This is a genomic window from Jiella soli (genome assembly GCF_020615385.1).
Taxonomy (GTDB): domain Bacteria; phylum Pseudomonadota; class Alphaproteobacteria; order Rhizobiales; family Rhizobiaceae; genus VKMB-3413.
Window position 1 is genome coordinate 72,541 of the sequence record NZ_JAJAVB010000015.1, and the last position, 56,906, is coordinate 129,446.

52 protein-coding genes and 1 pseudogene (1 of these 53 running past the window's edge) are annotated in these 56,906 nt (G+C 66.1%); 22 read left to right on the forward strand and 31 right to left on the reverse strand.

Going from position 1 to position 56,906, the window contains the following annotated elements; translation table 11 throughout:
- Positions 1-137 carry the 5' end (the start) of a DNA topoisomerase IV subunit A gene (gene parC / locus LH400_RS08815; RefSeq protein ID WP_229152304.1) on the reverse strand. The gene continues 2,116 nt to the left of window position 1, outside the view, so 137 of the gene's 2,253 nt are visible here — the first part of the coding sequence; the start codon lies at positions 135-137; the stop codon falls past the left edge of the window.
- 225 nt (positions 138-362) lie between these two features.
- Between parC and LH400_RS08820 the strand changes: the two genes are divergently transcribed.
- The 3 genes from LH400_RS08820 (at position 363) to LH400_RS08830 (ending at position 2,323) form a co-directional block, all read left to right on the forward strand.
- Positions 363-1,586 (forward strand): aq_1923 C-terminal domain, encoded by a 1,224-nt coding sequence (locus LH400_RS08820; protein WP_229152305.1) that lies wholly within the window; start codon positions 363-365, stop codon positions 1,584-1,586.
- 132 nt (positions 1,587-1,718) lie between these two features.
- Positions 1,719-2,063, forward strand: coding sequence for a PAAR domain-containing protein (locus LH400_RS08825; RefSeq protein ID WP_229152306.1), 345 nt, complete (start codon positions 1,719-1,721; stop codon positions 2,061-2,063).
- A complete protein-coding gene (locus LH400_RS08830) occupies positions 2,060-2,323 on the forward strand; it encodes a hypothetical protein (protein WP_229152307.1) in 264 nt (87 codons plus the stop codon). The genes LH400_RS08825 and LH400_RS08830 overlap by 4 nt, the downstream gene beginning before the upstream one ends.
- 17 nt (positions 2,324-2,340) lie before the next feature.
- On the opposite strand, the gene aspS is transcribed toward LH400_RS08830, so the two are convergent.
- Positions 2,341-4,134 carry an aspartate--tRNA ligase gene (aspS, locus tag LH400_RS08835; RefSeq protein WP_229152308.1) on the reverse strand — a complete coding sequence of 598 codons (1,794 nt, stop codon included), beginning with the start codon at positions 4,132-4,134 and terminating at the stop codon, positions 2,341-2,343.
- A gap of 250 nt (positions 4,135-4,384) precedes the next feature.
- On the opposite strand from aspS, the gene rnd reads away from it, so the two are divergent.
- A complete protein-coding gene (gene rnd, locus LH400_RS08840; protein ID WP_229152309.1) occupies positions 4,385-5,539 on the forward strand; it encodes a ribonuclease D in 1,155 nt (384 codons plus the stop codon).
- Between the two features lie 25 nt (positions 5,540-5,564).
- On the opposite strand, the gene LH400_RS25985 is transcribed toward rnd, so the two are convergent.
- Positions 5,565-5,696, reverse strand: coding sequence for a hypothetical protein (locus LH400_RS25985; protein ID WP_255616919.1), 132 nt, complete (start codon positions 5,694-5,696; stop codon positions 5,565-5,567).
- Between the two features lie 171 nt (positions 5,697-5,867).
- Here LH400_RS25985 and LH400_RS08845 point away from each other — a divergent pair, with 171 nt between their 5' ends.
- Positions 5,868-6,572 (forward strand): hypothetical protein, encoded by a 705-nt coding sequence (locus LH400_RS08845; protein ID WP_229152310.1) that lies wholly within the window; start codon positions 5,868-5,870, stop codon positions 6,570-6,572.
- Between the two features lie 75 nt (positions 6,573-6,647).
- Here LH400_RS08845 and LH400_RS08850 read toward each other — a convergent pair whose 3' ends face one another.
- The 3 genes from LH400_RS08850 to LH400_RS08860 form a co-directional block, all read right to left on the reverse strand.
- The gene (locus tag LH400_RS08850; protein ID WP_229152311.1) at positions 6,648-6,971 is read right to left on the reverse strand and encodes a hypothetical protein; all 324 of its coding nucleotides are present in this window, start codon (positions 6,969-6,971) and stop codon (positions 6,648-6,650) included.
- A gap of 55 nt (positions 6,972-7,026) precedes the next feature.
- On the reverse strand, positions 7,027-7,194 hold the full coding sequence (locus LH400_RS08855) for a hypothetical protein (RefSeq protein ID WP_229152312.1): 168 nt from the start codon (positions 7,192-7,194) through the stop codon (positions 7,027-7,029).
- A gap of 113 nt (positions 7,195-7,307) precedes the next feature.
- Positions 7,308-7,913: a hypothetical protein gene (locus LH400_RS08860; protein ID WP_229152313.1), complete on the reverse strand. Its 606-nt coding sequence runs from the start codon at positions 7,911-7,913 to the stop codon at positions 7,308-7,310.
- 187 nt (positions 7,914-8,100) lie between these two features.
- Between LH400_RS08860 and mgrA the strand changes: the two genes are divergently transcribed.
- A complete protein-coding gene (mgrA, locus tag LH400_RS08865; RefSeq protein WP_229152314.1) occupies positions 8,101-9,138 on the forward strand; it encodes an L-glyceraldehyde 3-phosphate reductase in 1,038 nt (345 codons plus the stop codon).
- A 298-nt stretch (positions 9,139-9,436) separates the two neighbouring features.
- Here mgrA and LH400_RS08870 read toward each other — a convergent pair whose 3' ends face one another.
- Positions 9,437-10,165: a Crp/Fnr family transcriptional regulator gene (locus LH400_RS08870; RefSeq protein WP_229152315.1), complete on the reverse strand. Its 729-nt coding sequence runs from the start codon at positions 10,163-10,165 to the stop codon at positions 9,437-9,439.
- Positions 10,166-10,365: 200 nt separating this feature from the next.
- On the opposite strand from LH400_RS08870, the gene LH400_RS08875 reads away from it, so the two are divergent.
- The 10 genes from LH400_RS08875 to LH400_RS08920 all read left to right on the forward strand — a co-directional run bounded on the left by LH400_RS08875 (position 10,366) and on the right by LH400_RS08920 (position 21,646).
- A complete protein-coding gene (locus LH400_RS08875; protein ID WP_229152316.1) occupies positions 10,366-10,968 on the forward strand; it encodes a FecR domain-containing protein in 603 nt (200 codons plus the stop codon).
- A gap of 2 nt (positions 10,969-10,970) precedes the next feature.
- Positions 10,971-12,815: a CHASE2 domain-containing protein gene (locus LH400_RS08880; RefSeq protein WP_229152317.1), complete on the forward strand. Its 1,845-nt coding sequence runs from the start codon at positions 10,971-10,973 to the stop codon at positions 12,813-12,815.
- A 359-nt stretch (positions 12,816-13,174) separates the two neighbouring features.
- Entirely contained in the window at positions 13,175-14,995 is a 1,821-nt protein-coding gene (locus tag LH400_RS08885) for an IlvD/Edd family dehydratase (protein WP_229152318.1), read from the forward strand.
- Between the two features lie 25 nt (positions 14,996-15,020).
- Positions 15,021-15,773 carry an SDR family oxidoreductase gene (locus LH400_RS08890; RefSeq protein WP_229152319.1) on the forward strand — a complete coding sequence of 251 codons (753 nt, stop codon included), beginning with the start codon at positions 15,021-15,023 and terminating at the stop codon, positions 15,771-15,773.
- 149 nt (positions 15,774-15,922) lie between these two features.
- Entirely contained in the window at positions 15,923-16,912 is a 990-nt protein-coding gene (denD, locus tag LH400_RS08895; RefSeq protein WP_229152320.1) for a D-erythronate dehydrogenase, read from the forward strand.
- A gap of 31 nt (positions 16,913-16,943) precedes the next feature.
- Positions 16,944-17,852 (forward strand): NAD(P)-dependent oxidoreductase, encoded by a 909-nt coding sequence (locus tag LH400_RS08900; RefSeq protein WP_255616953.1) that lies wholly within the window; start codon positions 16,944-16,946, stop codon positions 17,850-17,852.
- A gap of 105 nt (positions 17,853-17,957) precedes the next feature.
- A complete protein-coding gene (locus LH400_RS08905; RefSeq protein ID WP_229152322.1) occupies positions 17,958-18,671 on the forward strand; it encodes a GntR family transcriptional regulator in 714 nt (237 codons plus the stop codon).
- A gap of 163 nt (positions 18,672-18,834) precedes the next feature.
- On the forward strand, positions 18,835-19,578 hold the full coding sequence (locus LH400_RS08910) for an SDR family oxidoreductase (protein WP_229152323.1): 744 nt from the start codon (positions 18,835-18,837) through the stop codon (positions 19,576-19,578).
- Positions 19,579-19,704: 126 nt separating this feature from the next.
- Positions 19,705-20,553 (forward strand): fumarylacetoacetate hydrolase family protein, encoded by an 849-nt coding sequence (locus tag LH400_RS08915; RefSeq protein WP_229152324.1) that lies wholly within the window; start codon positions 19,705-19,707, stop codon positions 20,551-20,553.
- Positions 20,554-20,632: 79 nt separating this feature from the next.
- Positions 20,633-21,646, forward strand: coding sequence for an NAD(P)-dependent oxidoreductase (locus LH400_RS08920; protein WP_255616925.1), 1,014 nt, complete (start codon positions 20,633-20,635; stop codon positions 21,644-21,646).
- Between the two features lie 21 nt (positions 21,647-21,667).
- Here LH400_RS08920 and LH400_RS08925 read toward each other — a convergent pair whose 3' ends face one another.
- Complete coding sequence (locus LH400_RS08925; protein ID WP_229152326.1) at positions 21,668-22,225, reverse strand: TetR/AcrR family transcriptional regulator; 558 nt, start codon at positions 22,223-22,225, stop codon at positions 21,668-21,670.
- Positions 22,226-22,228: 3 nt separating this feature from the next.
- Positions 22,229-22,702 carry a nuclear transport factor 2 family protein gene (locus LH400_RS08930; protein ID WP_229152327.1) on the reverse strand — a complete coding sequence of 158 codons (474 nt, stop codon included), beginning with the start codon at positions 22,700-22,702 and terminating at the stop codon, positions 22,229-22,231.
- Positions 22,703-22,871: 169 nt separating this feature from the next.
- On the opposite strand from LH400_RS08930, the pseudogene LH400_RS08935 reads away from it, so the two are divergent.
- Positions 22,872-23,239, forward strand: a pseudogene (locus tag LH400_RS08935) (VOC family protein).
- Positions 23,240-23,330: 91 nt separating this feature from the next.
- Here LH400_RS08935 and ltnD read toward each other — a convergent pair.
- The 5 genes from ltnD to LH400_RS08960 all read right to left on the reverse strand — a co-directional run bounded on the left by ltnD (position 23,331) and on the right by LH400_RS08960 (position 28,997).
- The gene (ltnD, locus tag LH400_RS08940; RefSeq protein ID WP_229152328.1) at positions 23,331-24,218 is read right to left on the reverse strand and encodes an L-threonate dehydrogenase; all 888 of its coding nucleotides are present in this window, start codon (positions 24,216-24,218) and stop codon (positions 23,331-23,333) included.
- A gap of 122 nt (positions 24,219-24,340) precedes the next feature.
- Complete coding sequence (locus LH400_RS08945; RefSeq protein WP_370638360.1) at positions 24,341-25,240, reverse strand: carbohydrate ABC transporter permease; 900 nt, start codon at positions 25,238-25,240, stop codon at positions 24,341-24,343.
- A 25-nt stretch (positions 25,241-25,265) separates the two neighbouring features.
- The gene (locus LH400_RS08950) at positions 25,266-26,162 is read right to left on the reverse strand and encodes a carbohydrate ABC transporter permease (protein ID WP_229152429.1); all 897 of its coding nucleotides are present in this window, start codon (positions 26,160-26,162) and stop codon (positions 25,266-25,268) included.
- A gap of 284 nt (positions 26,163-26,446) precedes the next feature.
- Positions 26,447-27,763, reverse strand: coding sequence for an ABC transporter substrate-binding protein (locus LH400_RS08955; RefSeq protein ID WP_229152329.1), 1,317 nt, complete (start codon positions 27,761-27,763; stop codon positions 26,447-26,449).
- Between the two features lie 169 nt (positions 27,764-27,932).
- Positions 27,933-28,997, reverse strand: a complete 1,065-nt coding sequence (locus tag LH400_RS08960) for an ABC transporter ATP-binding protein (RefSeq protein WP_229152330.1) — start codon at positions 28,995-28,997, stop codon at positions 27,933-27,935.
- 303 nt (positions 28,998-29,300) lie between these two features.
- Between LH400_RS08960 and rirA the strand changes: the two genes are divergently transcribed.
- The 3 genes from rirA (at position 29,301) to LH400_RS08975 (ending at position 33,439) form a co-directional block, all read left to right on the forward strand.
- Entirely contained in the window at positions 29,301-29,765 is a 465-nt protein-coding gene (gene rirA, locus LH400_RS08965) for an iron-responsive transcriptional regulator RirA (RefSeq protein ID WP_229152331.1), read from the forward strand.
- Positions 29,766-30,356: 591 nt separating this feature from the next.
- Positions 30,357-32,144: a methyl-accepting chemotaxis protein gene (locus LH400_RS08970; RefSeq protein ID WP_229152430.1), complete on the forward strand. Its 1,788-nt coding sequence runs from the start codon at positions 30,357-30,359 to the stop codon at positions 32,142-32,144.
- 587 nt (positions 32,145-32,731) lie between these two features.
- A complete protein-coding gene (locus tag LH400_RS08975; protein ID WP_229152332.1) occupies positions 32,732-33,439 on the forward strand; it encodes a Crp/Fnr family transcriptional regulator in 708 nt (235 codons plus the stop codon).
- Between the two features lie 103 nt (positions 33,440-33,542).
- Here the strand turns inward: LH400_RS08975 and LH400_RS08980 are convergent, their stop codons facing one another.
- The 7 genes from LH400_RS08980 to LH400_RS09010 form a co-directional block, all read right to left on the reverse strand.
- Complete coding sequence (locus tag LH400_RS08980; protein ID WP_229152333.1) at positions 33,543-35,756, reverse strand: putative bifunctional diguanylate cyclase/phosphodiesterase; 2,214 nt, start codon at positions 35,754-35,756, stop codon at positions 33,543-33,545.
- A gap of 213 nt (positions 35,757-35,969) precedes the next feature.
- Positions 35,970-36,425 carry a response regulator gene (locus LH400_RS08985; RefSeq protein WP_229152334.1) on the reverse strand — a complete coding sequence of 152 codons (456 nt, stop codon included), beginning with the start codon at positions 36,423-36,425 and terminating at the stop codon, positions 35,970-35,972.
- A gap of 89 nt (positions 36,426-36,514) precedes the next feature.
- On the reverse strand, positions 36,515-38,830 hold the full coding sequence (locus LH400_RS26330) for an HWE histidine kinase domain-containing protein (protein ID WP_229152335.1): 2,316 nt from the start codon (positions 38,828-38,830) through the stop codon (positions 36,515-36,517).
- A gap of 258 nt (positions 38,831-39,088) precedes the next feature.
- Entirely contained in the window at positions 39,089-40,174 is a 1,086-nt protein-coding gene (locus tag LH400_RS08995; RefSeq protein ID WP_229152336.1) for an ABC transporter ATP-binding protein, read from the reverse strand.
- Positions 40,171-40,998, reverse strand: a complete 828-nt coding sequence (locus tag LH400_RS09000) for an ABC transporter permease (RefSeq protein ID WP_229152337.1) — start codon at positions 40,996-40,998, stop codon at positions 40,171-40,173. The genes LH400_RS08995 and LH400_RS09000 overlap by 4 nt, the downstream gene beginning before the upstream one ends.
- Positions 40,995-41,912, reverse strand: coding sequence for an ABC transporter permease (locus LH400_RS09005; RefSeq protein WP_229152338.1), 918 nt, complete (start codon positions 41,910-41,912; stop codon positions 40,995-40,997). Before LH400_RS09005 ends, LH400_RS09000 begins: the two co-directional genes overlap by 4 nt.
- Positions 41,913-41,996: 84 nt before the next feature.
- Entirely contained in the window at positions 41,997-43,106 is a 1,110-nt protein-coding gene (locus tag LH400_RS09010) for an ABC transporter substrate-binding protein (protein ID WP_229152339.1), read from the reverse strand.
- Positions 43,107-43,582: 476 nt separating this feature from the next.
- Here LH400_RS09010 and LH400_RS09015 point away from each other — a divergent pair, with 476 nt between their 5' ends.
- Both LH400_RS09015 and LH400_RS09020 read left to right on the forward strand, forming a co-directional pair.
- A complete protein-coding gene (locus LH400_RS09015) occupies positions 43,583-44,770 on the forward strand; it encodes an FAD-dependent oxidoreductase (RefSeq protein WP_229152340.1) in 1,188 nt (395 codons plus the stop codon).
- Positions 44,771-44,974: 204 nt separating this feature from the next.
- On the forward strand, positions 44,975-47,554 hold the full coding sequence (locus tag LH400_RS09020) for a cation:proton antiporter (protein WP_229152341.1): 2,580 nt from the start codon (positions 44,975-44,977) through the stop codon (positions 47,552-47,554).
- Positions 47,555-47,586: 32 nt separating this feature from the next.
- Here LH400_RS09020 and gnd read toward each other — a convergent pair whose 3' ends face one another.
- The 10 genes from gnd to LH400_RS09070 form a co-directional block, all read right to left on the reverse strand.
- The gene (gene gnd, locus LH400_RS09025) at positions 47,587-48,627 is read right to left on the reverse strand and encodes a phosphogluconate dehydrogenase (NAD(+)-dependent, decarboxylating) (protein WP_255616933.1); all 1,041 of its coding nucleotides are present in this window, start codon (positions 48,625-48,627) and stop codon (positions 47,587-47,589) included.
- Between the two features lie 221 nt (positions 48,628-48,848).
- Entirely contained in the window at positions 48,849-49,346 is a 498-nt protein-coding gene (locus LH400_RS09030) for a YciE/YciF ferroxidase family protein (RefSeq protein ID WP_229152343.1), read from the reverse strand.
- A gap of 316 nt (positions 49,347-49,662) precedes the next feature.
- The gene (locus LH400_RS09035; protein WP_229152344.1) at positions 49,663-51,270 is read right to left on the reverse strand and encodes a carboxyl transferase domain-containing protein; all 1,608 of its coding nucleotides are present in this window, start codon (positions 51,268-51,270) and stop codon (positions 49,663-49,665) included.
- A 16-nt stretch (positions 51,271-51,286) separates the two neighbouring features.
- Positions 51,287-51,667: a type II toxin-antitoxin system VapC family toxin gene (locus LH400_RS09040; protein WP_229152345.1), complete on the reverse strand. Its 381-nt coding sequence runs from the start codon at positions 51,665-51,667 to the stop codon at positions 51,287-51,289.
- Positions 51,664-52,167, reverse strand: a complete 504-nt coding sequence (locus tag LH400_RS09045; RefSeq protein WP_229152346.1) for a hypothetical protein — start codon at positions 52,165-52,167, stop codon at positions 51,664-51,666. Before LH400_RS09045 ends, LH400_RS09040 begins: the two co-directional genes overlap by 4 nt.
- A 54-nt stretch (positions 52,168-52,221) precedes the next feature.
- The gene (locus tag LH400_RS09050; protein WP_255616960.1) at positions 52,222-53,370 is read right to left on the reverse strand and encodes an isovaleryl-CoA dehydrogenase; all 1,149 of its coding nucleotides are present in this window, start codon (positions 53,368-53,370) and stop codon (positions 52,222-52,224) included.
- Between the two features lie 89 nt (positions 53,371-53,459).
- Positions 53,460-54,221, reverse strand: coding sequence for an SDR family NAD(P)-dependent oxidoreductase (locus tag LH400_RS09055; RefSeq protein WP_229152348.1), 762 nt, complete (start codon positions 54,219-54,221; stop codon positions 53,460-53,462).
- Positions 54,222-54,252: 31 nt separating this feature from the next.
- Positions 54,253-55,428, reverse strand: a complete 1,176-nt coding sequence (locus LH400_RS09060) for an acetyl-CoA C-acyltransferase (RefSeq protein ID WP_370638361.1) — start codon at positions 55,426-55,428, stop codon at positions 54,253-54,255.
- A 100-nt stretch (positions 55,429-55,528) separates the two neighbouring features.
- On the reverse strand, positions 55,529-56,401 hold the full coding sequence (locus LH400_RS09065) for an HpcH/HpaI aldolase/citrate lyase family protein (RefSeq protein WP_229152349.1): 873 nt from the start codon (positions 56,399-56,401) through the stop codon (positions 55,529-55,531).
- A complete protein-coding gene (locus LH400_RS09070; protein WP_229152350.1) occupies positions 56,398-56,850 on the reverse strand; it encodes a MaoC family dehydratase in 453 nt (150 codons plus the stop codon). Before LH400_RS09070 ends, LH400_RS09065 begins: the two co-directional genes overlap by 4 nt.
- Between the last annotated feature and the right edge of the window lie 56 nt (positions 56,851-56,906).

Below are 56,906 nucleotides of genomic sequence, written 5' to 3' on the forward strand. Positions count from 1 at the left end.
CCGTCGCGCACGTCCGGCAGCGCGCGGCCCATGATCGTCGACAAAGCATAGGCGAGGTAGCGCTCCTCGAGCGCCGCCTTCAGATCGATCGGTTCGATGTCGCCGCCGCCGGGCGGCTGGTCCGCTGCCTTACCCATGCCGGTTCGTCTAGGCCACAGCCTCCCGGAGAACAAGAGCAGAACGCCCCCGTCCCCAGACTTTTTGCACGATCCGCGGCCGGCCGCAGCCGCGTCGCATGGCCGCCCCTTCTCGGCCTCATCGATCCGTCATAGATTGGCGCACACGTCCGTTCTAGAATGCGGAACGGGGCAAGGGCTCACCCGCTCGCATAGCGGCGGAGAGTCAACGCGAAAGGCTTCTTCATGCATATCAACAGGTCCATCCCGGCAGCGGCAACGCTGCTTCTCCTCCTCGGCTCCACTTCGGCCTTCGCCGTGGACGCCTCGGCGTTCGCGGATCGGCTGAAGGCCGTCGCCGCCAAGCAGAACGTCAAGCTCTCCTACGACAACGCCACGTCCGAGGGCGACAACGTCGTCCTGAAGAACGTTGCGGTGAACAACGACGGCGAAGCGAGCAAGATCGGCGATATCACCTTCGAGGGGGTCAGCGGCTCCACCGAAGAGGGCTGGACGGTCAAGCGCGTCCCGATCTCCGACGTCGATGTCACCGAGAAGGACACCCACACGACCATCACCGGCATTTCCGTCGAGGGCGTGCAGCTTGTCGGAACCAACGCCGCCGACGTGCCGGCCGCGATGAAGTTCTCCGACTTCTATTTCGACAAGGCGACCGTCGGCGAGCTGAACGTCGAGGAAAAGGGCAAGCAGATCTTCAACCTGTCCGACGTGTCGATCGCCAACACGATCGGCGGCGACGGCACCTTCTCGTCCGACGTCGATCTCGGCACCTTCACCGCGAATTTCGCCAATGGCGATCCAGAAGCCGCCAAGACGATGCACGACATCGGCTACGATACGCTGACCGGCACGGTCGGCGGCAGCGCCAGCTGGGACCCGCAGAAGGGCGTCCTCAACCTCGACCCGTTCGAGATCGACGTCGAGAATGCCGGCAATCTCTCGTTCTCCTACGGCATGTCGGGCTATACGCCGGCCTTCATCGAATCGATGAAGCAAATGCAGGCGCAGATGAGCTCGGGCCCAGAGGGCAAGCAGGCCGCGGGAATGGCAATGATGGGCCTGATGTCGCAGCTGTCGCTGAACTCGGCCGATCTCGCCTACACCGACGACTCCCTCGCCGATAAGCTGCTCACCTACTATGCGCAGCAGAACGGCCAGACCAAGGAACAGCTGGTCGATCAGCTCACCGGCATGATGCCGGTCTTCCTCGGTTATCTGCAGAACCCGGACTTCGAGAAGCAGGTGAGCGACGCGGTCACCACCTTCCTCAAGGATCCGCAGTCGCTGTCGATCTCGATCGAACCGGGCCAGCCGGTCCCGGCGATGCAGATCATGGGCGCGGCGATGGGCGCGCCGCAGACGCTGCCGCAGGTCCTGTCGATGTCGGTCAGCGCGAACAGTGCCGACGACGAGGGCGAGGACGGCGACGAGGGCGATACGGCGAACTGAGCCGGATCGGCCAGACCCGGCACTTCGCTGCCTGAAGGAAAAGACCGCTCCCGCTCGCGCGGGGGCGGTCTTTTCGCATTAGCGTCCTTACACAGCCTCACTGGACAGGCTTGACCGATCCAATCTCATGAGTTGAATTCGATCCAGAAAAACCACCCGGAGACGAGGATGCCGACGGGTCCAGCCGCCCGTGTTACCGACCGCGTGGAACACGAGCGTCCCGGCGTCCTGACGCCCGGGCCCGGCGGCCCGAATACGCTCATCGGCGGCCTGCCGGCGTGGCGGGGCCTTTTGGACAGGCATGAATGCCATCATGGGACGGATGTCGTCGTCGACGGCTCGCCGACGGTGCTGATCAACGGCCTGCCCGCCTGCCGCGAGGGCGACACCATCCTCGAAGCTGACGGCAAACCGAACAGGATCACGCTCGGATGTCAGTCGGTGATCATCGGTGGCGCAGCAGGCACAGGCTCATGACCATGACCATGACCATGACGAACAACTACAACACGCATCAGGTGTCGCTGCAGCGCCTTCGGGAGATGCAGCGACAGGATCGCAACATCCTCGGGATCGAGCCTCTGGTCGTCGCCGACGCCGGCCGCGTCACACCTGACCTCGATGGCATTGCCGACTTCTCGGACGCCAGCCGCAGGCAGTCACATGCAGCGGCCTGGCGTTTCCTCGAAATGTACGGATCGGATCCGCGCGAACGATTCGATCTCGTGGTCGAGTGAACGGCGAGGCCGAAGCCTTACCCCTTCTTCTCCGCCTGTGGTGCCACGCGCAGCCCCAACTCCCTGAGCTGCGCCGGCTGCGCTTCCGCCGGCGCGCCCATCAGCAGGTCGAAGGCCTGCTGGTTCATCGGGAACATGGCGATCTCGCGCAGGTTCTTTGCGCCGCAAAGCAACATCACGATGCGGTCGACGCCGGCCGCCATGCCGCCATGCGGCGGCGCGCCGTACTGGAAGGCGCGGTACAGGCCGCCGAAACGCTCCTCGACGTCGGCGCGCGTGTAGCCGGCGAGTTCGAACGCCTTCACCATGACGTCCGGCAGCTGGTTGCGGATGCCGCCCGACGCGATCTCGTAGCCATTGCAGACGACGTCGTACTGGAACGCCTTGATCGACAGCGGCTCCTGGTTTTCCAGCGCGTCCATGCCGCCCTGCGGCATCGAGAACGGGTTGTGGGCGAAGTCGATCTTCTTGTTGTCCTCGTCCCACTCGTAGAACGGGAAGTCGATGATCCAGGCGAGCTCGAACCGGTCGCGGTCCACGAGGTTCAGCTCCTCGCCGATGCGGGCGCGGGCAGCCCCCGCAAACTGAGCGAATTTCTCCGGCCGCCCGGCGACGAAGAAGCAGGCGTCGCCGGCTTCGAGGCCGAGCTGCGTGCGGACCGCCTCGGTGCGCTCCTCGCCGATATTCTTGGCGAGCGGCCCCGCACCGGAGACCGCGTCCCCCTCTTCGCGCCAGAAGATGTAGCCGAGGCCCGGCTGTCCCTCGCCCTGCGCCCAGGAGTTCATCCGGTCGCAGAACGCGCGCGAGCCGCCGGTCTTGGCCGGGATCGCCCAGACCTCGACCTTATCGTCGTTCGCGATCATGTTGGCGAAGACCTTGAAGCCCGAGCCGGCGAAATGCTCGGTCACGCCTTCCATCTCGATCGGGTTCCGGAGGTCCGGCTTGTCGGAGCCGTATTTGCGCATCGACTCGGCATAAGGAATGCGCCGGAAGGTCTGCGAGACCGGCTTGCCGTCGGCGAACGTCTCGAACACGGTGCGGATCACCGGCTCCATCGCCTGGAAGATGTCCTCCTGCTCGACGAAGCTCATCTCGACGTCGAGCTGGTAGAACTCGCCGTAGAAGCGGTCGGCGCGCGGGTCCTCGTCGCGGAAGCAGGGCGCGATCTGGAAATACCGGTCGAAGCCGGACATCATGATCAGCTGCTTGTACTGCTGCGGCGCCTGCGGCAGCGCGTAGAACATGCCGTTGTGGAGGCGCGAGGGGACGAGGAAGTCGCGCGCGCCCTCGGGGCTGGAGGCGGTGAGGATCGGCGTCTGAAACTCGAAGAAGCCGGCCGAACTCATCAGCTGGCGCATCTTGGTGACGATCTCGGTCCGCCGCATGATGTTCCTGTGCAGCGTCTCGCGGCGCAGGTCGAGGAAGCGGTATTTGAGGCGGATGTCCTCGGGGTATTCGGGCTCGCCGAAGACCGGCAGCGGCAGTTCCTTGGCCGCCGACAGGACCTCGATCTCGCGGGCGAAGACCTCGATCTCGCCGGTCGGCAGTTTCGCGTTCACGGTCTCGTCCGAGCGCGCCTTCACCTCGCCATCGACGCGGATCACCCATTCCCCGCGCACCGTCTCGGCGATCTTGAAAGCGGGCGAATCGGGATCGACCACGACCTGCGTGAGGCCGTAGTGATCGCGCAGGTCGATGAACAGGAGGCCGCCATGGTCTCTGATCCGGTGCGCCCAGCCGGAAAGGCGGACGGTCTCGCCGACATCATCCTTGCGAAGGGCGGCGCAGGTGTGACTGCGATAGCGGTGCATGGCATTCTCTCTTCATGTCGGGCGTCAATCGCGCCGTCTGGCCCGCGCAGGCTATGCCCACGCGGCATGATCGGGCTGACGGCTGTCATCAAATCGGCGCGACAAGCGCATGGCCGTGGCCTGAATGTCAAGATTGTCGCGGCGCCCCGCATAGCCTGCGATCGTCGCCGCCTGGCCATGACGGCATATTTGCGTCATCGACGCACGGTTCGGCTTTCGAAACTCGTTCGCTTCCGGCTAAGAGAGGCGCATGCAGCTGATTACCACGACATCCGCCCTAGCCGAAGCCTGCCGCGAACTCGCGAAAGCCGACTTCATCACGATCGACACGGAATTCATCCGCGAGACGACGTTCTGGCCTGAGCTCTGCCTCGTCCAGATGGCGTCGGAGGATCTCGCCGTCCTCGTCGACCCGCTGGCGCCGGGCATCTCACTCGAGCCGTTCTTCGCGCTGATGCAGGACGACGGCGTCCTCAAGGTCTTCCACGCCGCGCGCCAGGACGTCGAGATCATCCACAAGCTGAGTGGCAGCGTGCCGGCTCCCTTGTTCGACACGCAGGTTGCAGCGATGGTCTGCGGCTTCGGCGATTCGATCGCCTACGACCAGCTCGTGGCGAAGACGACCAGCGGACACATCGACAAGACCTCGCGCTTCACCGACTGGCGCCGCCGGCCGCTCAGCCAGCAGCAGCTCGAATATGCGCTGGCCGACGTCACCTATCTGCGCGACGTCTACGGGGTGCTGAAGGCGCAGCTCGACGCCGGCGGCCGCAGCCACTGGCTCGACGAGGAGATGGCGATCCTCGCCGATCCCGGGACCTACGACCTTCATCCCGACGATGCCTGGAAGCGGCTGAAGCTCAGGGTGCGCAAGCCGATCGAGCTCCAGATCCTGAAGGAGGTCGCGGCCTGGCGCGAGCGCGAAGCGCGCGAGACCGACAAGCCGCGTGGCCGCGTCCTGAAGGACGACGCGATCTACGAGATCGCGCAGCAGCAGCCGAAGGACGAACAGGCCTTGTCGCGGTTGCGCAGCGTTTCGAAGGGCTTCGAGAGAAGCTCTGCCGGGCGAGCGATCATCGCCTGCGTGCAGCGCGCCCTCGCGGTTCCGAAGGCGGACTTGCCGGCCATTCCGCGGCCACCGCAGGTGCCGGAAGGCACCGCCGCGGCGGTCGAGTTCCTCCGCGTGCTCCTGAAGATCGTCGTGGAGGAGGAGGGAGTCGCCGCCAAGATGATCGCCTCCGGCGACGAGCTGGAAAAGCTCGCCTGGAAGGGCGAAGACGCAGACGTCCCTGCCCTGACCGGCTGGCGGCGGGAGATATTCGGCAACCGCGCGCTGGAACTTCTGACCGGGCGCACCGGCCTCGTCTATCGCGACCGCAAGGTCGAGGTGGTCCGCCTCGACTGACCGCGGGGCCTCGGACGGCGCGGCGTTACTGCGGCGCCGCCGGCGTGTTCAGCAATCCGACGTTCTGCTCCCAGCCGGCGCTCTTCACGTCGGGCGAAGGCTGCGCACAACCGGACAGGACGAGGGCGAACAGGATTGCGGCAGTCGCGGCCTTCATCGGGGGCTTCTCCATCAAGGCGGTACAACGGACGGCACGATGGGCCGGGCTGGCTCGTCGAAATATGGCGCAGTCATAGCAGCTTATCGCTGCTCGCGCGCCATCCACTTTCCAGATGCACCAATGCGAATTCGGCGCTAGCTTCCCCTTGGGAAGAAGATGGAGGTCGAAATGCGCCTGCTGAGATCGAAGGTCGCCGGAGCCATCGCAGTCGGAGCCGTCGCACTCCTGCCCGGCCTCGAGCCCTCGGCGAACGCCACCGTCCTCCGGCATGCCCCCGGCGCGATCGCATCATCCGAGCGCGAAGCGGTCGCGCCGTCATCCTTCGCGACCTTCACCAACTCACGTGCCACGGCAGTCGCTCGCAAGCTCGCCGAAAACTATGTCGACTTCTCCTTCGACTACCCCGCCGACTGGACGATCGATCCCAAAACCGGGCGGCCGGACGCCATCAACTTCGTCAAAGTGATTCGTCCCCGCACCGGTGACTCGATCGATACGGAGACGTTCGCAGTTGGCTACTTCAAGGCGACAGGGGATCCCGACTTCGACGCAACGCTGATCCCGCAGCTCCTCAACCAGTTCAAGACGCAGTTCGCAGCGGGTTTTCCGAATTTCGTCGAGATCGACCGTGGCCCGACCAGCGTCAACGGTATCGCCGGCAGCCAGCTTCGCTTTCAGTCGACGGTCGACGGCGAGAGTGGCCGGGTGGTGATCTGGGGTCGGGTGATCCTGATCAAGCCGCAGAAGGCGACGACCGGCGTCACCCTCGTCCTCCTCGGCACCGACCACGCTCCAGAACTCCGCGGCATCGACGATCTCGGAGTGGCGGGCGAACTGCCGGTCATCCTCGCCTCGTTCCGCTTCTCAGGATAACTGGCGCCTTCGAGGACAGCCGCAGAAGCTCAGCCGCTCATGGGCGACCATCAGCGGCATCATGTCGTGATTCGATCAGCGCGGCTCTTGCCCGGGGACGATTCCTCCCGAGGGCGTCGAGCCGAGGATCGTCGGTGTGACGCCGCCGACCAAGGGAAGAGCCGAAGGCACGCCATAGACGTCGCCCACACCGTAGAGCCAGGGAATCCCGCCGCCGCCGACCTGGTAGACGATGCGGCCATCCGGCAGCCGGACCGGGCGGGCGGCCTCCCGCTCGCGCGGAGAAAGGATGACGCCGGGGCCGCGCGGCTGCGACCAGCTTTGCGCGACGGCTGGATATCCCGAGGCGACAATCGCCGCCAGGGCAAAGAGCGCGGCGCGGGAACTGTTCAGCTTCATCGATCATCTCCTCTTGCCGCTCGCCCGCAGTGCCGGTGCAAGCCATCCGCCATCATCATCTCGGAATCTGTCCCGGAACGAGCCCATGCGACGGCGTGTCGAAGCCGGGACCGAGGAACGGCTGCCGGCGATGGAACTCGCTCCGCTCGCCGCCGCCATCGGACGCCGTCGTACAACCGGCGAGGGTCAGGGCGAGGACGAACACGGCAATCGGCGAGCGCAAGGCGGAACTCCTTGAAGACCTCGCATCAACGGACGACGAGGCGCATGGTTGCGCTTTGCGTTACCTGTCGGCGCGCGTGGCGGCACCACAGCGCGCTCGATGAAGCGTCCGGCCTATGGCTGCTTCGCGCCTGGCGCTTCGCTCTCGCGGGTGAGCCAGGTCAGAAGCTCCCGGATCGGGGCACGCACGTCCTTGCTGGACTGCCCACCGGTCATGCAGAACATGGTGGCCAGCTTGCCCTTCACGGTCCACAGATAGGCCGGGACGCTATAGGCCTTCAGCTTGCTGGCAAGGACATAGTCGCGCCTGACGAGCGTCTTCTCGCCGAGGGTGAAGCTCAGCGGCGCGCTGCGCTGGGCAAAGCGGTCGGAGCGCACCAGAGGGTCTTTCGCCAGCACCGGGCGCAGCACCTTGGCCTTTTCCGTCAGCCAGAATTCATAGTCCGACCAGGGCATCAGCTTGTCGTCCATGATGAAGTCGATGTCGATCGGATAGGAACCGGGTGGCCGTTCCGGTCCAAGCGCATAAAGGCAGGACAGGCCGACGGGACAGCCCGGCCCGACGCATTCGAAGCGCTGACCGATCTCCATCACCGCGTCCGCGGGCGGACCGGAGCGCCATGCGGGCAGCGGATCGGACGGCTCCGCCGGCTGGGCGAAGGCAGGCGCCACGCCGAGCGCGGCGATGGCGAACAAGGCCGTGGCAACAGGACGGATCATGCCGGGCGCTCTCCCTTGCGACCGTCGCCGACAGCAGGAACGCGGCGATCAGGCGCCCATTATTCCGGCCGCGGCTTGACGGGGCCTTACCGCCGGACGGGCGGCGGGAGGGACCGGTCGATCCGCGAAAGATCGTGCGCTATATGCCGATGTCTCGCATCAACTTTCCGTCAAACGAGGTTTCCCAATGCCCTACGCCGCGTCCGACGAGCGATATCAATCCATGCCATACCGGCGGGTCGGACGCTCAGGCCTGCACCTTCCGGCTATTTCGCTCGGCCTCTGGCAGAACTTCGGCGGTGTCGACCGCTTTGAGACCGGCCGCGCCATCCTGAGGCGCGCCTTCGACCGGGGCGTCACGCATTTCGACCTCGCTAACAATTACGGCCCGCCCTACGGCTCGGCGGAAGAGAATTTCGGCCGCTGGCTCGCCATGGACTTCGCGCCCTATCGCGACGAGCTGATCGTCTCGTCCAAGGCCGGCTACGACATGTGGCCCGGGCCCTACGGCAACTTTGGCTCGCGCAAATATCTGATCGCCTCGCTCGACCAGAGCCTGAAGCGCATGGGCCTCGACTATGTCGACATCTTCTACCACCACCGGCCCGATCCGGAGACGCCGCTCGAAGAGACCATGGGCGCGCTCGACCAGATCGTGCGCTCCGGGCGGGCGCTCTATGTCGGCATCTCCTCCTACTCCCCGGAGCTGACCCGCAAGGCCTACGGGATCCTGAAGGAGCAGCGCACGCCCTTCATCATCCACCAGCCCTCCTATTCGATGCTGAACCGCTGGGTCGAGGACGGCCTGCTCGAGACGCTTTCCGACCTCGGTCTCGGCTGCATCGCCTTCTCGCCCCTCGCGCAGGGCCTCCTCACCCGCAAATATCTTTCAGGCGTTCCCGCGGACTCGCGGGCAGCGCAGGAACGCTCGCTCAAGCCGGACATGTTGAGCGAGGCGAATATCGAGCGGATCCGGAAGCTCACCGCTATCGCCGAGCGGCGCGGCCAGAGCCTTGCCCAGATGGCGATCGCCTGGGTGCTGCGGCGGCCCGAGGTGACGTCGGCGCTGATCGGCGCCCGCACCGTGGAACAGTTCGACGATTCGCTTCGCGCGCTCGACCGCCTGGACTTCACCGACCAGGAACTCGCCGAAATCGATACGCATGCCGAGGAGGGCGGCATCGACCTCTGGCGCAAGCAGTCGCAGGTGAGGAAGGACGACTAAGGCCGCCCCGCGCCACGAAGGCGGAAAGCCCTGGGCACGAGCGTCTCCTATGGTTTGCGGCGCAGGGAGATGGACCCTCGGCGGGGGCTCCGAGGGTCCGTTGCATCTGGCGGCGAGCGGGGCGTTCTCGCCAGTCGATGGTCGGGGGAGGAAACTTGTCGTCCTCCCCGTGACGAAGCGACCATAGAAGGTCCAGCTCTATCCGGCTGTGACGTACGTCACACCCCGGACAGTGGCTCGACTGCGACTGGCTCTAGCGTGATGAGTTCGGACGTCGGACAGCCTGGCTCCGGCCGCGTCAGGGTTCGACGGCAAGCGCTTCGAGCGCTGCCTTGTCCGGCACGATCAGCCAGCCGTTCCGCAGGTCGACGAGACCCCTGCGCTGCCAGGCCTTGAGGCAGCGATTGACGTTCTCGCGGGAGCTGCCGATGATATTGGCCAGCTCGGTCTGGGACATTGCCAGTTTCGCGCCCTGCTTCCCGACATGGCAACCGGGCGACTCGATCGCGCGCAGGAGCGCCTTTGCCAGCCGGGCGGGAATTTCCAGAAAGGCGAGTTCGGTCATTCGCTCGTCCGAGCGCCGCAGCCGGTGGCACAGGAGTTCGAGCAGCTTCAAGGCGGATTTGGGATGGCGCTCCAGAAGCGCGAAGACGTCCCGTCGCTCCAGAACGAGAAGCGTGCAGTTGGTCAGCGCCGTCGCGGCCGCCGAGCGTTCGCCGCCATCGATCAGCGCCATCTCGCCGAACACTTCGCCCGGATTGAGATCGGTCAGCACGATCTCCCGTGCCTTGTGGGTGATGACACTGATGCGGACGGTTCCAACCACGATCGCCATCATGCTCTGACCGGGCGAACCCATCTGGAAGATCGGGTCGCCGGCCTGATAGCGCCGGGTGAAGGCGTAAGAGGCAAGCTCGCGGCGATTGCGCTCGTCGAGCGCCTGGAAGATGACGCAACTGCCGAGCAGCCGCTCGCGATCTTCCACCGACCGGTCCAGCTGGTCCTGGCGACCCTCGACGGCCGTCACATCGTCCCTCCCCGTCAGTCGGGCAGCGCTCGCGGACGAGCCGCCCGAAGCAACTCAGCCCGCTTCGCCGCGAAGCGGGCGCCGCCACATTGCCGCTTCCCGGACCGTCAGGCAAGAAGACAACGTCACGAACGGCCTCCATGGTCGCCCCTGCGAGACGTGGTCCAAATCAGGCCTGAACGGCGTGACGGTCCCGCCGTTTGAACGACGCTTCCCCCAGTGCCATGATGAACGCGCGGCAATGCGCGTGCGCGGCAAACCCGCCGACGCTCCGGAAAGGCAGGTCTGCGATGAAGACGATGCAAAACGGCATTGCGGCAGTCCTCTTCGTGTGGGCGATGCTTTCTGTGACGTCAGGTCTCGCCCAAGGCTTGGCAGGCTGCGAGACGAGGGCACTGACGGACCCGCCGCGGCAGGCCTATCGCTGCCCCGGCGGCATCGTCATCGAGGCGGAGGCAGCCGCGCAGTTCGACCTCGCACCGGTCTCGGCCGGTCCTGGTGTCGCCGAGATCACCGGAAGCGCCGCCTATTTCGATCTGGGTCCGCAATCCGAGGGCTTCCAGGTCCGCACGCCTCAGGCCATCGCCACCGTCCGCGGGACCGTCTTCGTCGTCGCGGTCGCGGATCAAACGACGTCGGTCTTCGTCGTGGAAGGCGAGGTAGCGGTTTCGCGCTTGGGCGGCGCGGACACGGTGCTGCTGAATCCCGGAGAAGGCGTCGATGTGGTGGCTGGCGAACCGCTCACCGCGCGACGCTGGCCGCAGCCTCGCGTCAACGCGCTTCTGGCGAGATTCGGCCGCTGATCATGCGCCCGCTCGCTCGACTCCCGCTCGCGCTGGCGATGGCCGGCGCCCTTGCCGCCGGCGGCTGGGCGAGCTGGCTCGCCTCCGGCCACATGGCCGGGCGTGCCGGGCCCCTCGATCGGATCGAGGCGCCACTCGCCGACCTGCGGCTGCTGATCGGCGGGCCGAGACGAGGGCCCCGGCAGGTGGCGATCGTGGCGATCGACGACCGCACGATCAACGCCGAGGGAGGCTATCCGCTCGATCGCGCCCGGATGGCTTCTCTCCTGAAGGCGATCAAGGACGCCGGCGCCAGGGCGGCCGCGCTCGACATCCTCTTCGCCGATCCTGGTCCCGCGACCTCCGACCACGCGCTCGCCGCGGCTCTTGCAGGTCTTCCAAGCGTTATCGCGGCCGCCGGCCTCTTCGACACGGACACGGCGCAGCCGATCGTGCCGGCAAGCCGGCAGGAACTCTGGCCGCAGACCGGCTTCGCCGAAGCCGCGAGCGTCGGCATGGTCAACATCTCCTCCGACTCCGCCGGAACTCCCCGGCATCTGCCGCTGATCATCAACACCTCGCGCGGGCTTACGCCGTCGCTGCCGCTGCGCGCGGCCGGACTGTTCACGCGGTCCGAACCGGTGCTTGCGAGCGAGACCGTCACACTCGGCGAGGACAGCCGCCGCCTCGACATCGGCTGGAGCATGCCGCTGCGATTCTATGGTCCGCGCGGCACGATCACGACGATCTCCGCCGAAGACGTCTTCGCGCATCGTGATTCCGGCCGCCTCACGGGACGTATCGCCATCGTCGGTGTCACCGCCACCGCGATCGGCGACACGTTCGCGACGCCCTTCGACGCGGTCACGCCGGGCGTCGAGGTGCTGGCCACCGGCATCGGCAATCTCATCGACGGCTCCGGCCTCGTGCGCGACGGTGGCATTCGCCGGATCGACGGGGCGGCGGCGGTGATCCTGGCGATCGGCGGCGTCCTCGCCGTCTGCCTGCTTCCGCCGACGCTCGGACTGTCGGTGGCGGCCGCGGCGCTGCTTGGCTGGCTCGCCGCTATTACGGTCGGCTTTGCGGGAGGCTATTGGTTCAGCGCCGCCCTGCCCCTCGCCGCCGCCCTGCCCCCGCTCGGCTCAGTGGCGGCGCTCCGCCAGATCCGCGATCGCCGCGAGGCTCGCGCCCTCGCCAAGGCTGAGGAAGCGCTCCGCCGGTTCCAGCCCTCGTCGCTCGTCCGCAGGATCGAGACCGATCCGACCTTCCTCGCCGAACCGACGGAACAGAACGTCGCGATCCTGTTCATCGACCTCGCCGGCTTCACCGGATCGAGCGAAAAGCTCGGACCCGTCGGCACACGGGCGCTGCTGAAGGAGTTCCACACCCTCGTCGTCAACGAGACGACGGCCCGCGGCGGCGTTGTGATGAGTTTCATGGGCGACGGCGCGATGATCGTGTTCGGGATTCCGGATGCATCCGCCGACGATGCCTCGCGGGCCCTGAGGACCGCCTTCTCGATGATTGCAGCGACCGAGGCCTGGATCGCCCGAGCCGACCGTGCCACCTCAGTCACCGGCGTCCGTCTCGGAGCCCATTTCGGTCCGGTCGTTCTCTCCCGCCTCGGCCATGACAGCCATCAGCACATTGCTGCGACCGGTGACAGCGTGAACGTGACCAGCCGGCTCCTGGAAGTGGCAAAGCTTCATGACGCCACGATCGCCGCGTCTTCGGAGATCGTGGCCGCGGCCGCCATCGATGGCGGCTGCCAGGGACGGCCGGGCGATGTCCGGGAGGTGGCGATCAGGGGGCGCGCCGAACCGATGACCGTCCATCTGTGGCAGCCGCACGAGATCCTCACCGCCTGAACGGCGCAAGACGGCCCTCGCGAGAGCGGACGGCGGACGAGCGCCGGTCGAAGAAAGGGCGAGGGTCGATGACGGCGCCGGGCCGCCCGTGACCGGCACGACGCATGCAATGCCAAGCCTTGCGTATGCGCAATCCTCCTAGCATTTCGGTCAGGCTGCAACCCGGAGGAGCCGGAGCGCGGTCGCGGGTTATATGTGACGGAAGATCCTGGCTTTCAGGCGGCCACCTCCCAAGGAGCGTCGGAGCCAATCGTCCGGATGCCGAGCCTTCGTGGAGGCGACTTGAAGCGAACGGAATTTATTGTATACGTCGTGGAAGTGGCTCGCCGACCGGATCGAAGGTCGGCCGCCCCGGAGATATGATGACCGAACAGACCAAGGCCGGCCGCCTGCGTTCGCGCGCGTGGTTCGACAATCCGTCCAACCCCGACATGACCGCGCTCTATCTGGAGCGCTATCTCAATTTCGGCCTCAGCCAGGAAGAGCTGCAGTCCGGCAAGCCGATCATCGGCATCGCCCAGACCGGCTCGGACCTTTCGCCCTGCAATCGCCATCACCTCGAGCTGGCCAAGCGGGTGCGCGAGGGGATCCGCGAGGCCGGCGGTATCGCGATCGAATTCCCGGTCCATCCGATCCAGGAGACCGGCAAGCGGCCCACCGCCTCGCTCGACCGCAATCTCGCCTATCTCGGCCTCGTGGAAGTCCTCTACGGCTATCCGCTCGACGGCGTGGTGCTGACGATCGGCTGCGACAAGACGACGCCTGCCTGCCTGATGGCGGCGGCAACGGTCAACATCCCGGCGATCGCCCTGTCCGTCGGCCCGATGCTGAACGGCTGGTTCCGCGGCGAGCGCACCGGCTCCGGCACGATCGTGTGGAAGGCCCGCGAGATGATGGCGGCCGGCGAGATCGACTATGCCGGCTTCGTCAAGCTCGTCGCCTCTTCGGCGCCTTCGACCGGCTATTGCAACACCATGGGCACGGCGACGACGATGAACTCGCTCGCCGAGGCGCTGGGCATGCAGCTTCCAGGGTCGGCGGCAATTCCGGCACCCTATCGCGACCGGCAGGAGATCTCCTACCTCACCGGCAAGCGCATCGTGGAGATGGTCGCCGAGGACCTGAAGCCCTCCGACATCCTCACCCGCGACGCCTTCATCAACGCCATCCGCGTCAATTCCGCGATCGGCGGCTCGACCAATGCGCCGATCCACCTCAACGGGCTGGCCCGGCATGTCGGTGTCGACCTGAAGATCGAGGACTGGCAGACCTATGGCGAGGAGATCCCGCTGCTCGTCAATCTGCAGCCGGCGGGCGAGTATCTTGGCGAGGACTATTATCACGCAGGCGGCGTCCCCGCGGTCGTCAACCAGCTGATGGAACAGGGCCTGATCGCCGAGGACGCGCTGACCGTCAACGGCAAGACGATCGGCGAGAACTGCCGCGGCGCCGAGATCGCCGACGAGAACGTCATCAAGCCCTACGACCAGCCGCTCAAGAAGCATGCCGGGTTCCGGGTCCTGTCGGGCAATCTCTTCAATTCCGCGATCATGAAGCTTTCGGTGATCTCGCCGGAGTTCCGTGAGCGCTACCTGTCGAACCCCGATGATCCCATGGCCTTCGAGGGCAAGGCGGTCGTGTTCGACGGGCCGGAGGACTACCACCACCGGATCGACGATCCGTCGCTCCAGATCGACGAGCACTCGATTCTGTTTATGCGCGGCGCAGGTCCCATCGGCTATCCCGGCGCAGCCGAAGTGGTTAACATGCGGGCGCCCAACTACCTCATCCGGCGCGGGGTCACGGCGCTCGCCTGTATCGGCGACGGGCGCCAGTCCGGCACGTCCGGCAGCCCCTCCATCCTCAACGCCTCGCCGGAGGCGGCGGCGAATGGCGGGCTTGCTCTCCTGAAGAGCGGCGACAGGGTCCGCATCGACCTTGGCCGCGGCACGGCCGATATCCTGATCCCGGACGAGGAGCTCGCAGCCCGCCGTCAGAAGCTCGAGGCCGAGGGCGGCTACCCCTACCCCGCGCATCAGACGCCCTGGCAGGAGATCCAGCGCGGCATCGTCTCGCAGCTCGAGAGCGGCATGGTTCTCGAGCCGGCGATCAAATACCGAAAGCTGGCCCAGGGCGGCGTCGACGGCTCGATCCCGCCGGTTCCGCGCGACAATCATTGACGACATCGACCCATAGGATGACAGCATGACCCAGCGCCTCGAAGGCAAGATCGCCGTCTGCACGGCCGCCGGCCAGGGCATCGGACGAATGGTCGCCGAAGCGTTTCTCGCCGAAGGCGCGATGGTCTACGCGTCCGATCTCGACGCCTCGAAGCTGGAGGGTCTCGACAAACTCGGCCGCGTCGAGACCGAGGCCCTCGACGTGACCAACAGCGAAGCCGTCGCGGCCTATCTGAAGCGGGTCGACACGCCGGACATCCTGTTCAACTGCGCCGGCTTCGTGCACCACGGCACAATCCTCGACTGCGACGAGAAGGCCTGGGACTTCTCCTTCGACCTCAACGTCAAGGCGATGCACCGGACGATCTCGGCCCTCCTGCCGCGCATGATCGAAAAGGGCGGCGGTTCGATCATCAACATGTCGTCGGCTGCCTCCTCCATCAAGGCGGCGCCGAACCGCTATGTCTACATGGCGACCAAGGCGGCGGTGATCGGGCTCACCCGTTCGGTCGCGATCGATTTCATCCGCAAGGGCATCCGCTGCAACGCGATCTGTCCCGGCACGATCGAGTCGCCGTCGCTGGAGGGACGTATCTCCGAGCTCGGCAAGACGGTCGGCGGCGCCGACAAGGCGCGGGAGATGTTCATCGAGCGCCAGCCCATGGGCCGGCTCGGCAAGGCCGAGGAGATTGCCAGCCTCGCCGTCTACCTCGCCTCGGACGAGAGCGCCTTCACAACCGGCACCACGCAGCTGATCGACGGCGGCTGGTCGCTGTGAGCGTCGGGCGATGCGCCGAGGATATTGAGCTGGGAAGAACGACGCGGTCCAAATCCTCGGACCGCCTCGCCTCCCGGAAGAATCGACAAGTGCCGGTCCGCGACACTTTTCGTGGTCGTGAGTAGCCGGCGCGTGAAGGGAGGAATCGCATGCGCATCCTGATCCTCGGTGCGGGTGGCATGGTCGGACGCAAGCTGACGGAAGCGCTACTTGCCGACGGCATGCTCGCAGGGCGGGCGATCGAGACGATCGACGCCTTCGACGTGGTCGCGCCGGACAGTCCCGATCTTCCGGAAGGCGTCGCCTTCAATCCGCAGGCCGGCGACATCTCGGATCAGGCGACGGTCGAAGCGCTCGTCGCCGAGCGCCCGGACGTGATCTTCCATCTCGCCGCGATCGTCTCCGGCGAAGCGGAGGCCGATTTCGAGAAGGGCTACCGCATAAACCAGGGCGGCATGCAGCACCTTCTGGAGGCGATCCGTCAGCAGGATGGGGTCTACCGGCCGCGCCTCGTCTTCACCTCCTCGATCGCCGTCTTCGGCGCGCCGTTCGAGGACAAGATCTCCGACACATTTCTCGCAGCGCCGCTGACGAGCTACGGCACGCAGAAGGCGATCTGCGAGCTGCTCCTGTCCGACTACACCCGCAAGGGCTTCGTCGACGGCGTCTCGATCCGCCTGCCGACCATCGTCGTGCGACCCGGCAAGCCCAACAAGGCGGCCTCCAGCTTCTTTTCCGGCATCATCCGCGAGCCGCTCGCCGGCCAGGAGGCGATCCTGCCGGTCGACGACGAGGTACGGCACTGGGTGGCGAGCCCGGCCGCCGCCGTCGGCTTCCTCCTGCATGCCGCGACGATGGACACCGAGATCCTCGGTCCGCGCCGGGCGCTGACCATGCCGGGCCTCTCCGTCACCATCGCCGAGATGATCGACGCGCTGCGCGAGGTCGCGGGCGACGAGGTCGCGGGCCGGATCCGGCGCCAGCCGGATGCGGTGATCGAGAAGATCGTGTCGGGCTGGCCGAGAGATTTCGATCCAAGCCGGGCGCTCGCCGCCGGATTTACAGCGGATACGGATTTCGCATCGATCGTGCGGGCGCATATCGCCGACGAGGCTGCCCGCTCCGGCGGCCGGTCGTGACCAATCATTCCCCGCAAGGGGAAGGCAGGAACTGGAGATCGCCATGACGGACAAGCTGCGGATCGGGTTCGCCGGCGTCGGGCTGATGGGCCACGGCATGGCGAAGAACATCGTCGAGGCCGGCTATCCCCTCACCGTCCTCGCGCATCGCAATCGCGAACCGGTCGAGGACCTGAAGGGGCGCGGCGCGACAGAGGCGCAGTCGCCGGAAGACCTCGCCGCAGGCTCCGACGTCATCTTCCTCTGCCTTCCCGGCAGCCCGGAGGTCGAGGCGGCGGTAAGCGCGATGCTCGCCGGCGACATCTCCGGCAAGACGATCGTCGATTGCTCGACCGCCAATCCGGTCTCGACGCGGGCGCTCGCCGAGCGCGCTCAGGCCGCCGGCGGACATTTCGTCGATGCGCCGCTGTCGCGCACGCCGAAGGAAGCGTGGGAAGGCATGCTCGACGTGATGATCGGCGCCGAGGCGGCCGACTTCGAGCGGGTCCGCCCGATCATCGAGGCCTTCGCCGGCAAGATCGTCCATGTCGGCGGTATCGGCGCCGGCCACACGATGAAGCTCCTCAACAACTTCGTCTCGCTCGGCTATGCCGCGATCTATTCCGAAGCCCTCGCGATCGGCGCCAAGAACGGCGTCGACGCGGCGACCTTCCACTCGGTGATCGGCGGCGGCCGCATGGATTGCGGCTTCTACCAGACCTTCATGAACTACGTGGTCGGCGGCGACCCGAACGCGCACAAGTTCACGCTGCGCAACGCGCACAAGGACATGCGCTATGTCGTGTCGCTCGCGAACGAGAGCGGCATCGCCAGCCACATCTCCTCGCCGGTGAAGAACGGGCTGGCGACGGCGGAGGCCACCGGCCACGGCGATGGCTATCTGCCGACGCTGGCGGACATCGTGGCGCGGCTGAACGGAATCGAGCCGGGCCGAGGCTGAGCGGGCGCGAAAGGGCAAAGCCCGATCGAGCCGAGAGGAAGAGGAGACCCGACCCTGGCGAAGCCGGATGCAAGCGAAGTCGGCCGTCGCAGGCGCGCACAAATTGTGACCGCGCATGGGTCGCGGCCGCGGCCGAGCCTGCATGGCGTCTCCGGCATGCCGGCCCGCGACCGGGCCTATCACGAACTGAAGTTCCGGATTCTGGAGGGCCGACTGCCGCCGGGCACCACGCTGCTGGAGGCCGAGGTCGCCAGCCTTCTCGGTCTCAGCCGCACCCCGGTGCGCGAGGCCCTGATCCGGCTCGAGGAGGAAGGGCTCGTCAACGTCCGGCCACGGCATGGCATCACCGTGAAGGCGCAGTCGCTCGACGACCTCTCCGAGATCTACGAGGTCTTCTCCACGCTGGAGGTGAAGGCGGCGGCGCTCCTGGCACGGCGCGGCCTCAACTCCGAGGAATCGGAGCGCCTCGCCTCGCTGATGAGCCAGATGGAACGCGCGACGAAGCGCGACGACATCGCCGGCTGGTCGCAGCTCGACGACGCATTCCACGCCGAACTCGTCGCGCTGTGCGGCAATGCGCGCCTGCAGGCGACGCTCCGGCAATATTGGGACCAGCAGTACCGTGCGCGGCTCGCCATCGTGCCGCTGCGCCAGCGGCCGACCCAGTCGGACGAAGAACACCGCGCCATAGTGGCAGCGATCGAGTCCGGCGATCCGGTGGAGGCCGCGCGGCTGCATCAGCGCCATCGTGATCGCACGGATACGGCGGCGCTGGACCTCTTGCGCCGCCAGGCTTCGACCATCGCCGGCAGCCGCTAGCATGCCGGCGCCGTCGCCAGGCGGCGAAGGAAGGGTCAGGCTTCCATACGGAGCGCCGGACCACAGCGTATACATTGCGCCGGATCGCGTCTTGTGCGAAGAGCCGGCCGGGGTGGATAGCGACGCTCGGAAGATGGCGCTGCGACTTGGGGAGTGACGTGCGATGAACCGGATCGATCTCGAAGGCAGAAGAGCGATCGTCACCGGCGGCGCCCGCGGCATCGGCTACGCGACGGCCGAGCGGGTCATCGCCAGCGGCGGCCACGCCATCCTGTGGGACCTCGATTCAGCCGCGCTCGACCAAGCCCTGGCAGCGCTCGGCGGCAAAGCGTCCGGCCGGGTGGTCGAGCTGACCGACGCGGATGCCGTCACAGCGGCCGCAGACGAAGCGGCCGAAGCCGGCTCCATCGACATCCTCGTCAACAATGCCGGCATCACCGGCGGCAACGGCAAGACCTGGGAGCTCGACCCGGGGATCTGGCGGAAGACCGTCGAGGTGAACCTCGTCGCGCCGTTTCTCACCAGCCGGGCCGTCGTGCCGATCATGCTGAAGGCCGGCTACGGACGCATCGTCAACGTCGCCTCGATCGCTGGCAAGGAAGGCAACCCGAACGCCTCGCATTATTCGGCCTCCAAGGCCGGTCTCATCGGCCTGACGAAGTCGCTCGGCAAGGAGCTGGCCGGCTCCGGCATTATCGTCAACTGCATCACGCCGGCCGCGGCGAGGACGGCGATCTTCGACCAGATGAGCCAGGAGCACATCGACTACATGCTTTCGAAGATCCCGATGAACCGCTTCGTCGAACCAGCCGAGGTGGCGGCGATGATCGCCTGGCTCGCATCCGAGGACTGCTCGTTCTCGACCGGCGCGGTCTTCGACATCTCGGGAGGCCGAGCGGTCTACTGACCCGGGCCAGACCCCTTCTTCGGGAGGACGCCCCTCCCCGCGACGGTGACGCGTCGCTCCAAGACCGCTCGTCCGGCAGCGCCGTCAAGACATCCAGTTCGATCTGATGAAACCGAAAGGACACCCATGAAACTCGTGCGCTATGGCCTGCCCGGCGAGGAGAAGCCCGGCCTCATCGACGACAGCGGCGCCATCCGCGATCTGTCCGAGCATGTCGCCGACATCTCCGGCAGCGTCCTGTCCGATGGTGGCCTTGCCAAGCTCGCGGCGCTCGACGTCGACACGCTGCCGCTCGTCGACGGCACGCCGCGCCTCGGCCCCTGCGTCGGGGACATCAGCAAGATCCTCTGCATCGGTCTCAACTATTCCGACCATGCCGCCGAGACCGGCGCCGAGCCGCCGACCGAGCCGATCGTCTTCACCAAGCAGCTGAACGCGCTCTGCGGCCCAAACGACAATGTCGAGATGCCGCGCGGTTCGGACGCGCTGGACTGGGAGGTCGAGCTTGCCGTCGTCATCGGCCGGCGCGCCAAATATGTCTCGGAAGCCGATGCGATGAAACATGTCGCCGGCTTCGCTGTGATGAACGACGTCTCGGAGCGGACCTTCCAGACCAAGCGCCAGGGCCAGTGGACCAAGGGCAAGAGCCACGACACCTTCGGCCCGCTTGGCCCTTGGCTCGTCACCCGCGACGCGGTCGCCGACCCCCACAACCTCTCCATGTGGCTCGACGTGAACGGTGAGCGCCGCCAGACGGGCAATACCAATACGCTGATCTTCAACGTTCCGCATGTCGTGTCCTATCTTTCGCAGTTCATGACGCTGATGCCGGGCGACGTCATCTCCACCGGGACGCCTCCGGGCGTCGGCATGGGCATGAAGCCGCCGCAGTATCTCAAGGTCGGCGACGTCATGACGCTCGGCATCGAGGGGCTGGGCGAGCAGAAGCAGACGGTGATCGAGGCGCGGGCCTGACACCAGGAGGCATTGGAAATGACTCCTGGTTCCGCATCCCGATTTTCGTCAAGCCTTTGGCTTGGCGTCGGAAATCGGGATGTGTGCAGCGGGCGGATGCGACAGCATCCCTTCTCGCTGGTATGACTGGGCCATAAGGCGAAACACCTTGGCGACGGAGCCCGAGACGATGGACATCAAACGCGTCACCCTGATCGGAACGGGCATCATGGGCGCACCCATGGCCCGCAACGTCGCCAAGGCCGGATATGCGGTCACCGTCTGGAACCGCACGCGTGACAAGGCGGATGCCCTGTCCGACGTCGCGACCGTCGCGGACGATCCGCGAAGCGCCGTCGCCGAAGCCGACGCCGTCATCACCATGGTCGACAATTCACCGGTGGTGACGGAGATCTATTTCGGCGAGAACGGCGTTGCCGAGGCGGCGCCGAAGGGCGCCCTCTTCATCGACATGTCGTCGATCCAGCCGGCAGTTGCGCGCGACCATGCCGCAAGGCTGGAAGAGCTCGGCCGCCGCCATATCGACGCGCCCGTCTCCGGCGGCGAGAAGGGGGCGATCGAGGCGAGCCTGGCGATCATGGCGGGCGGGGAACTGGACGACTTCCAGGACGCCGAGCCGCTTCTGTGCGCCATGGGGCGCCCTACTCATGTCGGCGTCCACGGCGCCGGCCAAGTCGCCAAGCTCGCGAACCAGGTCATCGTGGCCGTCACCATCGGCGCCGTCTCCGAGGCCATGCTCCTGGCGCAGGAAGGCGGCTGCGATCCGGCGGCGCTGCGCAGCGCCCTGATGGGCGGCTTCGCCACCTCGCGGATTCTCGACCTTCACGGCGAGCGCATGACCGAGCGCAACTTCGTGCCCGGCGGCCCGCTCGCCCTGCAGCTGAAGGATCTCGAAAACGCGCTCGAAGTCGCGCGCGAGGCCGGCCTGAAGCTGCCGCTCACCGAGCAGACGCGCGATGCGTTCCATGCTCTGGCACACGACATGGCCATGGGACGGCACGACCACGCCGCCTATCTCCTGTGGCTGGAGTCGATCAATCCCGGCAAGCGCCTGGGAACCGCGGAGACGAAGGAGCCGGCACGAACCGGATGAGTTCGCGGTCGCGGTCTGAAGTCACGTCCTGAGGCGCTGTCTCAGCCGGTCGATCGTGCGCGAAAAGAGCGCGGGATCATCGAGCGCCCGCGCCGCGACGAGGCCGCCCTGGATCGCGGCGATGGCGTCCTCCGCCAGCGCCTCGGATTCGCTCGGCGCGACCCCCTCGCGCCGCAGCGCCGCGGCGAGCGCAGCCCGCCACGCACCGAAATAGCCTGCGACACGATCCGCGAAGCGGTCGCGCACGCAGCCGAGGGCGAAGCTGCCGATGAGGCAAACGCGGCGGCCAGAGTGGAAATAGGTTTCGACGCCGTCCAGCATCCGGGCGATCGCCTCGCCCGGATCGCTCGCATCGCGCAGCGGAGAGAAGATCTCGCGGGCGAACCAGGCGGCGATCTCATCCAGCACCGCCTCCGCCATCTCCTCCTTGCCGCCCGGAAAGAAATGATAGAGGCTGCCCTTGCCGAGACCGGTCGCTTCTGTGATGCGCGCGAGGCTCGCGCCTTCGTAGCCGTGCTCGCGGAACACCTCTGCGAGGCCGGAGATCGCCTCGGAGCGATCGCGGGCGATCCGGGGCATCGTTCAGAGCTGGAGGTCGGAAAGGCCCGGATGCTCGTCCGGACGGACGCCCGACCGGTCCCAATGGAACAGCCGTTCCGCGCGCCCGATCGCGACGTCGTTGATCGAGGCATGGCGCTCCCGCATCAGGCCGTTTTCGTCGAACTCCCAGTTCTCGTTGCCGTAGGAGCGGTGCCACGCGCCTTCGGCATCGTGCCACTCATAGGCGAAGCGCACCGCGATGCGATTGTCGGTGAAGGCCCATAGTTCTTTGATCAGCCGGTATTCCTGCTCCTTCTCCCATTTGCCGGTGAGAAAAGCGACGATCTCGGACCGGCCCTTCAGAAAGTCGCTGCGGTTCCGCCAGACGCTGTCCACCGTATAGGCGAGCGAGACGCGTTCGGGATCGCGCGTGTTCCAGGCGTTTTCGGCCGCGCGCACCTTCTGGATCGCGGTCTCCCGCGTGAAGGGCGGAACGGGCGGGCGAGATTCCGACATGGAAGATCCTCTCGATGAACGGGCAGACGCGTCTTTACCGTTCGGTACAGACGCCGTCAATCGCCTATCGCGCCTGATCCGAGCAGGATTTTTGCTGATCGCTGATTGCCATGCAGCCGCACCTCGGGCTCATCATGCGCCTCGAACCGCTTCAGGGAGAGAGATAGCCATGACTATCCTCGGTCTCGATCACGTCCAACTCGCCATGCCGGCCGGTGGAGAGGACTCGGCCCGCGCCTTCTATCGCGACATTCTCGGCATTCCCGAGGTGGAGAAGCCGGCGCATCTCGCCGCTCGCGGCGGCTGCTGGTTCGAAAGCGGCGCCCTGAAGATCCATCTCGGCGTCGAGGCGGGCTTCTCTCCGGCCCGCAAGGCGCATCCGGCGCTGATCGTCGACGACCTTCCCCGGCTCGTCGCTGCGATGGAGACGGCCGGCCATCGCGTAATCGAGGACCAGCCGCTCGAGGGTTACGAGCGGCGCTATGCCGACGCGACCCCTTCGGCAACAGAATCGAGCTGATGCAGAAGGTCGGCTGACCGAGACGACAGCGGGCGACGATTGGGTGCCCGATCGGGGTCAGACAGACGCCTGCCGCCGATGGGCCGGCAGCCCGGAAATGGATGCCTCTCAGCGCTTCTGGGGCAGGTCGATCCCGGGAAACACCTTGATCACTGCGCTGTCGTCGAGTTGGCCATGGCCGGCGGCGCTGGCGGTGGCGAACATGGAATAGGCGGTCGTCGCCAGCGGCAGCGGAAACTTCAGAGCAAGGCCGGTTTCGGTGACGAGGCCGAGATCCTTGACGAAGATGTCGACCATCGAGGTCGGCGTATAGTCGCCGTCGACGACGTGCCGCATGCGGTTTTCGAACATCCACGAATTGCCGGCGGCATGGGTGACGACGTCGTACATGGTTTCGAGCGGGATGCCGGCCTTTGCGGCGAGCGCCATCGCCTCCGCGCCGGCGGCGATGTGGACGCCGGCAAGGAGCTGATGGATGATCTTTACGGTCGCGCCGTCGCCGATCGTCTCGGAGATCCGATAGACCGTCGCCGCCACGGCATCCAGCACCGGCTGCAGCGCGTCGAAGGTCGCCGTCGGGCCGGCCGCCATCACCGTCATCTCGCCGGACCCGGCCTTCGCCGGTCCGCCGGAGACCGGCGCGTCGAGCATCGGATGGCCGCGGGCGGCGAGATCGGCGCCGAGCGCCTTTGCGTCGGCGACGGAGATCGTCGCGGACATCATCACCGGCGCCCCCGGCGTCAGTTCTTCAAGGATTCCGCCCTCGCCGAGCAGTGCCGCGCGGGCCTGCTGGGCATTGACGGTGAGGACCAGCGCCGCTTCGACGGGGGCGTTCAGTTCGGCTCCGGTGGACGCACCTTCCGCGCCGCCGGCCTCGACCAGCGCCTGCCAGGCCGTCTCGCGCGGGTCGACACCCGCGACCGCGTGTCCCGCGGCAATCAGCGACTTCTCCGCCCCCATGCCCATCGAGCCGAGACCGATCACCGCGACGCGCATGGCTTCACCTTTCTCTGCATGATGCCGGATCGCGAGACGGCTGTATCCCGCGCCCGAACCGTTGGCGGCTCAACGGCTTCGTGCCCGCCGACCGAAGGCGCCGGGCACTTTTCCGCCTCGTCTCACTCCTTCACGGCGCCGGTCATCGACGAGACGTAGTAGTCGACGAAGAAGGAGTAGAGGATCACCACCGGCAGCGAGCCGAGCAGCGCCCCGGACATCAGGGCCCCCCATTCGTAGATGTCGCCCCGCACGAGTTCGGTGAGGACGCCGACCGGGACGGTCTTGTTCTCCGAGGAGGAGATGAAGGTCAGCGCGTAGATGAACTCGTTCCAGGACAGGGTGAAGGCGAAGATGCCGGCCGAGATCAGGCCCGGCACCGCCAGGGGCAGCACGACCTTGGTCAGGATCTGCCAGCGCGTCGCCCCGTCGACCAGCGCGGATTCCTCGAGCTCGAAGGGGATCGTACGGAAATAGCCCATCAGGAGCCAGGTGCAGAACGGGATGAGGAAGGTCGGATAGGTCAGGATCAGCGCCAGGCGCGAATCGAAGATGCCGACCTGGAAGACGATGAAGGCGAGCGGGATGAACAGGATCGAGGGCGGTACGAGATAGGCCAGGAAGATCAGGAGCCCGGTCACCCGCGCACCGGTGAAGCGGATGCGCTCGATCGCATAGGCGGCGAAGACGGAGGCCGCGAGCGAAATCGCCGTCGAGGCCACCGCCACGAGCATCGTGTTCCACAGCCAGCCCGGATAGGAGGTCTCGAACAACAGGAACCGGATGTGCTCCAGCGTCGGCTGTACCACCCAGAACGGGCTGTAGTCCGTGTAATTGGTTAGCTGGTGGTCGGGCTTAACGGCAGTGATCGCCATCCAGTAGAAGGGAAACAACAGGACGAAGACGAACACGGCCAGCGGCAGATAGACGGTGATAATGCGCCGCGGCAGCGTCTTGAACTGGTCCATCCCCTCCGAATGGTCCTCGACGACGGGGCGGCGGGCGGCGGTTTGCTGGCTCATGATCGTCTCCTGAAGGTCCGCACGCTCAATCGTTCCCACCCTGCTGCCATTTGCGCCGCTGCAGCCCGAAGAACGAGAACAGGATCGCCGCGAGCAGGAAGGGGATCATGGCGACGGCGATCGCCGCGCCCTCGCCCAGCTGGCCGCCGGGAATCGCCCGCTGGAAGGAGAGCGTCGCCATCAGATGCGTCGCGTTCACCGGGCCGCCGCGCGTCAGAACGTAGATCAGCTGGAAGTCGGTGAAGGTGAAAAGCACCGAGAAGGTCATCACCACCGCGATGATCGGCGTGAGCAGCGGCAGCGTCACCTTGGTGAAGCGCTGCCAGGAGGTCGCGCCGTCGAGGGCGGCCGCTTCGTTCAGCGACTGCGGGATGGTCTGCAGGCCCGCGAGCAGCGAGATCGCGACGAAGGGAATGCCGCGCCAGACATTGGCGGCGATCACCGAGGCCCGGGCGGTGTTGGGATCGCCGAGGAAGTTGATCGGCTGGTCGATCCAACCCCACTGCATCAGGACCCAGGAAATGATCGAGAACTGCGAATCGTAGATCCACCAGAAGGCCAGCGCCGAGAGCACCGTCGGAACCACCCAGGGCAGGAGGATGATCGCCCGGAAGAAGTTCTTGAACGGAAGATGCTCGTTGAGGATCAGCGCCAGCCACAGGCCGAGGACGAATTTCAGGACCGAGGCGACGAAGGTGTAGAGGATGGTGTTGTAGACGGCGAGCCAGAAGACCGGGTCGTCGAACAGCCATATATAGTTTTCAAGGCCGATGAAGACGCCGCTCCGGCCGATCGTCGTGTCGGTGAAGCCGAGCCAGACGCCGAGCCCGAGCGGATAGGTGAGGAAGCAGAGGAGAAACGCCGCCGCCGGCAGCATGAACAAAAAGCCGAGCCCGTTGCGGCTTTCGACGAAGCGCTGCATGAGGCCCGGACGGGCGCCCGCACCGCCGCGGCCCCGTGAAGTCGTGTCGATCGTCGCCATGCCTCTTCGCTCCTTCGCGATGAAATCCATGCGGTTGCCATCTTAGCGGCCGTCTCGTCCCGAGCCCGATCCGATGGGTGAGCCGGCGGCCTGCAAGGGCGAGGCTCGCGCCTCGCCCTCATCCGTACGAACAGGTCCGCCCCTCCCATCAGCCCCCTTGCCCCGCCGCAGCCGGCAAGCGGGCCGGCGCGGCAGGGACGAGGCGCTGGGAGGATGCCTTTCGTTCAGCGATAGTAGCGCGCGATCCGGCGATGCGCGTTCTTGATCGCCTCGTCGGCCGAGCGCTGGCCGGTGACCGCCTCGGCGAACATGTCGACGAGGACGTAGTCGGCCATCACGCCCGCCGAGGCCGGTCCGAGCGGGCCGGCCCAGCCGTTCGGCCGCAGGCTCGCGGACGCCCGCGAATAGGGCTCGTGGATCGGGTTCGACGTCCAGACCGGATTGTCGGCGAACGCCTTCAGCGGCTGGCAGCAATAGGCGCTCGCGCCTTCCAGCCAGGCGTTGAACTTCTCCGGCTGGAACATGAAGGCGATGTAGGCCTTGGCCGCTTCCGGATATTTGGTGTGCTTGAAGATGTTGAGCGTCGAGGTCTGGTGCAGTTCGACCGACTTGCCCACGGGGCCGACAGGCAGATTGGTGGTGCGGATGTCCTCGGCGATCTCGGCCATCGCCGGATCCTTCTTCGCCGCGTAGTAGAGCGAAACGCCGTTGGCCGTCAGCGAGATTTGCCCGGCGAGGAAGGCACGGTTGTTGTTGATATCGAGCCAGCTCTCGGTGCCCGGAATGAAGGTCGCGTAGAGCTTCTTGGCATAGTCGATCGCGGCCCGCGTCTCCGGGCTGTCGATCGCCGGTTTGCCGTTCTCGTCAACCGTCATGCCGCCGTGGCTCCACAGGAGCCAGTGCGCGTAGTTGTTGCCGTCGCCGACGGCCTTGCCGTGCGGGAAGCCGGCGGGCGTACCCTTGTCCTTCATCGCCTTGCACAGCTCGAGAAAGCCGTCGGTCTCCTGCGGGAACTCGGAGAATCCGGCTGCCTTCACATGGCTGTCGCGATAGCAGACGGCGTTGCCGATGGCGCAGAGCGGCACGGCGATGAACTTGTCGCCCTGCGTCGCATAGCCCCTGAGGCCGTCGTACCAGCCGCCATTCGCCTCCCCGAGGCCATTGGCGAGATCGGTGACGTCGACGAGCTTGTCAGGATACTGGAACGGGTCGTCGAACCAGCTCATCACCATGTCGGGACCCGATCCGACATTCGCCGCGACGGCCGCCTTCGGACGCACGTCCTCCCAGCTTTCCTGATCGATCTGCACGGGAACGCCGGTCGCCTCGGTGAACGCCTTGGTATTGGCGTTCCAGGCCGCCTCTTCGCCGCCGACGAACGGCACCCAGCGCAGAAGCCGAAGCGATGCGCCCTTTTCCGGGGTGAAGGTCGGCATCGTGCCCTGCGCGAAGGCGCCGCGGCTGCCCGCGAATCCGCCAAGCGCCGCGCCGGCCACGAGGCCCGCCGTGCCCTGCAATAAGGTTCTGCGATCGATGGTCATGAAATCTCCTCCTCTTTGATAGCGGGATCCTCCGCCCGGGCCGCCTCGGACAGCGGCTCCCGCGCCCGCTGTCGTCGTCGTCGACCCATCGCCCGGACCAGCGCCCAGAGGGCTTGCCGGTCTCGGCAGATCTTTTCGCAGCCCCTCCCCGGGCTCCGGACGGCCTTAATCAGGCTGACAAGCGTTCGCCTCCCTTGGCGTCGAAGATGTGGATCGCCCCAGGATCGAAGGAGACCTTCAACTCCTCGCCAGGGCCCGCCGCGATCCGCTCCCGAAACACGCAGGTCACCTCGCTGGCGCCGAGCTTGGCGACGACATGCGTCTCCGAGCCGGTCGGCTCCACGACTTCGATCAGCAGAGGAATGTCGCCGCCGAGCCGGACCGCCTCCGGCCGCACGCCGTAGACGAGCTCGCGGCCGGGCTCCGCCCGTCCGGGCGCACTCACAGGCAGACGCACGCCGTCGCCGGTGACAAACACCGTGCGGTCCGACGCATCGAGCTTGCCGGTCAGCATGTTCATGGCCGGCGAGCCGATGAAACCGGCGACGAACAGGTTGTTCGGCCGGTCGTATAGATCGAGCGGCGCACCGACCTGCTCGACGATCCCGTCATGCATGACGACGATCTTGTCGGCCATGGTCATCGCCTCGATCTGGTCGTGCGTGACATAGACCGTGGTTGTCTTAAGCCGCTGGTGGAGGTTCTTCATCTCGGTCCGCATCGAGACTCGGAGCTTGGCGTCGAGATTCGACAGAGGCTCGTCGAACAGGAAGACCTGGGGTTCGCGGACGATCGCCCGGCCCATCGCGACGCGCTGGCGCTGGCCGCCGGAAAGCTGGCGCGGGTAGCGGTCGAGGAGATGCGACAGGCCGAGGATCTCGGCCGCCGGCCGGACCCTCTCCGCGATCTCCGCCTTCGAGACCCCCTTCAGCTTGAGCGAAAAGCCCATGTTCTCCGCCACCGTGATGTGCGGATAGAGCGCGTAGTTCTGGAATACCATGGCGATGTCGCGCTCTTTCGGCGGCAGCGCGTTCACGACCCTGTCGCCGATCAGGATTTCGCCACCGGAGACGTGCTCGAGCCCCGCCAACATCCTCAACAGCGTCGACTTCCCGCAACCGGACGGTCCGACCAGAACGACGAACTGTCCCTCGTCGATGTCGATCGATACGCCGTGCAGGACCTCCACCGATCCGAACGCCTTGCGGACGCCGCGGAACGCCACCGATGCCATATGTTTCCCCGCCTTAATGTATTCGTTGGCGGGCATAGTGGCCGGGAAAGCGGTCGGGCGCAACCGGTCTCGACCGGCGCCAGGCCGCAGCGCCGCCTTGTTTCACCAACATCAAGCGATCCGTGGCAAACGCGCCTGTCTCGCCGTTTGCGGCGAACTGGCCTGTATACGCTGGGATTTCCGGATCGCGGCGCGGCACACTGCGGACCGATCCGAGCGCACGGCTTTGAATCCTTCCTGGAATTGTTCTAAAGGATTAGCGACGAACAGGTCAGGGCGGCATCGGCCGCCAGAGGATTCTTCATGCGTCTCACCCGACAGACCAATTATGCGATCCGGATCCTGATGTACTGCGCCGCCAATGGCGACCGCCTCAGCCGTATCCGCGAAATCGCGGCCGCCTATGCAGCGTCCGAACTCTTCCTGTTCAAGATTCTCCAGCCGCTCGTCGAAGTCGGCATGGTCGAGACGCTCCGCGGCCGCAATGGCGGCATCCGCCTGGCCAAGCCTGCCGAGACGATCACGCTCAAGGACGTCGTGCAGGCGACCGAGGAGAGCTTCGCCCTCGCCGAATGCTTCGAGACCGGTGCCGTCGACTGCCCGCTTATCGACAATTGCGGGTTGAACGCCGCTTTGCGCGAAGCGCTGGACGCCTTCATGAACGCGCTCGGCCAATATTCGATCGCCGATCTCGTGGCCGACAGCGGTTTCATGCGCCGCCGCCTGGGGCTGACCGGTGTCGAGACTGCTCCCGCGACGGTGAACTAAGCCGCGCCCACACCCGCGCAACTATCAGCCACGGCCCGCATCGGCCAAAGCTTCGCTTGGAGCCTATCGGAGAGCCCCCGGGGGCCACAGGCTTTCATCTGTTGGGCGAGTGACCCCGCCGGTTCGGCCCCGCGCCGACTGCCCGAACCGTCACGACCAGCCGGGCGACCTTTTCATCCGTTCGCCGGCGTCGGCTTCTTCGAGATCGGCCATGGCAGGAAGGACGACGCTGCGTCATCCAATAAGGCGCGCCGGGTTACCGCCACCTCGCTCCATGATCAGCCAAATTTACTGTCTGTCATTAAACCGAAATGCCGCGGATCTCCTCAACACTTTCGCAGAAGTTGCTGAGTCTATTCATTTGATGTGTTTCAGTATTTAACGATTTATCAGAGATATCCTTATTAAACATGGGCTAGTGGTCCGGAGCGCGATTAAATCAGATGAGATGATTTATTCGCCTGACTGATGGTCTCGTCCGCGGCTCGCCGCGATCGGTTCGGTCAATCTTCCCGCGATCGGCTGTCGTTGCGGGCCCGTTCATCGCGTGACAGCGGCGCGTTTTCCGCTTGGTGGAGGTTGGGAATGGCTATGCTGAACTTCGGAACCGGTTCGAACAGCGACGCCGTGCTAAAGGCACTGTCGCGATCGCTCGGAATCATCGAGTTCAAGCCGGACGGCACTGTGCTGACGGCGAACGAGAACTTCTTGTCGGCGATCGGCTACACCGAAGCCGAGATCGTTGGCCGGCATCACTCGATCTTCGTCGAGCCCGGCTATGCCCGGAGCGGCGACTATCGCGAGTTCTGGGCCAAGCTGGCGCGCGGCGAATTCGACGCCCAGCAGTACAAGCGGATCGCCAAGGGCGGCCGCGAGATCTGGATCGAGGCATCCTACAATCCGGTCATGAAGGGCGGCAAGGTGGTCAAGGTCGTCAAGGTCGCCACCGACATCACGGCGGTCAAGTTGGCCTCGGCGGAAAACGCCGGCAAGCTCGACGCGATCTCCCGGGCGCAGGCCATGATCGAGTTCGCACTCGACGGAACGATCCTGACGGCGAACGAGAATTTCTGCAAGGCGATGGGCTATTCGCTCGACGAGATCAGGGGCCGCAAGCATGCGATGTTCGTCGAGCCCGCCTATGGGCAGAGCCCCGAATATCGGGAGCTGTGGGCGAAGGTCGGCCGCGGCGAGTTCGTCAGCGACGAGTTCAAGCGGATCGGCAAGGGCGGCAGGGAGGTCTTCATCCAAGCGTCCTACAACCCGATCTTCGATGCCGACGGCAAGGTCGTGAAGGTGGTGAAGTTCGCCAGTGACGTTACCGGCCGTGTCAACGCAGTGAACACCATCGCGACAGCTCTCGGGCGGCTCGCGAATGGCGACCTCAAGCAGCGGATTGACGAGCCGTTCATTCCAAGTCTCGACAAGCTGCGTCTCGACCTCAACGCCTCACTCGTCGTCCTGCAGGACGCGATCTCCCAGGTTGGCGAGACCGCGCAGACGATCAAGATGGCGACCGACGAGATCCGGATCGCTTCCGACGACCTCGCCCGCCGCACAGAGCAACAGGCCGCCTCCGTGGAGGAGACCTCCGCAGCGCTCGGCGAGCTGACCGAGACCGTGAGAAATTCCTCGACGCGGGCCGAAGAGGCCGGCGCGCTGGTCGGGAAAACCAAGACCGAAGCCGAAAAGTCCGGCACTGTGGTCGAACGGGCCGTCGCCGCCATGGGCGAGATCGAGGGGTCTTCAAACCAGATCTCGCAGATCATCGGCGTCATCGACGAGATCGCCTTCCAGACCAATCTCTTGGCGCTCAATGCGGGCGTGGAGGCCGCCAGGGCCGGCGAGGCCGGCAAGGGCTTTGCCGTGGTCGCGCAGGAAGTCCGGGCACTGGCCCAGCGCTCGGCCGAGGCGGCCAAGGAGATTAAGGGCCTGATCCAGAAGTCGAGCGCTCAGGTCGAACAGGGTGTCGCGCTGGTCGGAGAAACCGGCAGGGCGCTTCAGACCATCGTCGCCGAGGTTCAGGCGATCGACGAAAACGTCAGGGCGATCGTTCAGGCGGCACGCGGCCAGGCTATCGGGCTCGCCGAGATCAACAAGGCGGTGGGCTCGATCGACGAGGGCACCCAGCAGAACGCGACCATGGTCGAGGAATCGACGGCCGCCTGTCACAACCTTGCCGGCCAGACCGAGGAGCTGAACATTCTGCTGGCGAAGTTCGACATCGCCAACGATGCCGGCCGCAAAGGGCGGACGGCCGAGGCGAAGCAGTCGACCAGCGGCCACTCGCATGTCCGCAGCATCAGGAGCGCTAGCCGCAGCACCTTCGCAACACGCGGCAACACTGCCCTCAAGCAGGATGACTGGCAGGATTTCTAGCCAGCCGGAAGGGGCGCAGGGCGGGTCCCCGCGCCCCATTCACGAGGCGCGTACGTTGTCGCTTCGAGCGACTGCATCATCCCGCAGACCTCGCCCAAGAGGCAGTGCGCGACGTGCCACGTGCCGCCGGCCAGCCGGCCCAGGCGGACATCGAGGATCCGCTGCCATCGTACCGCTTGATCGCACTGCGACATCGGGCTCAAACCGCGACGGCTATGACAGATCAGCGGCAGCATTCCCTCACTGCAGAGTGCTCAGCTTTCCACCGTCACGTGCCGCCGGAGCCTAAGCATAACGCTACTGCCGATCGAGAACTGCTTCGACAGTCTTACCAGACATCCACGGACGGGCCGTCTCCGAGGAGCTTCCCTTCCGGTCACCGGCCGGCCTGGTGCAACTTATCTGCTGCTCAACTTGTCCATGAGGCACTGTGACGCAATACTGTCAGTGAAAATGTCCATCCTGCGTGTCGATTTTCACATTTGTTGATGAAAGCATGTGCACGCTCGTCTATTCATAAGGAACCACGCTGCCGATGCGGCGATTTAAGAGCCTTCGCCGGCGGTACGCGGTAGAGGAACACTCGCTTGACGAATGCCCTGATCCGAAAGCTCCAGAAATTCGCGGAGCTCACGGACGACGAGAAGACTGCCCTGCAGGTACTGGCTCTGGGCACCCGCCATGTCGGCAGCCGGCAAGATCTCCTGAGCGAAGGCGTCCGCCCCCGCACCGTGCTCGTCATCCTCGAAGGCTTTGCCTGCAGATACAAGCTTCTGTCGGTTGGCAAGCGGCAGATCACCGACTTCCTTCTGCCGGGCGACACGTCCGATCTCGATGTGGCGTTGATCGGTGCTCTCGACCACAGCGTGGCGACCATCTCGCCCTGCAGCATCCTCGAACTGTCGACCGCCGCGGTCGACGAGTTGGCAACGCATCATCCCCGGATCGTCGACGCGATGCGGCGCATGGGGCTGATGGAAAAGGCGATCCTGCGCGAGCGCATCGTCGGCATGGGCTTACGCTCGGCTGATCGCCAACTGGCTCATCTTCTGTGCGAACTGCTCATAAGGCTGCAGGCGGTCGGGCATGCGGGATCGAACAGCTACCGCCTGCCGCTGCGTCAGCAGGACATCGGCGACACGCTCGGGATCTCGCTCGTCCATGCGAACAGGATGCTGCAGCAATTGCGGGACGAAGGTCTAATCGGGCTCGACGGCCGGCAGCTCGTGATCCACAACGTCACCGCCCTGATGGAGCGTGCGGAGTTCAAGCGGGAATACCTGGAACTTACCTAGAGGCGGCCATCCAGGCGGCCGCACTGCGATCGAGCCAAGAGCACGCCGGTGCCCTGGCGGACGGACACGCGGCGAACCTCGCCCTCGGTCCGCTCCCTTCCCATCAAAGAGCGTGCACCTTCGCTGCGCGACGCTCGCCATATGTTGGCCGAAGCCGGCTGCAGAAGGCGGCAACCTCTCCCGCCGGGATCGGGCGGCTGAAGTGATAGCCCTGCCCCAGAAGGCAGCCAGCCGCGCGCAGGGCTTCTTCCTGTGCACCGGTTTCGATCCCCTCGGCGACGGTCTCCAATCCCAGCTCGTGTCCCATGTTGAGCATCGCCCGGACGATCGCGGCGTCCTTCGGACTGGTCAGGAAGTCGCGGATGAAGCCGCGGTCGATCTTCAGCGTCGTCAGCGGGAAGTTCTGCAGCGTGCTCAGCGACGCATAGCCGGTGCCGAAGTCGTCGAAGGCGATATGAACGCCGGAGCGCATCAGCTCGTCGATCGTCGCCAGGGCGGCATCGTCATTGTGCAGGGCGATGGTTTCCGTCACCTCGAGTTCCAGCGCGCTGGCCTCAAGGCCGTTGCGCACCAGCGCATCGCGAACCTGCCGCGTCAGCGTGCCGGCGCGATACTGCGCGGAGAACAAGTTGACGGCGACCCTGAAGTGTCCGATCCCTGCCCTTCGCCAATTCGCCAGTTGACGGCACGCCTCGTCCAGGATCCACCAGCCTAGCGGGAGCGTCACGGCCATCGGCTCCAATGCCGGCAGGAAGGCGCCGGGCAGCAGCAACCCGCGCTGCGGGTGGCGCCAGCGCAGGAGCGCCTCCATCCCATGGACCCGCCCGTCGGCGAGGGTGATCTGCGGCTGGTAGTGGAGCTCGAATTCGCCGCGCTCGACGGCGCGCCGCAATTCCGACTGCAGGCTGCGCCGCGCGAGCGCCACGCTCCGCATCGTCGGCTGAAAGCTGCACGCTGTCCGTCCGCCCGCCTGCTTGGCCTGATGAAGCGCGATGTCGGCGCTGGCGATCAGTTCCTCCGCCTCGGAGCCGCCGAGCGGCGTGGACGCGATCCCCAGGCTGATCCCCACGCGGAAGGCCATCCCGTCGAGTTCGAACGGACGATCCATCGTCGAAATGATCGTTTGCCCGAGCGCTTCGAGTTGTTCCGGATCGACGATGTCCGGCAAGAGTAACGCAAAGTCGTCGCCGGAAAAGCGGCTGACCGTCGCGCCGGCCGGCGCATCCGCCCGAAGCCGCAGCGCCACCGCCTGCAGCAGGCTGTCGCCGACGCTTTGTCCGAGACCGTCGTTGACCGAACGGAAATCATCGAGATCGATGAGGACGACACTCGCCGCAGTCCCGCGCTCGAGAAGCCCCGTCAGCCGGTCCTCCAGGTCGCGTCTGTTCGAGAGGCCAGTGAGGTCGTCGGTATGGGCAAGATGCAGCAGACGCGCATCGCGCTCGCGGCGGGCGGAAATGTCGCGCATGATCGCGCCGATGCCGAGGCCGCCGCCTTCGTCGGTCCACGCCGACATGGAGAGTTCGAGCGGAAACTCGCTGCCGTCGGCCCGCAGACCCGGCACCTCGATGGTCTTACCGACCAGCTTCAGCGTCTCGCCGGCCGCCGCCCGAGCCATGCCTGCCCGATGGGCGCTGCGCATGCGGTCGGGAATGAGCATTTCGAGCGAGCGCCCCAGCATCTGGTTCTGCTCATAGCCGAAGAGGCAAAGCGCCGCACGATTGACGAACTCGATCCGGCCCCTGACGTCCACCGCGATCATCCCGGCGTCCGAGGCATCGGCAAAGCCGATGGCCGCCGCCCGGACGATTTCGCTGCGGCGCAATTCCATCTGTTCCATCGCCAGTGCGGCGAGATCGGCCAGCAGGCGGCGATGAGCGTCGCTGAAGCCCTCGCGCGGCTGGCGGTCGGCGATGCAAACTGCACCAATCGCGTGCCCGCCGGCAGCGATCAGCGGCGCTCCGGCATAGAACCTGACCCTTGGATCGTCCCTCACCAGCGGATTGTCGGCAAAGCGGGAGTCGCACAGCGTATCGGGAACGACGAGGACCCCGGACTCGCGGATGGTGTGGGCGCAAAAGGAGATCGAGCGCGGTGTCGCCTCGACATCGAGGCCGACCCGTGCCTTGACCCATTGGCGGCGCTTGTCGAGCACGGAGATCAGCGCGATCGGAGCGTCGAACACATCGGCGGCCAGGCGTGCGATCCGATCGAAACGCGGCTCCGGGGGCGTGTCCATCAGCCGATATGTGGCGAGACACTGAAGGCGCTCCCGCTCCCCCACGGCGCCGGTCAACGGTTCCGATCCGATCTGCATGCCATCCACTGCAACCCTGCAACGAAGTCCTGCAAAAGGTCTAGCGATGGAATGTTATCAAAGGTTAAAGTGGATGCGCCTGCATCGTCGCGGGCCCGAGGCGCGAACGCATCGGTCGCTTTCGCGGACAACGGGGAGCGAGCATGGCGCGGGCCATCGGCGCAGGCGCCAGCCTGCGGCTGTCATGCCGCTTCCGCACTCACCGGCAGCGGCCTAAATCCGAGTGCGATCTTGTGAACCCGCCAGAAGTTCTGCCAGTGACGCCAGCAGCTTCGTTTCATCCACCGGCTTGGCCAGAAGCATCGATCTCGGATATCGCGTCGACGTCTCCAGCCGGGACCCGTGACCACTGCAGAAGAGAAAAGGCACTCCCATTTCCTGCAGACGGTCGGCGACCGGATAGACCTCCCTGCCGCGCAGATTAATATCCAGGACGGCGGCGGACCATGGCTGATCCAGCGCCTTCAAGGCGGCTTCCAGCGTCAGCACATGCGTCACGAACGCGCCTGCCGTCTCCAATTCGTAGATCATCTCCATGCCGATCAGCACCTCGTCCTCGACGAGAAGGATGTGTCGGCCGGCGAGTTGGTCGGGTATCTGCATCGCGATCAGGGTACGGCACTGCTGACGGTTGCTCGGCCGCGCCACCATCGGCACGGTCAGCCACACATATAATTTGTGAATCCACTTTGGCCAGTGATTTCAGCAGCTTCTCCGGCGAGCTTGCGGCGCCCACCGGAGCTTTGGCGAGCAAGTCCCTATGCCGTAAGAGGAATTCGCATCGACAGTCGAAGGCCTTCAACACCGCGAGATGTATCGTACTCGCCCTGCAATTGCATTCTGACGACGCGGTCGAGCAGTTCCGTTCCGAAGCCCGGCTGCGCCGCCGGCTCGGGAGGAGGTCCGCCGCTCTCGATCCAGGTCAGCTGCACGTGCCGCGACGGCCTCTCATCTGATGTCTGCCCGTCGGCGCCGGCGGCGGGAGTCGGATCCGCAAGGATCCGCCACTCGACCGAAAGTCGCCCCGCAGGGGCGCTCAACGCCCCATGCTTGACGGCGTTGGTCGTCAACTCGTGCACGGCCATGCCGAACGGAACTGCGGTCTCGGACGACAAGGTCACCGCCGGTCCTTCGAGACTGATCCTCTGGCGGGGCTCCAGCTCATCATAGGGAGCCAGCTCGTTCCGAAGGATCGTGCGGAGATCGGCCGTCTGGCGGACGCTGTCGGTCAGGGTCGTGTGCGTCATGGCGAGCGAATTGATGCGCGCGGAGAAGATCTCGACGAAGTCTTTGACGCTGTCGGTCGAGCGGCCGGTCAACCGCAGGACCGCCTTGACCGTGGCAAGCACGTTCTTGACGCGGTGATTGAGCTCGCGGATCAGGAGCTTCTGGCGTTCCTCCGCCCGTTTTCGACCCTCGATCTCCGTCTGCGCGGCTTCGTAGAGGCGGGCATTGTCCAGTGCAACGGCCGCCTGCGCCGCAACCCCCACCGCGAGTTGCTCCTGCCGCTCGCGGAACTGTCCCGTCTCCGGATGGCCGAGCAGAATCGCACCATGGACCTCTCCGGAGCGGCTGACGACCGGAACGGCCAGGTAGCTGCGGACCGGAAGGTGGCCGGCCGGCATACCGCCGCCGGCCGCGTCGCCGACGATTTTGCCGCCATAGCGCGGGTCGCGAAGGATATCGTCCGAGCGCACGATCTTGCGCTGGTTGAAGGTGGGGGCGAAGATCTCGGTATCGCGAGGATCGGCCAAGGCGGCGAAGTCCGCCGCGGATGCGCCAGACAGAACATGCAGCCGAAGCCGCTCTCCGCCAGGGCCGGTCTTGAGATAGAAGAAGGCTCCGTAGGCGGCGCCGGACAGATCTCTCGCCGCACCGACCACCGCATTGACGACCGCTTCGCCGTCGAGTTCGGCTGCAATCAGCCGGCCCGTGGCGTTCAGCTTGTCGAGGAGCCGGGTCTGCTCGGCAAGCTCCGCCGTCCGCGCCGCGACCGCCTCGTTCAAGGCGCGCCGCGAACGCTCCTCGGAGCGACCTAGCCGCCGCGCGAAGACCGTCAGCACACCAAGAGCGACGAGCCCGATCACGGAGAACGGGGCATAGGCCAGCATGGCCTCGACCCAGTCGTTCATCATCGCCGACTGCGACTGCGTCACGCGAATGAAGATCGGCAGGCTCGCAACACGCCGGTAGGACCCGAACCGATCGCCGTCGCTGCTGTGAAAGGAGTAGAGGCCGTGTTGCGGATTCCTCACCAGGGCCGCCGAGAAGGAAGCGACATCGTTGAGAAGCTGCGAGCGTGTCGGGTAGGACGCCAGGATCGACATGTCGTCCTTTCGGACCAGCGAAACCCGCATGCCCGGCGCCAGCGTGAGACGCGTCCAGAAGTCGTTGAAATAGTCGATATTGACGGTGGCGATTGCGACACCCTCGAAGCCGCCGGCCGCATCGTCGATGCGGCGTGACACCATGAAGGTCTCCAGCCCGCTGACGCGACCGATCGTCACCTCCCCGACGAAGAGGCCCCTTCCCTGCTGCACCTGTGCCTTGAAGGCGCTCCGATCTCCAGCGTGGGATTTTGGCGCCGGGAAGGCAAAGCTCGTCTGACGCAGGTCGCCTGCCGCGTCGAGGAGCCAAAGATCGGTGATGTAGGGAATGTCGTCACGAATCGCCCGCAGCCGTTCGAACAGTTGGCGGGAGCCCTGCGCCTCGTCCCATGTCCTTTCGCCGAGCGTTGCCGCCGCCTTACCGAGCGCGAGGTCGGCGACCTTGAAGATCTGCTCCGCGTGCTCGCTGACGAAGAAGGCCGTGTTCGCCGTCTCACTCTGCGTCCGGTCGACGATCTGAAGCCAGCTGACACGGGCGAACAGCCCTGTCAGGAACAGGACGCAGCACAGGCCGCAAATGCTGAAGATCCCGAGCGCCCGGGCAAAACGGGAGGACGACTGCACAGGGCGGTCAGCGCCGGCCGAAGCACGCTGTGCGATCTTGTCTTCGCGGTCGAGCAGCACGGGCCGCCATACTCTTTCGCCATTGACGAGCGCGATCCCGCAGAGTGTGTCAGCCGTTTCCACAGCTTGGCCGCCGCACACGGCTAGCCGGTCCGCCGTCACACACACGAATCGCGTGTGCGCACCATAGCCGAAGCTGTTTCAATCCACGACCGAGGCGGACCCTGATCGTTCCATGGCTGCGACGCGGCCGATCAGGTCCAAATACGGGGCTGGGTCGAAGGAGCTTTCCTGGATCCGGCCTGTGGAACGGCATCGAAGACTTGCCCGCCACCAGCAGAAACGCGGGAGCCGGGCCGATCCTGCGACGAAAGGATGAGATCAGTGTGCCGCTTGGACGGCTTTCGCCCCTGGCTCCTTCGCCAGCGCGATCACGTCGGCGGGCGAGAAATAGAGATCGACCTTCTCCCCCGGCACCGGCGGCGGCGCAGCCGGCGAATTGAACGTGTCGGCGAGCAGCGTGCCGCCGGCGGAGGAGAGCCTGAGGCGCACGACCGAACCGAGGAAGCTCGTATCTTCGACGCGGCAAGTGAGGCGATTGATCCGCTCCGCTGTCTGCTCGAGCTTCACCGCTTCCGGTCGCAGCGCCAGCGTCACCGGGGTTCCCGGTTCGCAGCGTGAGGGCTCGGCTAGCGTGATCGGGCAATCTCCGACAGCGACCGTGTGGTCGGACCCAGCAACGCCGTCGACGAGGCTCAGCGTGCCGACGAAGCCGGCGACGAAACGCGTCGCCGGGCGATTGTAGATCTCGTAGGGCGTACCGATCTGGTCGGCCCGTCCGGCATTCATGACGACGACTCGATCGGAGATCGACAGCGCCTCCTCCTGGTCGTGCGTTACGAAGATGGTGGTGATGCCGAGCCGCTGCTGGATCTGGCGGATCTCCTCGCGCAGCGAGGTGCGGATCTTGGCGTCCAGCGCCGACAGCGGCTCGTCGAGCAGCAGCACCCGGGGCTGCGGCGCGAGTGCGCGAGCAAGTGCCACGCGCTGCTGCTGGCCGCCCGACATCTGGTAGGGATAGCGGTCGGCGAGATGCGACAGCCCGATCAGCGACAGCATCTCCTCGACGCGCGTGCGGATCTGCGCCTTCCCCGCTCCAGTAATCTTCAAGCCGAAGGCGACGTTGTTGAAGACGTTCATATTGGGAAACAGCGCATAGGCCTGGAAGACCATGCCGATCCGTCGCCTGTTGGCAGGCCGGTTCGTCACGTCGTCGCCGTCGATCACGATCGAACCGGAGGACGGCATCTCGAAGCCGGCGACCATGCGCAGGACCGTGGTCTTGCCACAGCCCGACGGGCCGAGCAGCGAGATGAACTCGCCCTTGCGGATCGACAGGTCGAATTTCTTCACGACGGTGTTGGCGCCAAAGCTCTTGCTGACGGCGTCGATCCTCAGAAAGCTCATGGCGTAACCCTCCTGGCTGACTTGATGGCCGGTCTTGGAAGAAGTCGCCGGCCCGGCTTCCTGGCGGCGAAAAGCTGCATCAGCACCATGCAGGCCCAGATGAGGGCGAAGGACATGATGGCGAGCGCCGCCGGCTCATAGGCGCGGTCCTGGCCGATCTGGACGAGATAGGGACCGAAGGCCGGCCTGTTGAGAAGGCTTGCGATGACGAATTCGCCGAACGAGATGGAAAATGTCAGGAAGGCGCCGGAGACGATCGCGGCGCGGACATTCGGGAAGATCACGCCGGCAATGGTGCGAAGCCGGGACGCCCCGAGGCTCTCGGCGGCCTCGGTCAGGGTCGTGATGTCGATCGCCGCCATGCCGTTGTCGACCGACCGATACATGTAGGGAAGCGACAGGACGACGTAGCCGGCCACGAGCAGGACGTTTGTGCCGGTGTTGCTCATCGTGAACGGCAGGATCGAATCAGACCCGAACAGCCGGATATAGCCGAAGACCAGGACGACCGGCGGGATGATCAGCGGCATCAGGCTGATGAACTCGACCAGCGGCCGCAGCCGGGGCAGCTTCAGCCGCACCCAATAGGCCGTTGGAACGACGATCAGGATGCCGACCACGATCGCCGCGAGCGAGGCGACCGCCGAGAAGCTGACCGTGGCGAAGAAGACCTCGCTGTTGAAGACCGACCGGTAGGCCTCGAAGCTCCACGTTCCGCGGATCATCTGCAGCGAGAACTGGAAGGTCGCATAGAGCGGGATCAGGAAGTAGGAGGCCGTCAGGGCGACGATCAGCGTCGACAGAAGCGGGAACGACTTCTTCACTTGTGCCACCTCTCGGCGCGGGTGCGCAGGATCAGGTAGATCGTGTTCGATACCGCCATGATCACGACCATGCCGACCGCGAGCGCATAGCCGAGATTGGGATTGTAGAGCACGTTGCCCTGGATCTGCTGGAACAGGACGATCGGCACCACCGCGAAGCGCGAACCGGTCAACGCATAGACGGTGGCAAGCGTGCCGAAAGCGTTGGCGAAGAGCAGGAGGAAACAACCGAGGATCGAAGGCGTCAGCACCGGGAGCGCCACCTTCTGCCAGTACTGGCCCCGGCTGGCGCCGAGGATTTCCGCCGCCTCGCGCCATTCCTGCTTCAGCCCGTCGAGCGCCGGCGCCACGATCAACAGCATCAGCGGCATCTGGAAATAGAGATAGGTGAGCGCGACGCCCCAAAAGGAGAACAGGTTGAAGCCCGCGCCGTAGAGATTGAAGCCGAAGACGTCGCGCAGCACCACGGTCACGAGCCCGATGCGGCCGAGCGTCGCGATGAAGGCGAAGGCGAGCGGAATGCCCGCGAAGTTGGACGCGACGCCCGAGAACGTCATGAAGACCGGCCGGATCCAGCGCGGCAACCCGCCGAGGATCACCGCATAGCCAAGGAGGACGCCGGTGACTGTGCCGAGCAGCGCCGAGACGAGGCTAAGCCGGATCGACAGCGAGTAGGCCGCCATGATGTTCGGCGTCGTCAGCTCGGCGAAGTTGCGGAGCGTGAATTCTCCGGCGGAATTCTGGAATGCGCCGGTGATCAGATAGAGGATCGGCAGGAACAGAAACAGAAGGGCGAACAGGAAGAACGGCAGGAGTCCCAGCCAGCTTCCGCCCAGTCCGCGCACGATACTGGGAAACAAGCCGGGAAAGATCGGTCGCGTTTCCTCTCGTGCCACTGTCTCCTCGGTCGTCATCGCGTCCCGATTCCCCTTCCTGCCGAAACATGGAACGGACGCCGGCGGCAGGCCGGCGTCCGAATGATCGCTTTCGGGCGAGGCTTACTGCGCACCCATTTCCTTGCCCCAGCTGTCGGCGACGACCGCCTTGGCCGCCGACTGTTCGTCGAGGGTCGGGAAGATCGCCTTGGCATAGGCCTCGGGCGCCGGCATGTTCGCCAGAAGATCCTGCGGGATCTTCTTGTTGGCGGCGAGGTCGTTGAAGCGGATCGGGTGGCAATAGCCCTTCAGCCAGCCAAGCTGGCCTTCGTCCGAATAGAGATACTCCATCCAGAGCTTCGCCGCGTTCGGATGCGGCGCATAGGCCGAGATCGCCTGGACATAGACGCCGGCGATCACCGAGTCGGAGGGGATGACGACATCCATCGGCGGGTTGCCGGCGAGCTTGTCGCGCATCGCGAGGACGTTGTAGTCCCAGTCGAACAGGATCGGCGTCGTGCCCTGCGCCATGTTCTGGGCCGAGCCGTTCACCGGCACGAAATTGCCGTTCTCCTTGAGGTCCTTGAAGAAGGCGATGCCCTTCTCGGCCGCCTCGGCACCGTCCTTGGCGCCTTCGGCAACGCCGGCGCCATAGACCGTCATCATCGTCGAATTGCCGGTGCGCGGATCACCGGGAATGGCGACGGAATTGGCGTATTTGGAATCCTTCAGATCGGCGAAGCTCTGCGGCACCTCCTGGACGATGTCCTTGTTCACGCCCATGGCGAGGACGCCGTAATAGTCGCCGTACCAGTAGCCCTCGGGATCCTTGGCGGAATCCGGGATCGAATCCCAGGTCGAGACCTTATAGGGAGCGAGCAGGCCGTCTTTCTTGGCGGCCGGACCGAAGGACAGGCCGACATCGATGACATCGGGCGCCTGCGGGCCGGTATTGCCCTTGTTGGCCTTGATTGCCTCGATCTCGTCGCCGGAACCGGCGTTCGGGTTGAGTTCGTTGACGGTGAGACCATACTTCTTCTTGAAGCCTTCGATCACGTCGCCATAACCGCACCAGTCATGCGGAAGCGCGATGGTGGTCAGTTGGCCTTCCTTCTTGGCGGCCGCCACGAGTTCGTCCATGGACATGGAGTCGGCGGCCCGGGCCTGCACCAGGCAGGTCGAGAACGACAGGACCGCAGCGAGAGCCACAGTGCGCTTACGAAGCTTGATCATTGGAAAAACCTCTCGGGGCCGGTTGCCGATTGCGGCAACGGCGCGAATGAACTCGTCTCCACAGGAGCGTCGGCCACCTAGCACCGGTCGATGACAGTTGCGTGTCGTCACCATTCGGCCCCGAGCATGGCTGGAGCAGCGGATCTCCCGGTTCTTCCAATGCCGGCTCTGATAGCGCGACTTCTCGATTGTCCGGAGCCAGGAGTCGCACCCTCTTCCGGCCCCACAGGCGGCACGTCTTCCTCGATGATCTGCAGACGGTCATAGGACCGATTTCTCAGCCTGCAATTGTTCCCGGCTTGCCTGTCAAGCAAGCTTGACGTAGCGTTCGTACACCCTCGCGGTCGGGCATCCGGCGCGGGGCCGGCCGGAGCACGATGGGGCTGCTCCCAACGACTTCATCGTGCTTCGGCATTCTCGCCCGTTGGTTCGTCGCTGGCCGTCCATCCGGCGAGGCGAACCGGGTCCGTTGCTTCATGCGCAGCCGTATGACGTCCGCCACTCCTGACCCGACGAACCTCGTTCTCGTCGGCGGCGGCCACGCCCATCTCTTCGTGCTGCGCGCCTTCGGCCTCGACCCGCTGCCGGGTGTCCGTCTGACACTGATCGCCAAGGAAGCGCATGCGGCCTATTCCGGCATGCTGCCGGGCGTCCTCGCCGGCACCTATCGACCGGAGGACGGGCAGATCGATCTCGCCCGGCTCGCCGACTTCGCCGGCGCGGCGTTCGTTCACGACGAGGCGTTAACGCTCGACCGCGAGGCGCGCGCGGTGGTCACGCGGGAAGGTGCGCGCTTTCCGTATGACATCCTGTCGATCGACGTCGGCATCGTGCCGGACGTCGCGGCGATCGAGGGCGCGCGCGAAAATGCCCTGCTCGTGAAGCCGATTTCGCGGCTCCTGAGCAGGTGGCAGGATGAGGCGGGCCGGGATCGGGGAGATGCGGCTCCAAGCGGCGCTGTCGTCATCGGCGGCGGGCCGGCCGGGTTCGAACTCGCCTTCGCGCTCAGGCGACGCTTCTCTGGCCTCAGCCCCTCACGAGGGAATCGACAGACAGCTCTTACGCTTGTCTCCGGGCCTCACCTCCTCTCCGGCCTGCCGAAACGCGCGCGGCACCTGGCACGTCGCGCCCTTGCGGAAGCGGATATCGCTCTGGTCGAGGGACCGCCGGCAAAGGCCGTTGCACGCGACCGGGTCGAACTTGAGGACGAGCGCAGCCTGGCGAGCAGCCTCACCCTCGTTGCGACCGCGGCCCGCCCGCCCGCGTTTCTGCGCGAATCGGGTCTGGCGGTCGACGAAAAGGGATATCTCAAGGTCTCGCCGACGCTTCAAGTCGAGGGCTCGCCGACGGTCTTTGCCGCGGGCGACTGCGTGACGCTGCTCGGTCAGGAGCGGCCGAAGGCCGGCGTCTTCGCCGTCCGCGAAGGAGCGGTCCTCGCGGACAATCTTCGGCGGGCCTTGACCGGGCGAAACCTCCGGCACTACCGCGCCCAGAGTCGATTCCTCGTGATTCTGACGCTCGGCAATGGCGAGGCGATCGCCGCGCGCAACGGCGTTGCCATCCGCTCTCGCCTCGCCTGGTGGTGGAAGGACAGGATCGACCGGAGCTTCGTGCACCAGTTCGGCGGCGGCCTGCCGGAGCGCCCCCCTGAGGATGCGTCCTGACGCGCGCGAGGCCCCGCCATCTCGTCACGGCAGGCACGAGAGTTGCTGCTTTATGGCAGTACGTCGGACGAGCCGGCAAAACTGACATTCGTCAGCGCGGCTGGACGCTGTACGCGCTCCCGGCACGGCGATAAGGATGATCGCGCCACCGTTTCTGTCGCAGTGGCGTCCTGGCCTCTCCTTCTGTCGCGTGCAGCGCCTTCCATGACCGTTTCCACCATCGTCGTCCTCGTCGCATCGCTCGTGACATTCGGTGCGCTCGCCCGCCCGGTCGCGGACTGGCTGCGCCTGCCTGTCTCGATCATCCTGGCGCTCGGCGGCGCGACGCTCGGCTTCGCCTGTCTTTATTCGATCGCCCATCCCGGCACGCTTCTGCCGACCGAATTCGCCACGGTGATCGCCGACCTGCCGATCGGGTCGAGCCTGTTTCTCTACGTCTTCCTGCCGACGCTCATCTTCCAGGCTTCGCTCGAAGTCGACGTTCACCGCGTCCGCGAGGATCTCATCCCGATCGTACTCCTCGCACTCGTTGCGGTCGTCGTTGCGACTTTCGGCGTCGCGGCGGCACTGTGGCCCTTCTCGGGCATGCCGCTCGTCGCCTGCCTCCTCCTTGCATCGCTGATCGCCACCACCGACCCCGTCGCCGTCATCGCCATCTTCAAGGATGTCGGCGCACCCGAGCGCCTGACGCGTCTCGTCGAGGGCGAAAGCCTGTTCAACGACGCTGCGGCGATCTCGCTCTTCCTGCTCTTTTCCGCCTCGCTGATCGCACCGGCGAGCGTCACGACGTCGCGCATCGTCTCCGACCTTCTCCTCCTGCCGATCGGCGGCGCGGTCGTCGGCTTCCTTGCGGCGCAGCTCACGATCCAGCTCCTGGCGTTGATCGGCGAAGACCGGGTCACTGCCGTCTCGCTGAGCCTCGCCCTGCCCTATCTCGCCTTCTGGGTCTGCGAACAAGTGTTCGACGTTTCCGGCGTCATCGCCGTCGCGAGCGCGGGCGTCACCCTCGCCTCGCTTGCGCCCGGCCGCGTGACGAACGGCACCTGGCGCTACCTGTGCACCAGCTGGGAGCAGCTCGCTTCCTGGTCGTCGATCCTGATCTTTGTCCTCGCCTCGCTGCTGGTGCCGCGGCTGATCTCGGACATCGACCCCTACGACTTCGTCCTGCTCGCCATCGTCTTCCTTGCCGCGATCGGCACCAGGGCGCTGATCCTCTTCGTGCTGCTGCCGGTCTTGACGCGGGTCGGCCTGCGCTCGCCGCCGGTCCCGCTCAGATACCGGGTCGTCGTGCTGTGGGGCGGCCTGCGCGGCTCGGTGACGCTGGCGCTGGCGCTGGCGGTGACCGAGAATGCGGCGGTGCCGCGCGATATCGCGGCTTTCGTCGCGACGCTCGCCACCGGGTTCACGCTCGTGACGCTGTTCGTCCAGGGCACGACCCTGCGCCTCCTCATCCAGTCGCTCGGCCTCAACCGACTGAGCGGCGTGGACCGCGCGGTTCGCGACATCGCCCTCAATTTCGCTGCCGGCCGGGTGGCGAAGGTCACCGGCGAAATGGCCGGCCGGTTCGAGAACCGGAGGGGCCCCGGAGAGCCGGCGGCGCCCGTCGCCGCGTCCGAATCCGGCATGGCGGAACGCCCGGGCGGCGGGGCGGACGCCGCAGGCCTTCCCGAAGCCGAGAAGGTGTCGATCGCGCTGGTCTCTCTCAGCGCGCAGGAGCGCGAATGCGTGCTCGACCATTTCGCCAGGGGCACGGTTGCGCCGGCGATCGCCCGCCGGCTCGCAAGCGAAACCAAGCGGCGCCTCGATCTCGCCCGGCAGGCAGGCCTGGACGGCTATCGCGCCTCCGTCGCCCAGGAAACCGAACTCGCCCCCGGCGATCACCTTGCCTATTCGGCGCAGCGCCGGCTCGGCATCAGCCGACCGCTTGCGGCGCGCCTCGCGACCCGCTTCGAGACGCTGATCGAGACCGACCTCGTCCTGACCGAGCTCGTCCGCTTCGTCGGCGCGGAGCTGAAGCCGGTGCTCGGCGCCGCGACGGCGGATCTCGTAGTCTCCGCACTCGCCGAGCGCGCTGCCCGGATCGAGCGGGAACTCGCCGCGGTGCGTCTGCAATTTCCAGCCTATGTCGCCGAACTCGAGAGGGGCTTCGTCGAACGGTCGGCGCGGGCACGCGAGGCGCAGGAGATCTCGAGGTTGCGGATGTCCGGCCTGATCAGCCTGGAGGTCGAGCGCGACCTTCTGGCGGGCCTTGCGGAACGCGAGCGCAGGTCGCGCCGGCGCCCGGCCCTCGATCTCGAACTCGACACGATGGTGCTGATCGAGCGCAGCGATCTCTTCGCTCACCTGTCCGTAGCTCATCGGGCGAACCTTGCCCGGATGACGCGGCCCGTCTTCGCCGCGCCGGGGATGCGGATTATCGCCCGGGGAGACGTGGGCACCGAGGCCTATTTCATCGCGTCGGGCGCGGTGGAGATCGACACCGGCTCGGGCATCCATCGCCTCGGCCGCGGCGACGTCGTCGGTGAGATGGCGCTTCTGTTCGACATGCGGCGTCAGGCGGACGTCGTTGCGATCGCCTATTGCAGCCTTTTGCGGCTGTCGGTGTCGGACTTCCGGCGCTTCCTCGCGCTCGACCCCAAGATGCGGGCGACGATCGAGACGATCGCGCGTCAGCGCCTCGGGGCGAATGCGGCCAGCGCCGCCGGTTCGCCGACGCGCAGTTCCGAAGATCCTCTGTCCGCGGACTCGATGAACCCGACGCAATCAGCGCCGGCCATCAGCTGAAGGCCGGCGTCCGGTCCCCGTGTTCAGACTGGTCAGTCGGCGGCAGGCGAGGAGATGTTGCGAAGCGGCGGCTCGGCGCCCTGCGTCTTCTCGACATGGCCGCCGAAGCCCTTGCGCATGGCGGACAGGATGCGGTCGGCGAAGCTGTGCTCCTGGCGGGAGCGGAAGCGCTCATAGAGCGCAGCGGACAAGACGTTCGCGGGCACGGCTTCCTCGATCGCCGCATTGATCGTCCAGCGTCCCTCGCCGGAATCCGAGACATAGCCGGAGAAATCTCCGAGGCCCGGATCTTCCACCAGTGCAGCGGCGGTCAGGTCGAGCAGCCAGGACGTCACAACGCTGCCGCGGCGCCACACCTCCGCCACTTCGGCGACGTCGATCTCGAGCCGCTCATGCGCAGGCAGATTGTCGCTGGCGGCGTTCTTCAGGATGTCGAAGCCCTCGGCATAGGCCTGCATCAGCCCATATTCGATGCCGTTGTGGACCATCTTGACGAAGTGGCCGGCGCCGTTGCCCCCGGCGTGGATGTAGCCTTCCTCGGACCGCGCTCCCGCACCCGTCCGGCCCGGTGTTCGCGGCACATCTCCGCGACCGGGCGCCAGGGCCTCGAAGATCGGATCCAGATGGTCCACGACCGATTTCTCGCCGCCGATCATCATGCAGTAGCCGCGCTCGAAGCCCCAGATGCCGCCGCTGGTTCCGACGTCCACATAGGAGATGCCGCGCTCTGACAGTTCGCCGGCGCGGCGGATGTCGTCCTTCCAGAAGCTGTTGCCGCCGTCGATCAGCATGTCGCCCGGGCTGAGGAGATCGGCGAGCTCCTGGACCGTCGCCTCGGTGATCTCGCCTGCCGGCAGCATGATCCAGATGGCGCGCGGACTGTCGAGCTTGGTCACCATGTCCGCAAGGTCGGAAGCGCCCGTCGCGCCAGCCGAGCCGAGTTCCGTCACCGCTTCCGAACGTCGGTCGTAGACGACCGTCTCGTGGCCGCGGCTGATCAGCCTGCGCGCGATGTTTCCGCCCATCCGGCCAAGACCCACGATTCCGATCCGCATCGCTCGTTCCTTTCGCATTCGCCGCGACTTGCCGCGCCTGCGAAGAGGATAGGGCCATCTTTCGAAAGATCAGGGCCGCGGCGGAGACGCAAGGCGCCGGAAGTCCTCAGTCGCGACGCGGACCCGACCGTCGACGGCCCCGGCGGACGGATTTTCCGCCTGCCGGGGCCGCACAGCGAATGGAGCCGGCGAACCGGTCGCGGGCGCCCGGCCCACGACCGGACGACCGCGTCTTGCGGTCAGGCGGCAGCCTTCTGGTTGACCGCTTCACCCGCCAGCTTCGACAGAAGCGCGTCGGTTTTCTTTTCTTCTTCGAGCGTTTCCTGCAGCAGCTTGGCCGCATCCTTCATGCCGAGCTTGTTCGCCCAGTTGATGAGGGTGCCGTAGCGGGCGATTTCATAGTGCTCGATCGCCTGCGCCGACGAGATCAGTCCTGCGTCGAGGGCGACGGAGCCCTTGAACTCGTCCATGATCTCCTTGCCTTCCTCGATCAGGCCCTGCATCGCCTCGCAGGGCTTGCCCTGGGCACGCTTGCCGACCATCTCGAAGACCTGTTCCAGCCGCTGGACCTGGTGATCGGTTTCTTCGCGATGCGTCTCGAAGGCATTGCGCAGGTCGTCGGTCGTGGCGGATTTCGCCATCTTGGTCAGACCGCGCAGAATCTGCTTCTCGGCGTGATACACGTCCTTGAGAGTGTCGAGGAAGAGGTCGTCGAGGGTCTTTTCGGCCTTGGCCATGGGATGTCTCCGTCGATTGGGCGAGCGCCGTCCTGCGGCGCGGCGACATGCGGCGCCGGCAGCGCTCGCCGGTGAAAAACTGTCTGTTCGGATCGTGCCCGCGCCGGGCGGAAACCGCCTCATGCGAGTCCGCTCAATAAGCTGTGAGCGGACGGACAGTTCCTTTAGAACCAGTCGGCTAACGAGATTCTTTTAGCTGACTCATGGTTTTCACAGACAGAGGAAGACGGAGTGGTCTTGCCGAAGACCAGCCGGGCCCGTGGACGAAGTATGGACGCGACAGGCTCCGCCGTGTTCTCGGGCGTATGGGGCGCCGTTACATGCGAAACAGGCCGAAGCGCGTCTCCTCTATCGGCGCGTTCAAAGAAGCGGCGAGTGACAGAGCGAGGATCTCGCGGCTCCTGGCGGGATGGACGATGCCGTCGTCCCAGAGCCGCGCTGAGGCGTAGAGCGGATGCGACTGCCGCTCGAACATCTCGATGGTCGGGCGCTTGAACTCCGCCTCCGACTCCTGCGACCAGGTCTCGCCCTTCCGCTCGATGCCGGCCCGCCGCACCGTCGCCAGGACCCCGGCCGCCTGCTCGCCGCCCATGACGCCGATGCGGCTGTTCGGCCAGGTCCACAGGAAGCGGGGCGAATAGGCCCGGCCGGCCATGCCGTAATTGCCGGCGCCGTAGGAGCCGCCGATCAGCATGGTGATCTTCGGACAGGCCGTCGTCGAGACGGCCGTGACCAGCTTCGCCCCGTTCTTGGCGATGCCTCCCGCCTCATAGGCTCTGCCGACCATGAATCCGGTGATGTTCTGGAGAAAGACCAGCGGGATCCTGCGCTGCGAGCAGAGTTCGACGAAATGCGCGCCCTTCACTGCGCTTTCGGAGAAGAGGACACCGTTATTGGCGAGGATGCCCACGGGGATCCCATGGACATGCGCGAAGCCGCAGACGAGCGTCTGCCCGTACCGCGCCTTGAACTCGTCGAAGCGCGAGCCGTCGACCAGCCGGGCGATGACCTCCCGCACGTCATAGGGCGTCTTGGCGTCCGCCGGCACGATGCCGAGGATCTCCGCGGGGTCATAGGCCGGCTCTTCCGGTGTTTCGAGCACCATCTGCGCGGGTTTTCGCGTGTTGAGGTTCGCAACCACCCGCCGCGCGATCTCCAGGGCGTGGAGGTCGTCATTCGCCAGATGGTCCGCGACACCTGAGAGGCGGGTGTGGACGTCGCCGCCGCCGAGATCTTCGGCGGTGACCACCTCCCCCGTCGCCGCCTTCACGAGCGGCGGCCCGGCAAGGAAGATCGTGCCCTGCTCCTTTACGATGACGGTCTCGTCGCTCATCGCCGGCACATAGGCGCCGCCGGCCGTGCAGGAGCCCATGACCACCGCGATCTGAGCGATGCCGTCCGCACTCATCCGCGCCTGATTGTAGAAGATGCGGCCGAAATGCTCGCGGTCCGGAAAGACCTCGTCCTGATTCGGCAGATTGGCTCCGCCGCTGTCGACGAGATAGACGCAAGGCAGCCGGTTTTCCGCCGCGATCTCCTGCGCGCGAAGATGCTTCTTGACGGTCACCGGGTAGTAGGTGCCGCCTTTCACCGTCGCGTCATTGGCAAGGATCATGACGTCGCGCCCCGACACCCGCCCGATTCCGGCGATCGCGCCGGCCGCCGGAACCTCGCCGCCATAAAGGCCGTACGCGGCGAAGAGCCCGACCTCGAGAAACGGCGAACCGGGATCGAGAAGCTGCTGGACCCGGTCCCGCGGCAGGAGCTTGCCGCGCTTCACATGACGGTCGCGCGCCGCAGCTCCGCCGCCTTCGAGCGCGGCGGCAGCGACCGCCTCGACGGTCTCGATCTGCCGCAGCATCGCCGCCCGGTTTTCGGCAAAGGCCTCCGAACGAGGCGAAATGGCGGAGGTCAGGACCGGCATCAGCTCCTCCGGCTCGTCATCGGATGAGGTCGATTGCTACGCCGAGGTCCACGTTCATCCATGCTCGATCGGCACTCAGCGCCGGCCACCCTTGCCGATGCGCCAGAGTGAGACAGGCTCGGTCGGAAAAGGAGAATTGGTGCCGCAGCGTGAGCGGCCGGAACGAAGCCGCCAGACGTGCCAGTTCCAGATCGAAGGAAATGACGAGGAGAGGCAGTCGTGCGAGTGCCTGCTCCGCCGGCACGCGTTCCCACCCGCGATCGGTGAGTTTGGCGATCACTTCTGAGACGTTCACGGTCAGGATGGCAGCGTCCTTCAACGCCGCTTCGACACGCTCCCCTCCGGCCTTCCCGAACATAAGCGCCAGGACGACGGAGCTGTCGAGAACCACCGTCATTGCCCACTCTGGTCTTCCCGTTGGGCCTCGGCACGTTGCTCGGCAATGAGCTCGTCGACAGGTGAGCCTTCTCCCTTGTCGTGGTGAGCCACGGGGGGCCGGACGCGTTCGAGGGCTGCCGCGGGCGAAAGAATGCGCAATTCTCCGTCGACGCCCTCAGCAGTGACAGCGCTCTCGCCGCGAAGAAGCATCGCAGCGCGCATTTCCGCCGGAACTGTGATGCGACCATCGCTTCCGACCGATAGCCGCATGCGGCCGACCGAGCCAAGCTGCTCAATTCCGGAGGGATGTTGGGCATCATAGGCCTTCTTCCAATAGGAATATTGGGTAGCAGCCGTATTGGGATTGCCACCTTCGGCCGTGTAGGACTCGATGACCCTCTTGCGGTCCGCGCGACGGCCCATCCGTTCGCTGAGGCTGTTTACGATCTCCCAGACACGGCCCGTCTTGGAGTTCGCGCGACCGGGCTGGATTGGATGGCCCTTTTCCGCATTCGACATGGACGGTCTCCATGGATGAATTCCGCCAGAATCTGTACGTAGTCGATATGGCCCTCAGGCCGTCTCCTTGAACAGCTCCCGGCCGATCAGCATGCGCCGGATCTCGCTCGTGCCGGCGCCGATCTCGTAGAGCTTGGCGTCGCGCAGGAGCCGGCCGGTCGGATATTCGTTGATATAGCCGTTGCCGCCAAGCGCCTGGATGGCCTGCAGCGCCATCTGGGTCGCGGCCTCGGCCGCGTAGAGAATGCAGCCGGCCGCATCCTTGCGGCTGACCTCGCCGCGGTCGCAGGCGGCGGCCACCGCATAGACATAGGCGCGGCAGGCATTGGTCGCGACATACATATCGGCGAGCTTGGCCTGCATCAGCTGGAACTCGCCGATCGCCTGGCCGAACTGCTCGCGCTCGTGGACATAGGGCACGACCACGTCGAGGCAGGCGGCCATGATGCCGAGCGGGCCGGCCGCCAGCACCACGCGTTCATAGTCGAGGCCGGACATCAGCACCTTCACCCCGCCGCCGGCCTCGCCGAGGACGTTGTCATAGGGCACCTCGCAGTCTTGGAAGACCAGCTCGCAGGTGTTGGAGCCGCGCATGCCAAGCTTGTCGAGCTTCTGTGCGGTGGAGAAACCCGCCATGTCCTTTTCGATCAGGAAGGCGGTGATGCCGCGCGGGCCGGCGTCCGGATCGGTCCTGGCGTAGACGACGAGGGTCGAGGCGTCCGGGCCGTTGGTGATCCACATCTTGGTGCCGTTGAGGACGAAGCGGTCGTTTCGCCGGTCCGCCCTCAGCTTCAGACCGACCACGTCCGACCCGGCTCCCGATTCCGACATGGCGAGCGAGCCGACATGCTCGCCGGAGATCAGCTTCGGCAGGTATTTCTGCTTCTGCGCCTCGGTGCCGTTGCGCCGGATCTGATTGACGCAGAGATTGGAATGCGCCCCGTAGCTGAGGCCGACCGAGGCTGACGCCCGCGATATTTCCTCGACCGCGACGCAATGGGCGAGATAGCCCATCCCGGCGCCGCCGAACTCCTCCTCGACGGTAATGCCGAGGAGGCCCAGCGCCCCCATCTCGGTCCACAGATCGTTCGGGAATTCGTTCGTCGCGTCGATCTCCGCGGCGCGCGGCGCGATCCGGTCCTGGGCGAAGCGGTGGACCGTCTCGCGCAGCGCCTCGATCTCCTCTCCGAGCGAGAAGCGCATCGTCTGGTGGAACACGTTCAACCCTCCCTGTCGCCGCCGGCCATCCGCCGCGGCCGCAACATCCGCCGACGGCGGCGGTCCGCCTAGCCTCAGCGGGGCGCCATCCGCAACGCGCCGTCGAGCCGGATGGTCTCGCCATTGAGCATCTCGTTGGCGATGATGTGAAGCGCGAGGCGCGCATATTCCTCCGGCCGGCCGAGACGCGGGGGAAACGGCACCGCTGCGCCGAGGCTCTCCTGCGCCGCCTCCGGCAGCCCCTTCAGCATCGCTGTCTCGAAGATCCCCGGCGCGATGGTGACGACGCGAATGCCGAATTGCGCAAATTCCCGCGCCGCCGGCAAGGTGAGCCCAACGACGCCGCCCTTCGATGCCGCATAGGCCGTCTGGCCGATCTGTCCGTCATAGGCGGCGACCGAAGCGGTGTTGATCGCAACGCCGCGCTCGCCCGTCTCCAGCGGATCGAGTTGGGAGGCAGCGGCCGCGAACAGACGCAACAGGTTGAACGTGCCGATCAGATTGACCTCGATCGCCTGCCGGAACTCGTCGAGCGGCATCGTGCCGGCCTTGTTCAACACCTTGCGGGCCGGGGCGACGCCCGCGCAGTTGATCAGGATGCGCGCAGCGCCATGGGCGTCGGCAGCCTTCTGCACCGCCGCCTCCGCGCTCTCTGCCGAAGCGACATCGCAGAAGAAGGCCGCGCCGCCGATCTCGGCAGCGATCTCTTCGACCGCGCCGACATTGCGATCGAGCAGCGCTACCTTGGCGCCGCCTGCCGCGAGCGCCCGCGCCGTCGCCGCCCCGAGCCCCGATCCACCGCCGGTCACCAGCGCTGCCATGCCTTCGATCTTCATCTCTTCTCTTCCTCCCGAACTGTCCTGCCGACTATTGCAGCCGTTCCACCGCGACGGCCGTCGCTTCGCCGCCGCCGATGCAGAGCGTCGCGATACCCCGCTTCAGGCCGTAAGTCTCCAGCGCCGCGACGAGTGTCACCAGTATGCGTGCGCCGGAAGCGCCGATCGGATGGCCGAGAGCGCAGGCCCCGCCATGGACGTTGACCTTGTCGTGCGGCAGGTCGAGCTCGCGCATCGCCGCCAGCGCGACCACGGCGAAGGCCTCGTTGATCTCGAACAGGTCGACATCGCCTGCCCGCCAGCCGGTCTTCTCGAACAGACGCTCCAGGGCGCCGACCGGCGCGGTGGTGAACCAGCCGGGCGCGCGCGCATGGCCGGCATGGCCGCGGATCACTGCAAGCGGAGCCAGCCCCCGCCTTTCCGCCTCCGACAGGCGCATCAGCACCAGCGCCGCGGCGCCGTCCGAAATCGAGGAGGAATTGGCCGCCGTCACCGTGCCGCCCGCCCGGAAGGCCGGCTTCAGCGCCGGGATCTTCTCCGGCTTCGCCCGGCCCGGCTGCTCGTCGACCGAGATCGCCGCCTCGCCCTCACCGACGGGAGTGATCTCTGCGGCAAAACGCCCGTCTGTGATCGCCTTCGTCGCACGGTCAAGCGAAGCAAGCGCGTAGTCATCCTGCATCTTGCGGGTAAACTGGTAATACTCCGCCGTATCCTCGGCAAAGCTGCCCATCAGCCGGCCCTTGTCATAGGCGTCTTCGAGGCCGTCGAGGAACATGTGGTCGAGCGTGCGGCCGTGGCCGAGACGATAGCCGGCGCGGGCCTTCTCCAGGAGATACGGCGCGTTGGTCATGCTCTCCATGCCACCGGCGACGACGATCTCGGCACTCTCCGCCGCGATCGCGTCATGGGCGAGCATGACCGCCTTCATGCCGGAGCCGCAGACCTTGGAAACGGTCGTCGCGGGCACCGATTGCGGCAGACCCGCGCCGATCGAGGCCTGGCGCGCCGGTGCCTGGCCTACGCCCGCCGAGAGGACGTTGCCCATCATCACCTCTGAGACATCCTCGGGCGCGATATGCGCACGCGCCACCGCCGCGGAAATCGCGGCGGCTCCGAGATCCGGCGCGGTCCTGTCGCGCAGCGCCCCCTGAAAGCCGCCCATCGGCGTTCGGGCGAGCGAGGCGATCACGATAGGGTCGGCGGCCACGTCTGATCCTCCCGATCGGCGTCAAGCACGCCATTGCGGTCAACCTAGCACGCCGGCCCGCGGGTGGAAGATGGCGGCCAGACCCACAAAGCCGCCCTGCCTATGCCGCTCCTCCCTTACCAGCTCGCGCCAGGACCCGCTTTGCCTGTTTCAGATGCGGCGCGTCGGCCATACGGCCGTTCACCTGAAGCGCGCCGGCCTCCGGATGCGCGGCGAAGGCGTCGACGATCGCCTGCGCCTCGGCAACCGCCGCCGCCGTCGGTGTGAAGGCGGCGTTGATCAACGCAACCTGCGCCGGATGGATCGCCATCATGCCCGAGAATCCGTCCCGGGCGGCGCGCTGCGCCGTCCCTTCGAGTCCCGCCATGTCCTTGATGTCCGGATGGACGGTTTCGATCGCCGCGACACCCGCCGCATGGGCGGCGAAGAGCGCGAGAGCGCGCACCATCCGATAGGGATCCGTCAGGCTGCCATCCGGCTCGCGGCTCGTCGCAGCGCCGATCGCCGCCGGCAGATCCTCCGCGCCCCAGGTGAGACCGCAGAGCCTCGCCGTCACGCCGCCATAGGAGCCGAGCTGGAACACCGCCGCAGGCGTCTCCGTCGCGATCGGCAGGATCACCGCCCGCTCCGCGCCCAGCAGCCGGTCGAGCGCGGCGAGCGAGGATGCGCCTTCCGCCTTGGGCAGGACGATGCCGTCCGCGCCTTTCGCTGCGGCAAGATCGGCGTCCACCATGGCGAGGTCGAGCGGGTTGATCCGAACGAAGACCGCCGGCCCTCCCGCCGCCGCACCTTTCTCGCCACTTCGCGCCTGCGCGGCCAGGAAGCTGGCCACCGCCTGCCTTGCTGCGTCCTTGCGGGCAGGCACGACGGCATCTTCCAGGTCGAGGATCACCGCGTCGGCGCCGCTCGTCATTGCCTTGTCGAATCGGTCCGGCCGATCGCCGGGGACGAAGAGCAGCGAGCGCAGCCTCATCGGGCGCTCCGCCGGATCAGCGCCGAGCGCAGGCACTGGCAGACGACTTCGTCCCTCTGATTGAGCAGCCTGTGCGAGAAGGTGACGATCCCCGCCTCCGGCCGCGACCGGCTCTCGCGCGTCTCTGCCACCTCCGTCTCGGCCCTCAGCGTATCGCCGATGAACACCGGCTTCGGCATGACGACCTTGTCGTAGCCGAGATTGGCGACGAGCGTGCCGAGCGTGGTGTCTCCGACGGAAAGGCCCACCATCAGCGCGAAGGTGAAGGTGCCGTTGACGAGGATCCGCCCGAATTCGCTTGCCTTCGCGGCCTCGGCGTCGAGATGCAGGGGCTGCGGATTGTGGGTCATGGTGGTGAAGAGGAGATTGTCGGTCTCCGTCACCGTCCGGCGTATGTCGTGGGCAATCCGATCCCCGACCGTCCACTCCTCGAAAAACCGTCCGGCCATCGCCTCCCCTTTCCTTTGCCGCGCGAGGCGACATCATAGCAGACGCCGAGAGGCTT

Bases quoted from the DNA above. Each gene is read 5' to 3' on its own strand.
- LH400_RS08920 (WP_255616925.1), top strand. From the start codon at position 20,633: ATGTGTGCAGCGGGCGGATGCGACAGCATCCCTTCTCGCTGGTATGAC.
- LH400_RS08860 (WP_229152313.1), bottom strand. From the start codon at position 7,913: ATGATCCGTCCTGTTGCCACGGCCTTGTTCGCCATCGCCGCGCTCGGC.
- LH400_RS25985 (WP_255616919.1), bottom strand. From the start codon at position 5,696: ATGAAGGCCGCGACTGCCGCAATCCTGTTCGCCCTCGTCCTGTCCGGT.
- denD (WP_229152320.1), top strand. From the start codon at position 15,923: ATGCGCATCCTGATCCTCGGTGCGGGTGGCATGGTCGGACGCAAGCTG.
- LH400_RS09010 (WP_229152339.1), bottom strand. From the start codon at position 43,106: ATGATCAAGCTTCGTAAGCGCACTGTGGCTCTCGCTGCGGTCCTGTCG.
- LH400_RS08960 (WP_229152330.1), bottom strand. From the start codon at position 28,997: ATGGCATCGGTGGCGTTCCGCGGCGTCCGCAAGGCGTTCGGATCGGTG.
- LH400_RS08925 (WP_229152326.1), bottom strand. From the start codon at position 22,225: ATGCCCCGGATCGCCCGCGATCGCTCCGAGGCGATCTCCGGCCTCGCA.
- aspS (WP_229152308.1), bottom strand. From the start codon at position 4,134: ATGCACCGCTATCGCAGTCACACCTGCGCCGCCCTTCGCAAGGATGAT.
- LH400_RS09040 (WP_229152345.1), bottom strand. From the start codon at position 51,667: ATGACGGTGGTTCTCGACAGCTCCGTCGTCCTGGCGCTTATGTTCGGG.
- ltnD (WP_229152328.1), bottom strand. From the start codon at position 24,218: ATGCGCGTCGCGGTGATCGGTCTCGGCTCGATGGGCATGGGGGCGGAG.
- LH400_RS09050 (WP_255616960.1), bottom strand. From the start codon at position 53,370: ATGCGCTTCTCGCTCGGAGAGGAGATCGAGGCGCTGCGCGAGACGGTC.
- LH400_RS08890 (WP_229152319.1), top strand. From the start codon at position 15,021: ATGACCCAGCGCCTCGAAGGCAAGATCGCCGTCTGCACGGCCGCCGGC.
- LH400_RS09015 (WP_229152340.1), top strand. From the start codon at position 43,583: ATGCGCAGCCGTATGACGTCCGCCACTCCTGACCCGACGAACCTCGTT.
- mgrA (WP_229152314.1), top strand. From the start codon at position 8,101: ATGCCCTACGCCGCGTCCGACGAGCGATATCAATCCATGCCATACCGG.
- LH400_RS09065 (WP_229152349.1), bottom strand. From the start codon at position 56,401: ATGAGGCTGCGCTCGCTGCTCTTCGTCCCCGGCGATCGGCCGGACCGA.
- LH400_RS08980 (WP_229152333.1), bottom strand. From the start codon at position 35,756: ATGCAGATCGGATCGGAACCGTTGACCGGCGCCGTGGGGGAGCGGGAG.
- LH400_RS08845 (WP_229152310.1), top strand. From the start codon at position 5,868: ATGCGCCTGCTGAGATCGAAGGTCGCCGGAGCCATCGCAGTCGGAGCC.
- rirA (WP_229152331.1), top strand. From the start codon at position 29,301: ATGCGTCTCACCCGACAGACCAATTATGCGATCCGGATCCTGATGTAC.
- LH400_RS08830 (WP_229152307.1), top strand. From the start codon at position 2,060: ATGACCATGACCATGACCATGACGAACAACTACAACACGCATCAGGTG.
- LH400_RS08930 (WP_229152327.1), bottom strand. From the start codon at position 22,702: ATGTCGGAATCTCGCCCGCCCGTTCCGCCCTTCACGCGGGAGACCGCG.
- LH400_RS08915 (WP_229152324.1), top strand. From the start codon at position 19,705: ATGAAACTCGTGCGCTATGGCCTGCCCGGCGAGGAGAAGCCCGGCCTC.
- LH400_RS08820 (WP_229152305.1), top strand. From the start codon at position 363: ATGCATATCAACAGGTCCATCCCGGCAGCGGCAACGCTGCTTCTCCTC.
- rnd (WP_229152309.1), top strand. From the start codon at position 4,385: ATGCAGCTGATTACCACGACATCCGCCCTAGCCGAAGCCTGCCGCGAA.
- LH400_RS08970 (WP_229152430.1), top strand. From the start codon at position 30,357: ATGCTGAACTTCGGAACCGGTTCGAACAGCGACGCCGTGCTAAAGGCA.
- LH400_RS09030 (WP_229152343.1), bottom strand. From the start codon at position 49,346: ATGGCCAAGGCCGAAAAGACCCTCGACGACCTCTTCCTCGACACTCTC.
- LH400_RS09005 (WP_229152338.1), bottom strand. From the start codon at position 41,912: ATGACGACCGAGGAGACAGTGGCACGAGAGGAAACGCGACCGATCTTT.
- LH400_RS08910 (WP_229152323.1), top strand. From the start codon at position 18,835: ATGAACCGGATCGATCTCGAAGGCAGAAGAGCGATCGTCACCGGCGGC.
- LH400_RS08850 (WP_229152311.1), bottom strand. From the start codon at position 6,971: ATGAAGCTGAACAGTTCCCGCGCCGCGCTCTTTGCCCTGGCGGCGATT.
- LH400_RS08880 (WP_229152317.1), top strand. From the start codon at position 10,971: ATGCGCCCGCTCGCTCGACTCCCGCTCGCGCTGGCGATGGCCGGCGCC.
- LH400_RS08945 (WP_370638360.1), bottom strand. From the start codon at position 25,240: ATGAGCCAGCAAACCGCCGCCCGCCGCCCCGTCGTCGAGGACCATTCG.
- LH400_RS08995 (WP_229152336.1), bottom strand. From the start codon at position 40,174: ATGAGCTTTCTGAGGATCGACGCCGTCAGCAAGAGCTTTGGCGCCAAC.
- LH400_RS09045 (WP_229152346.1), bottom strand. From the start codon at position 52,167: ATGTCGAATGCGGAAAAGGGCCATCCAATCCAGCCCGGTCGCGCGAAC.
- LH400_RS09070 (WP_229152350.1), bottom strand. From the start codon at position 56,850: ATGGCCGGACGGTTTTTCGAGGAGTGGACGGTCGGGGATCGGATTGCC.
- gnd (WP_255616933.1), bottom strand. From the start codon at position 48,627: ATGCGAAAGGAACGAGCGATGCGGATCGGAATCGTGGGTCTTGGCCGG.
- LH400_RS08955 (WP_229152329.1), bottom strand. From the start codon at position 27,763: ATGACCATCGATCGCAGAACCTTATTGCAGGGCACGGCGGGCCTCGTG.
- LH400_RS08950 (WP_229152429.1), bottom strand. From the start codon at position 26,162: ATGCAGCGCTTCGTCGAAAGCCGCAACGGGCTCGGCTTTTTGTTCATG.
- LH400_RS09035 (WP_229152344.1), bottom strand. From the start codon at position 51,270: ATGCCGGTCCTGACCTCCGCCATTTCGCCTCGTTCGGAGGCCTTTGCC.
- LH400_RS08885 (WP_229152318.1), top strand. From the start codon at position 13,175: ATGATGACCGAACAGACCAAGGCCGGCCGCCTGCGTTCGCGCGCGTGG.
- LH400_RS09055 (WP_229152348.1), bottom strand. From the start codon at position 54,221: ATGAAGATCGAAGGCATGGCAGCGCTGGTGACCGGCGGTGGATCGGGG.
- LH400_RS09020 (WP_229152341.1), top strand. From the start codon at position 44,975: ATGACCGTTTCCACCATCGTCGTCCTCGTCGCATCGCTCGTGACATTC.